Source organism: Acetobacter aceti, from assembly GCF_002005445.1.
GTDB classification, from domain to species: domain Bacteria; phylum Pseudomonadota; class Alphaproteobacteria; order Acetobacterales; family Acetobacteraceae; genus Acetobacter; species Acetobacter aceti_B.
Genome location: NZ_CP014692.1, coordinates 3,197,252 through 3,254,922 on the forward strand (window position 1 = coordinate 3,197,252; position 57,671 = coordinate 3,254,922).

At 57.2% G+C, this 57,671-nt stretch carries 47 protein-coding genes and 7 pseudogenes (2 of these 54 running past the window's edge); 18 read left to right on the forward strand and 36 right to left on the reverse strand.

Annotated elements, in window-relative coordinates; translation table 11 throughout:
- Positions 1–1,725, forward strand: partial view of an efflux RND transporter permease subunit gene (locus A0U92_RS14575; protein WP_062247650.1) — the 3' portion only. 1,410 nt of this gene lie to the left of the window's left edge; only the last 1,725 of its 3,135 coding nucleotides appear in the window; its start codon lies beyond the left edge, outside the window; its stop codon occupies positions 1,723–1,725.
- A gap of 26 nt (positions 1,726–1,751) precedes the next feature.
- Here A0U92_RS14575 and A0U92_RS14580 read toward each other — a convergent pair whose 3' ends face one another.
- Positions 1,752–1,949, reverse strand: a complete 198-nt coding sequence (locus A0U92_RS14580) for a hypothetical protein (protein WP_010516885.1) — start codon at positions 1,947–1,949, stop codon at positions 1,752–1,754.
- A gap of 303 nt (positions 1,950–2,252) precedes the next feature.
- Here A0U92_RS14580 and A0U92_RS14585 point away from each other — a divergent pair, with 303 nt between their 5' ends.
- The gene (locus A0U92_RS14585) at positions 2,253–2,975 is read left to right on the forward strand and encodes a hypothetical protein (protein WP_029604276.1); all 723 of its coding nucleotides are present in this window, start codon (positions 2,253–2,255) and stop codon (positions 2,973–2,975) included.
- Positions 2,976–3,072: 97 nt separating this feature from the next.
- On the opposite strand, the gene A0U92_RS14590 is transcribed toward A0U92_RS14585, so the two are convergent.
- Entirely contained in the window at positions 3,073–5,130 is a 2,058-nt protein-coding gene (locus A0U92_RS14590; RefSeq protein WP_010517432.1) for a ParB/RepB/Spo0J family partition protein, read from the reverse strand.
- An 837-nt stretch (positions 5,131–5,967) separates the two neighbouring features.
- On the opposite strand from A0U92_RS14590, the gene A0U92_RS14595 reads away from it, so the two are divergent.
- Positions 5,968–6,722, forward strand: a protein-coding gene (locus A0U92_RS14595) for an IS5 family transposase (RefSeq protein ID WP_085948219.1) whose coding sequence is annotated in 2 segments (ribosomal slippage) — positions 5,968–6,289 and positions 6,289–6,722 — 756 coding nt in all. Because the reading frame shifts where the segments join, the coding sequence is not laid out codon by codon here.
- 270 nt (positions 6,723–6,992) lie between these two features.
- Here the strand turns inward: A0U92_RS14595 and A0U92_RS14600 are convergent.
- The 9 genes from A0U92_RS14600 to A0U92_RS14640 all read right to left on the reverse strand — a co-directional run bounded on the left by A0U92_RS14600 (position 6,993) and on the right by A0U92_RS14640 (position 15,266).
- A complete protein-coding gene (locus A0U92_RS14600) occupies positions 6,993–7,775 on the reverse strand; it encodes a cytochrome c family protein (protein ID WP_077813803.1) in 783 nt (260 codons plus the stop codon).
- A complete protein-coding gene (locus A0U92_RS14605) occupies positions 7,772–8,500 on the reverse strand; it encodes a hypothetical protein (RefSeq protein ID WP_077814491.1) in 729 nt (242 codons plus the stop codon). Before A0U92_RS14605 ends, A0U92_RS14600 begins: the two co-directional genes overlap by 4 nt.
- Entirely contained in the window at positions 8,500–10,599 is a 2,100-nt protein-coding gene (locus tag A0U92_RS14610) for a 2Fe-2S iron-sulfur cluster-binding protein (RefSeq protein ID WP_077813804.1), read from the reverse strand. The genes A0U92_RS14605 and A0U92_RS14610 overlap by 1 nt, the downstream gene beginning before the upstream one ends.
- A 170-nt stretch (positions 10,600–10,769) precedes the next feature.
- Positions 10,770–11,333, reverse strand: a complete 564-nt coding sequence (locus tag A0U92_RS14615) for a c-type cytochrome (protein ID WP_029604279.1) — start codon at positions 11,331–11,333, stop codon at positions 10,770–10,772.
- Positions 11,334–11,398: 65 nt separating this feature from the next.
- Entirely contained in the window at positions 11,399–11,791 is a 393-nt protein-coding gene (locus A0U92_RS14620; RefSeq protein WP_062497143.1) for a hypothetical protein, read from the reverse strand.
- Between the two features lie 80 nt (positions 11,792–11,871).
- A complete protein-coding gene (locus tag A0U92_RS14625; protein WP_062497145.1) occupies positions 11,872–12,678 on the reverse strand; it encodes a copper resistance protein B in 807 nt (268 codons plus the stop codon).
- Positions 12,675–14,507 carry a copper resistance system multicopper oxidase gene (locus A0U92_RS14630; protein ID WP_062497147.1) on the reverse strand — a complete coding sequence of 611 codons (1,833 nt, stop codon included), beginning with the start codon at positions 14,505–14,507 and terminating at the stop codon, positions 12,675–12,677. The genes A0U92_RS14625 and A0U92_RS14630 overlap by 4 nt, the downstream gene beginning before the upstream one ends.
- 76 nt (positions 14,508–14,583) lie before the next feature.
- Complete coding sequence (locus A0U92_RS14635; RefSeq protein WP_236748168.1) at positions 14,584–14,991, reverse strand: hypothetical protein; 408 nt, start codon at positions 14,989–14,991, stop codon at positions 14,584–14,586.
- 2 nt (positions 14,992–14,993) lie between these two features.
- Positions 14,994–15,266, reverse strand: coding sequence for a metal-sensitive transcriptional regulator (locus A0U92_RS14640; protein WP_007284529.1), 273 nt, complete (start codon positions 15,264–15,266; stop codon positions 14,994–14,996).
- A gap of 43 nt (positions 15,267–15,309) precedes the next feature.
- Between A0U92_RS14640 and A0U92_RS14645 the strand changes: the two genes are divergently transcribed.
- From A0U92_RS14645 to tnpC, 4 genes are all read left to right on the forward strand, one after another.
- A complete protein-coding gene (locus A0U92_RS14645) occupies positions 15,310–17,736 on the forward strand; it encodes a heavy metal translocating P-type ATPase (RefSeq protein WP_077813805.1) in 2,427 nt (808 codons plus the stop codon).
- Positions 17,737–18,029: 293 nt separating this feature from the next.
- Positions 18,030–18,470 carry an IS66-like element accessory protein TnpA gene (tnpA, locus tag A0U92_RS14650; protein ID WP_010515588.1) on the forward strand — a complete coding sequence of 147 codons (441 nt, stop codon included), beginning with the start codon at positions 18,030–18,032 and terminating at the stop codon, positions 18,468–18,470.
- On the forward strand, positions 18,467–18,814 hold the full coding sequence (tnpB, locus tag A0U92_RS14655) for an IS66 family insertion sequence element accessory protein TnpB (RefSeq protein WP_010515587.1): 348 nt from the start codon (positions 18,467–18,469) through the stop codon (positions 18,812–18,814). Before tnpA ends, tnpB begins: the two co-directional genes overlap by 4 nt.
- Before the next feature lie 65 nt (positions 18,815–18,879).
- A complete protein-coding gene (gene tnpC / locus A0U92_RS14660; protein ID WP_077813806.1) occupies positions 18,880–20,469 on the forward strand; it encodes an IS66 family transposase in 1,590 nt (529 codons plus the stop codon).
- 258 nt (positions 20,470–20,727) lie between these two features.
- Here tnpC and A0U92_RS14670 read toward each other — a convergent pair whose 3' ends face one another.
- The 5 genes from A0U92_RS14670 to A0U92_RS14695 all read right to left on the reverse strand — a co-directional run bounded on the left by A0U92_RS14670 (position 20,728) and on the right by A0U92_RS14695 (position 28,699).
- On the reverse strand, positions 20,728–21,174 hold the full coding sequence (locus A0U92_RS14670) for a helix-turn-helix domain-containing protein (protein ID WP_029329636.1): 447 nt from the start codon (positions 21,172–21,174) through the stop codon (positions 20,728–20,730).
- Between the two features lie 106 nt (positions 21,175–21,280).
- Positions 21,281–22,540, reverse strand: coding sequence for a tyrosine-type recombinase/integrase (locus tag A0U92_RS14675; protein ID WP_010515582.1), 1,260 nt, complete (start codon positions 22,538–22,540; stop codon positions 21,281–21,283).
- Between the two features lie 467 nt (positions 22,541–23,007).
- Positions 23,008–24,060: a WD40 repeat domain-containing protein gene (locus A0U92_RS14685; RefSeq protein ID WP_236748169.1), complete on the reverse strand. Its 1,053-nt coding sequence runs from the start codon at positions 24,058–24,060 to the stop codon at positions 23,008–23,010.
- 38 nt (positions 24,061–24,098) lie between these two features.
- Entirely contained in the window at positions 24,099–25,079 is a 981-nt protein-coding gene (locus A0U92_RS14690) for a CobW family GTP-binding protein (protein WP_236748170.1), read from the reverse strand.
- Between the two features lie 197 nt (positions 25,080–25,276).
- Entirely contained in the window at positions 25,277–28,699 is a 3,423-nt protein-coding gene (locus A0U92_RS14695; protein ID WP_077813809.1) for an AsmA-like C-terminal region-containing protein, read from the reverse strand.
- Positions 28,700–28,806: 107 nt separating this feature from the next.
- Here A0U92_RS14695 and A0U92_RS14700 point away from each other — a divergent pair, with 107 nt between their 5' ends.
- From A0U92_RS14700 to A0U92_RS17495, 5 genes and pseudogenes are all read left to right on the forward strand, one after another.
- The gene (locus A0U92_RS14700) at positions 28,807–31,929 is read left to right on the forward strand and encodes a bifunctional [glutamine synthetase] adenylyltransferase/[glutamine synthetase]-adenylyl-L-tyrosine phosphorylase (RefSeq protein ID WP_077813810.1); all 3,123 of its coding nucleotides are present in this window, start codon (positions 28,807–28,809) and stop codon (positions 31,927–31,929) included.
- Between the two features lie 100 nt (positions 31,930–32,029).
- Positions 32,030–32,509, forward strand: a complete 480-nt coding sequence (bcp, locus tag A0U92_RS14705) for a thioredoxin-dependent thiol peroxidase (RefSeq protein ID WP_077814492.1) — start codon at positions 32,030–32,032, stop codon at positions 32,507–32,509.
- A gap of 163 nt (positions 32,510–32,672) precedes the next feature.
- Positions 32,673–33,071, forward strand: coding sequence for a hypothetical protein (locus A0U92_RS14710; RefSeq protein WP_077813811.1), 399 nt, complete (start codon positions 32,673–32,675; stop codon positions 33,069–33,071).
- 15 nt (positions 33,072–33,086) lie between these two features.
- A complete protein-coding gene (locus A0U92_RS17490; protein ID WP_149026487.1) occupies positions 33,087–33,329 on the forward strand; it encodes a hypothetical protein in 243 nt (80 codons plus the stop codon).
- Between the two features lie 236 nt (positions 33,330–33,565).
- Positions 33,566–33,739 (forward strand): annotated as a pseudogene (locus tag A0U92_RS17495) (transposase); the annotation flags it as partial.
- On the opposite strand, the gene A0U92_RS17850 reads toward A0U92_RS17495, so the two are convergent.
- Complete coding sequence (locus tag A0U92_RS17850; RefSeq protein WP_187668980.1) at positions 33,657–33,896, reverse strand: hypothetical protein; 240 nt, start codon at positions 33,894–33,896, stop codon at positions 33,657–33,659. The pseudogene A0U92_RS17495 and the gene A0U92_RS17850 sit on opposite strands and share 83 nt — an antisense overlap.
- Positions 33,897–33,956: 60 nt before the next feature.
- Here A0U92_RS17850 and A0U92_RS14725 point away from each other — a divergent pair, with 60 nt between their 5' ends.
- Both A0U92_RS14725 and A0U92_RS14730 read left to right on the forward strand, forming a co-directional pair.
- Positions 33,957–34,145, forward strand: a complete 189-nt coding sequence (locus A0U92_RS14725; RefSeq protein ID WP_077813814.1) for a hypothetical protein — start codon at positions 33,957–33,959, stop codon at positions 34,143–34,145.
- Between the two features lie 199 nt (positions 34,146–34,344).
- Positions 34,345–34,717: pseudogene (locus tag A0U92_RS14730) on the forward strand (IS5 family transposase); the annotation flags it as partial.
- Here A0U92_RS14730 and A0U92_RS18665 read toward each other — a convergent pair.
- The 7 genes and pseudogenes from A0U92_RS18665 to A0U92_RS18375 all read right to left on the reverse strand — a co-directional run.
- Positions 34,713–34,910, reverse strand: a pseudogene (locus A0U92_RS18665) (DUF3363 domain-containing protein); the annotation flags it as partial. The pseudogenes A0U92_RS14730 and A0U92_RS18665 sit on opposite strands and share 5 nt — an antisense overlap.
- Positions 34,898–35,878 (reverse strand): IS481 family transposase, encoded by a 981-nt coding sequence (locus A0U92_RS14740; protein WP_408736088.1) that lies wholly within the window; start codon positions 35,876–35,878, stop codon positions 34,898–34,900. The gene A0U92_RS14740 and the pseudogene A0U92_RS18665, both read right to left, overlap by 13 nt.
- Positions 35,879–36,344: 466 nt before the next feature.
- Positions 36,345–36,479 (reverse strand): hypothetical protein, encoded by a 135-nt coding sequence (locus A0U92_RS18465; RefSeq protein ID WP_257788154.1) that lies wholly within the window; start codon positions 36,477–36,479, stop codon positions 36,345–36,347.
- Positions 36,480–36,793: 314 nt separating this feature from the next.
- Positions 36,794–37,612 (reverse strand): aldo/keto reductase, encoded by an 819-nt coding sequence (locus A0U92_RS14745; protein WP_077813815.1) that lies wholly within the window; start codon positions 37,610–37,612, stop codon positions 36,794–36,796.
- Between the two features lie 339 nt (positions 37,613–37,951).
- Positions 37,952–38,764, reverse strand: a complete 813-nt coding sequence (locus A0U92_RS14750; RefSeq protein ID WP_077813816.1) for an IclR family transcriptional regulator — start codon at positions 38,762–38,764, stop codon at positions 37,952–37,954.
- Positions 38,761–40,080, reverse strand: a complete 1,320-nt coding sequence (locus A0U92_RS14755) for an MFS transporter (RefSeq protein WP_077813817.1) — start codon at positions 40,078–40,080, stop codon at positions 38,761–38,763. Before A0U92_RS14755 ends, A0U92_RS14750 begins: the two co-directional genes overlap by 4 nt.
- Positions 40,081–40,373: 293 nt before the next feature.
- Positions 40,374–40,700: a hypothetical protein gene (locus A0U92_RS18375; protein WP_236748172.1), complete on the reverse strand. Its 327-nt coding sequence runs from the start codon at positions 40,698–40,700 to the stop codon at positions 40,374–40,376.
- On the opposite strand from A0U92_RS18375, the gene A0U92_RS14760 reads away from it, so the two are divergent.
- Positions 40,699–42,936 (forward strand): TonB-dependent receptor, encoded by a 2,238-nt coding sequence (locus A0U92_RS14760; RefSeq protein ID WP_236748173.1) that lies wholly within the window; start codon positions 40,699–40,701, stop codon positions 42,934–42,936. The two genes, A0U92_RS18375 and A0U92_RS14760, sit on opposite strands and share 2 nt — an antisense overlap.
- 345 nt (positions 42,937–43,281) lie before the next feature.
- On the opposite strand, the gene A0U92_RS14765 is transcribed toward A0U92_RS14760, so the two are convergent.
- Genes A0U92_RS14765 through A0U92_RS14795 form a run of 7 tightly spaced genes read right to left on the reverse strand, consistent with a single transcriptional unit; the run spans position 43,282 to position 50,213 of the window.
- The gene (locus tag A0U92_RS14765; RefSeq protein ID WP_222927829.1) at positions 43,282–43,698 is read right to left on the reverse strand and encodes a hypothetical protein; all 417 of its coding nucleotides are present in this window, start codon (positions 43,696–43,698) and stop codon (positions 43,282–43,284) included.
- Positions 43,688–44,833, reverse strand: a complete 1,146-nt coding sequence (locus tag A0U92_RS14770) for an NAD(P)/FAD-dependent oxidoreductase (RefSeq protein ID WP_077813819.1) — start codon at positions 44,831–44,833, stop codon at positions 43,688–43,690. Before A0U92_RS14770 ends, A0U92_RS14765 begins: the two co-directional genes overlap by 11 nt.
- A complete protein-coding gene (locus A0U92_RS14775) occupies positions 44,830–46,236 on the reverse strand; it encodes an NAD(P)/FAD-dependent oxidoreductase (protein ID WP_077813820.1) in 1,407 nt (468 codons plus the stop codon). Before A0U92_RS14775 ends, A0U92_RS14770 begins: the two co-directional genes overlap by 4 nt.
- Positions 46,229–46,564 carry a (2Fe-2S)-binding protein gene (locus A0U92_RS14780; RefSeq protein WP_077813821.1) on the reverse strand — a complete coding sequence of 112 codons (336 nt, stop codon included), beginning with the start codon at positions 46,562–46,564 and terminating at the stop codon, positions 46,229–46,231. Before A0U92_RS14780 ends, A0U92_RS14775 begins: the two co-directional genes overlap by 8 nt.
- 25 nt (positions 46,565–46,589) lie before the next feature.
- Entirely contained in the window at positions 46,590–47,303 is a 714-nt protein-coding gene (locus A0U92_RS14785; protein ID WP_077813822.1) for an SDR family NAD(P)-dependent oxidoreductase, read from the reverse strand.
- A gap of 15 nt (positions 47,304–47,318) precedes the next feature.
- Positions 47,319–48,872 (reverse strand): hydantoinase B/oxoprolinase family protein, encoded by a 1,554-nt coding sequence (locus A0U92_RS14790; RefSeq protein ID WP_077813823.1) that lies wholly within the window; start codon positions 48,870–48,872, stop codon positions 47,319–47,321.
- Positions 48,873–48,914: 42 nt separating this feature from the next.
- Positions 48,915–50,213: an NAD(P)/FAD-dependent oxidoreductase gene (locus tag A0U92_RS14795; RefSeq protein ID WP_077813824.1), complete on the reverse strand. Its 1,299-nt coding sequence runs from the start codon at positions 50,211–50,213 to the stop codon at positions 48,915–48,917.
- A 170-nt stretch (positions 50,214–50,383) separates the two neighbouring features.
- On the opposite strand from A0U92_RS14795, the gene A0U92_RS14800 reads away from it, so the two are divergent.
- Together A0U92_RS14800 and A0U92_RS14805 are read left to right on the forward strand one after the other, a co-directional pair.
- A complete protein-coding gene (locus tag A0U92_RS14800; RefSeq protein ID WP_077813825.1) occupies positions 50,384–52,441 on the forward strand; it encodes a hydantoinase/oxoprolinase family protein in 2,058 nt (685 codons plus the stop codon).
- A gap of 84 nt (positions 52,442–52,525) precedes the next feature.
- A complete protein-coding gene (locus A0U92_RS14805; RefSeq protein ID WP_077813826.1) occupies positions 52,526–52,945 on the forward strand; it encodes a Rid family hydrolase in 420 nt (139 codons plus the stop codon).
- 232 nt (positions 52,946–53,177) lie between these two features.
- Here A0U92_RS14805 and A0U92_RS14810 read toward each other — a convergent pair whose 3' ends face one another.
- From A0U92_RS14810 to A0U92_RS17505, 5 genes and pseudogenes are all read right to left on the reverse strand, one after another.
- Positions 53,178–54,167: a LysR family transcriptional regulator gene (locus A0U92_RS14810; RefSeq protein WP_077813827.1), complete on the reverse strand. Its 990-nt coding sequence runs from the start codon at positions 54,165–54,167 to the stop codon at positions 53,178–53,180.
- A 313-nt stretch (positions 54,168–54,480) separates the two neighbouring features.
- Positions 54,481–54,822 (reverse strand): annotated as a pseudogene (locus A0U92_RS14815) (IS5/IS1182 family transposase); the annotation flags it as partial.
- Between the two features lie 22 nt (positions 54,823–54,844).
- Positions 54,845–55,012 (reverse strand): annotated as a pseudogene (locus A0U92_RS17855) (integrase core domain-containing protein); the annotation flags it as partial.
- Positions 54,960–55,288 (reverse strand): annotated as a pseudogene (locus tag A0U92_RS17860) (transposase); the annotation flags it as partial. The pseudogenes A0U92_RS17855 and A0U92_RS17860, both read right to left, overlap by 53 nt.
- A 73-nt stretch (positions 55,289–55,361) precedes the next feature.
- Positions 55,362–55,615 (reverse strand): annotated as a pseudogene (locus tag A0U92_RS17505) (IS481 family transposase); the annotation flags it as partial.
- A 267-nt stretch (positions 55,616–55,882) separates the two neighbouring features.
- Between A0U92_RS17505 and A0U92_RS14825 the strand changes: the two are divergent.
- Positions 55,883–57,671 carry the 5' portion of a TonB-dependent receptor plug domain-containing protein gene (locus A0U92_RS14825; protein ID WP_077813829.1) on the forward strand. The gene runs 671 nt beyond the window's last position, so 1,789 of the gene's 2,460 nt are visible here — the first part of the coding sequence; the start codon lies at positions 55,883–55,885; the stop codon falls past the right edge of the window.

Here is a 57,671-nt window from a genome sequence, read left to right on the forward strand (position 1 = left end):
CTTTCGGGACGACTGTTTGCTCCACTGGCAACAGCTTATGTTCTTGCGGTCATGGCTTCTCTTGCCGCTGCTGTAACCGTTGTACCTGCACTCTGCGCATGGCTCTTGGCGACGCCTGGAGAAACCCGGAGAGAGCCCCCCCTGGCAGGATGGACCGCCAGAGCTTATGAACGTCTTCTGGCCAGATTAATGCGCCATCCCCGATTTGTTATAGGCGGGATGATCCTGACCACCTTGATAGGGTTTGCGGCCCTTCCATTCCTTGAAAGCGATTTCATTCCTGATTTCAAGGAAGGTCACCTTATCATTCATATGACGGCTGCTCCGGGGACTTCCCTGGAACAGTCTCTGAAATTAGGTAGACAGGTTACAGAAAAACTTCGTCAGCTTCCCGAAATCCGTTCGGTTGCTCAGAGAGTCGGACGCGCCTCGCTGGATGAGGACACGTATGGACCACATACCAGCGAGTTTGAGGTTGATTTGAATCAGGTGGATGGGAAGGCTTCCCGACAGATTGATGCCCGCGTTCGCAAAGCGCTTGACGGGTTCGTTGGGGCCAGTTTTTCTGTCAGTAGTTTTTTGACGATGCGCGTAAACGAAACCCTTTCTGGTTCGTCTTCGGCTGTGGCAATCAATATTATTGGCGATGATCTGGATGTATTGGATATCCAGGCAAATAATATTGTCCGCATGTTGCATCAGATACATGGCGCAACAGATGTCCGGATAGAAGCACCCCCTGGTGTTCCGGAACTTGCTATTCGGCTACGCCCTGCTGATCTGGAGCGCTGGGGGCTTCGGTCGGCGGATGTACTCCGATCCATCCATACAGCCTGGCAGGGTGAAACCGTGGGGCAGATATACGAGCGTTCTGCGGCTTTTAATGTTATGGTTCGTCTTGATGACGCAAGTCGTAATGATGTTGCGTCTGTCGGCTTCCTGCCACTGCATACTGTTCACGGAAACTACGTACCACTCCGCGCTGTCGCAGACATATATGAGACGAACGGTCGCTATCAGGTGTCACATCTGGGAGCACAGAGAACACAGACTGTCACCGCAAATGTTACAGGACGATCAGCTCAATCTTTCGTTCAGGACGCACGCACGACTATAGCAAAAAATATCAAACTGCCTCTTGGAACCTACGTTCAGTTTACATCCGCAGCGGAAGCTGAATCACAATCACGCAAGGAACTGTTTATAAATTCCGGGCTCGCTGCCATAGCGGTCATGATTCTGCTCTCAATAATCACACAAGGATGGCGCAATCTCGCTCTGATACTCGTCAATCTTCCCTTCGCATTTGTCGGCGGCATTCTGGCAATCATTGTTTCCGGCACAACGCTAACTCTTGGGGCAACAGTCGGCTTCGTTACTCTATTCGGGATTACGCTTCGGAATTCGGTGATGATGATTTCGCATTTTGAGACTTTGGTCGAGCGGGAACATCTCACATGGGGAGTAACAACAGCGCTCCGGGGGGCCAGAGACCGCGTCGTCCCCGTACTCATGACATCGCTCGTTACGGCGCTTGGACTGGCGCCTCTGGCTGTTGATATGAATGCGCCTGGGCGGGAAATCGAAGGACCTATGGCAGCTGTCATTCTTGGAGGGCTCATGACATCAATGATACTTAACCTGTTTGTTTTGCCTATTCTTGCTGTCAAATTTGGTAGTTTTTCTGAAAACGAAACGGGAGTTCCGGAAACCTTGTTCAAGTGACAGGTATGGGCCACTGCTGCACAGAACTACTTGAAGATTATGTCCGATATGCCAATAGAACCCAGAATGAAAACTGCTTCCGTATCACGCTCGGCCACCATTCGGTCTGGCTCGACCTTCTGGTTGGGTTCGGAATTGCCTTCATGAATCTTGACGCTGTCCAGAAAATCTGGATTGCCGCCCGCACCGAACATCATCGTGTCAAGGCCGAAAACCGAAAGCATCGTTGCCCGATCCAAATGATTTATACTCCCTGCCCAGTGGCTTCGGGCGTGTCTTGCTACGGCCAACCTAAGCGCCTGTATTCTTGCTGGTTATTTCCCATAACGATCACCCCACTCTCGGCTCCAAGTGATAGCGGGGGACTGCGCGGACTATGTCCGTTATGCGAAAGGCGAGCCAACCCACTTTTATGTCCGACATGTAGGCGACAACCGACATTACAATGAAGGACGCGGGACGGAGATCGTCCCTACGTCGCAAAGCCAGACTGGCAACTCGCACCGACCTGGTTCATTGTTTATGTAATGAATCCGTTTCGTTCGCCCGACACCGACCTCCCCCTGTCGCATGCCCTCATCCTGAAGGCCGCGCTGCTGACGATCGGCTATATTGAGGAAAACGGCCCGATCGGCCTCACGCCCACCAAGGCGCTCAAGCGCTATTTTGTCGCGTGGGCCGCCGAGGCATTTGACTGGCCAGCCTATACGGTCGAAGACCTCTACGCCGTTAACAAAGTCCTCAATGAACACGATTTCCCGCCGCTGGTGATCCTGCATGAGGTTCTGCTCAGTGCGAAGCTCGCACGGCATTTCAAGGGAACCCTGCGGCTGACCGACCTGGCGAGAAAACTCAGATCGGAGCCTGCCCGGCTCTGGATGCTGTTAACGACCCATCTCCTCTTTGTCGTTGACCACAGTCCTTACACCCGAAGCGATGAGCCGCTGTTCGGCAACTGGGATATCTTTCTCAACGTCATCAATATCGAAGCCCAGGCTGCCGTCACCGAAGAGCGACTATGTTCGGTTCTCTACGGGGGTGAAGAGGAGGAGATCCGTCACCGGGATTTCAAGCTGACCGCCAGTCTGTACGTCCATGTCCTGCGTCCACTGTGCTGGGCAGGACTGCTCAACGAGCACCGAACCGGTACCGGCCTCAACAGGCGGGATTTCTATACCAAAACACCCTTATGGACAGCGGCCCTCAGGCTTGAAACGGATCGACACCTGCAGCCGGTGACCCGTCACTGACCACCGTCGACAGCCATTCCGGCGTGATGTCGTCGTTCCCATATAAAAGGCGCCTTCCGGAGACCGAAAGGCGCCAATACCAGTCAGCGGGCTGACATCACTCGGCCGCCACCGCGTCCGGGCTATCGGGCATATGAGCTACCCCTGCTCCCCCTTCACTTCGCTCCGCCACGTTCCTCGTCCGCAATGCCTCGGGCAGCCATCCGGAGCCCTCCAGCAGCCGCTCAGCCGCTTGCGCCATGTCACCCTTCTTCATATGGGCGATACGCTCTGCCGCCTCGGCTCCCCGCGCCTCGCGCACGGCTTCGAGGATGCGGGCCTTGGTGACGCGGCCGAGATAGTTCTCCACCGTTGGCTGCCAGCCTGCTTCGGCCAGATCGAGCGCGAGCGCAGTGGCGAGACGGCCTGCTCGCGCAAGCCGCTCCCTGACGCTGCGTGCCAGAGACGGACCATGAGACGATTCATGCAGCGCGTTGATCCCGAAAGACAGGCAATGCGCTAGCAGGGCCAGACGGCTGGTGTCGTCCAGCCGGTCGAGCCACAGCCAGAGTGCAGCCTCGTCTTCCGGCAAATCGTGCTTCCAGCCCTCGTTGCGCTGGCGCAGCGCGTGGGCCGGCAGGCTGCCGGGCATGTCGGGGGAATGGACCTGCAGCGGGATTTCCCGGACATAGGCTTCCAGGCAATCTGCGCCCGAAACCTGCCAGTACAGATCGCGTACCAGCGTGTGAAGCAGTTCGGTCAGCGCGACATGCGGATTGCTGGCAAACGCATCCCGCAGGGCCAGTGTGCGCCAGGCCGTCAGTTCCGTCAGCAGGCGATCGGAAAGCGGTTTCAGTCCGTCTTCCTCCTCGGGGTCGGTATCGGGTGCGCCTTCCCTCCCATCCCCTTCGGCATCATCGCCATCGCCGCGGTGGTCAATGGCGTCGTCATATCTGTCTGATTCGTCCTGATCGACTTCGAGTTCGACCGGCATATCTTCCGGCCGGACGAAACCCCGTGCGACCAGCAGCGTGCCGTCTGTATCCAGGCTGACGAAGACACCGGCCCGGACCATGTCCGCCGGATCGAAGGAAACAGGGCGTTCTTCCAGCGCCTCGATAGCCTGCTCGATTTCACCCAGCCGCGTATCGACGTCCTCCGGGAACTCATCGGCCTGCGCGTATTCCGCCTCAATGGTTTCCTGCTCGCTGTGCAGAGCGGTCAGACGGCCCGCTTCTTCATCGGAAAGTTCAACGGTCGTCCCGTCGATCTCCGCGAACTGCCGTGTGTGTCCCCAGGGGAAGGACAGAGCCGTTTCGACCCATTTCCAGCCTTCGGCTCGGATATCCTCGGCCGCTGCCGCCAGTTTTTCCATCACCAGCCGGTCGAGAAGAGTGGGATCGCCCAGCCAGCCGCCATCGTCGGCTTCGAACAGGTCACGCATGACGGGACCGCCAGCCGCAAGATAGGCGTCCAGCCCGACGAAGCTTACGCGGCGATCCGATGCGCGCACGGTTTTTTCCGTCAGCATGCGGCGGATCAGATAGGGCTCGCGGTTATGGCTCTGGGCAATAATCTCCCAGACCTGCTCCTGCCGCGCAGGATCGTCGCTGATCGAGAAGGCCATGAGCTGTTCCAGCTTCATGCCGTCCTGCTCGTAAATCTCGAGCAGTTTGTCGGACACGGTCATCAGGCGCAGGCGCTGTTTGACCACGGTGGGCACGACGAAGAACGCGGCGGCGATCTCGTCCTCGGACATGCCCTTCTCCAGCATGTCGCGAAAGGCACGAAACTGGTCCAGCGGATGCAGCGCCACGCGCTGCACGTTCTCGGCCAGGGAATCATCCTCGGCGAGAATGGCCGATCCGGCCTCGCGCACGACACAGGGCACCGGGGCCGTTTTCGCCAGTTTCTTCTGCTTTACCAGCAGTTCGAGCGCGCGGAAGCGACGACCGCCGGCTGGCACTTCATAGGTGCCGGTTTCTGCCCCCTCGCCGTTCAGAACGGGCCGGACGTTCAGGCTCTGGAGCAGCCCACGACGTTCGATATCGCGGGCCAGCTCCTCGATCGACAGGCCGGCCTTCACACGCCGCACGTTGGACTGCGACAGCACCAGCCTGTTGAAAGGGATATCACGGGACGCATTGAGGGCGATTTTCTGGATGGCGCTCGCCATGGCGGGACACTCCGTGACGGACCGGCGGAAGACTCTCTCCCCCCTCTTTATCCGTCACGAAATCACTCCCACCCTCTGACTTTTCATGAAAAACCCGAGGCCGATTAAGTCCTTAACCATCCTCTTGTCGGTCGTCCAGCCTGCGTTATCTGCTCCTCGAAACTGGACATGTGTACTCGCAGTATACATCGCAAAAGATGTGATGTTCAGATCTGTATCTGAATCAAAACACCAACATGAACCGCACCGTCAACAGAATATGCTAGGCCCCGTGTAATCCACAGAAAAAGCTACCGAATGTCTCAAACAAAAACGACGCCTCGCCATTCGGCGCTTCTGACTGAAGCCGGATCGCGACATCATGACACCTATTAATTACATCATGATATACACAAACGATGTTTCAAAACCTACTGGACGACGTATTTAGGGCAACCTTGTGCAGTCCAGCGATACGTCGTGATGTTCTCCCCACCCCTTTTGCCGGGAAGTGGCACACCTTCGGGCATTTAAATCCGCCAGACAGTTCTTGAACTCAGCCGTTCCCGGAGTATGCCCCATGCTCCGGCAACTTTGTTTGTCCTCACTGAGTCGACGATCTGTCGTCGTGCCACACGCAGAAAGCAAAGCGATCAAAGAGATACACGTCGTTATTTTAAACGAATTCCTCAAGTATGCGATCATAACGTTCCTCCACCATCATCAATGGTAAGCATATAGTAAAGCCTGAACACTCCTACGGCGTGTCGTCAGTTAAGACCTGAGAGCTTGAAGTGAGGGTTGTACGTTCTGTTGCTCTGTGCTGACTGTTTTTCCGGCTTTGGAGGAGAACAACAGATGCGGCGCTATGGCTTACGTGACGACCAGTGGGAGCGTATAAAAGACTTTCTTCCGGGTCGTGAGGGTCATGTCGGAGGCACTGCTGCAGACAACCGCCTTTTCGTAGAAGCTGTGCTGTATCGCTACCGTGCAGGCATTCCCTGGCGTGATCTTCCGGGCCGTTTCGGGGACTGGAAAAACGTGCACAGACGTCTGCGTCGCTGGTGTGAAACTGGTGTTATTGAGCGGATCTTTCGCCATTTGGCAGCAGATCACGACAATGAATACATGATGATCGACAGCACCATTGTCCGGGCGCATCAGCACAGTGCCGGAGCCCTCAAAAAGGGGGCGCGGATCAGGCCATCGGACGATCCCGGGGCGGATTGACCACAAAGATCCATGCTATCTGCGATGCTCTGGGCAATCCGGTGGAGATCGATATCACACCGGGACAGGATGCGGATATTAACCGGACGGAACCGATGCTGGAAAACATCGATCCGGATGCCTTCCTTGCTGATAGGGCGTATGACGCAGACAGGTTGATCGACCGATTGACAGAGCGCGGGATTACCCCGGTCATACCGTCAAAACGCAATAGAGCGATGCCGCGGAAAACCGACTTCGCTCTTTACAGGGAACGTAATCTTATCGAACGGTTCTTCAATAAACTGAAGCAGTTCCGCGCTATTGCAACCCGCTACGACAAACTGAAATCCACCTTCCTCGCGGCGGTTCAGTTCGCCTCAATCATCATCCTGCTTAACTGACGACACGCCGTAGGAGTTTCCTAATAATTATAGATTTTTTTTGAAGAAATGTCAATTTTTCTATCTAGCCCTAACCTGGAAATAACCCTATTCGGGCCAGAGTAAGCCAACTGCTTGCTTCAAAAGTTTACGACATGCGAAATAATCATGCGTAACGTTCGATATATTTTCTGATTTACAATATATTTTTTGGGCAATGCCGCCGCTTCCAGTGATTTCATCATCACACACGCGTTAAATGGCGATATTCTGACGCAAATTTCGTAAGATTTAATGGTGCTTATACCATCCATACCCTCGAATATTGTTCCATGCATCGGTGGTATGGCAGGCATAGCAATGCTCCACCGGGGCATCCTGATGCGCGACGTGCTGCGAAATCATTTTGAAATGCATCATGTAATGGCTGGGCGGCGCCTTGTGACAGGCGTTGCAATCCGTCGATATCTGATCGGCGGGATGTTCGAACGCGGCGATCAGCCATGTATTGGTGGAGTGACAACTCGCGCAATCAGGACCAAAGCGGGCGCGATGAGGATCCACGTTGGAGTGACAGCTTGCGCAATTCAGATGGAGAACGGCATCACGGTCAAGTCGATGATCAGTCGGAATAGCCGCAGCGCTTCCCGGAATCGGCGACGCTCCAACCAGCCCGGCTGAGCGAAGTTGCGCAACGGTGTCTGACCAGAAATCCGCCCTCGTCAATGCACTATGATCCATCACGGTCATATGTGGCCGTTCACCGTGCTCCACATGACAGGACGTACATTGCGTCGCCGCGACATGAAACCGGGTGGATTGCTTGTCGGCGAACGACGCCAGAGAATGACATGTCACGCAGTTATTGGTCACCACACCTGTGAAAGGCCTGTGACATGTCTCGCACTGGCCCGCGATAAACTGGTGCGCTTTCGAGATCGGTCCGGGATTCACCAACCCTTCCCAACCTGGAACTGCGTTACTGCCGGAACGATGCACGGCAAGGGGCACAACCAGTCCGACGATCAGAGCCGCAAGCGCAAAGACCGTATAGAGTATGACAGCGGGCTTCATAGCCACCTCAGCCCGTAATACAGGCCTGACCAGATATGCAGAATCAGCAGAAAATAGAGGATGACCACAAGGATGACGTGAATCTTGCGCCAACGCCCGAACAGTGCGTTCGCCACCCTCTCCGACCTGACCGCATACTCAACATCGGCCAGCGCGGAGGCAATCGTGGCCTCGCGATCCGATGTACCCCGCGTACCGGGATAGGCCGAGGTCAGAAAAAGGCGCTGGACGATATTACGGGGCACATCCGGCGTCTCGGGCATCAGATGCGCCACCCCGGCATCTGCCAGAGACGTGCGCAGTTGGGCCAGTTCCTGGGTGCGACCGCGCAATCCGCGCCCGATCTGGATCAACATGTAGCGCCCGACATAGCCACTAATGGCGAGGACGAGCATGATGCCGGTCAGCGAGATCCCCATCGGGCTATCGAATTTATGGGCGGCGTGGATCAGGCCCAAAATGGGTGCAAGGACGCCAGCATAGATATGCACCGACAGAAGGGTTCGGCTCTCGACACGCGGCGCGAAATAACGATGCACGACGGGAATGCGTTTGCCCGCTACGTAAATCAGCGGCACCAGCATCAGGATAGCGGCGCAAATGCCAATCAGGCTGCCAGCCAGACTTCCGGGAAAGCGCGGCGCGACATGCACCAGAAAGCCCAGCGGGAACAGCACCAGCAGGACGACCAGGGCGCCGACAATGATTTCGCTGCGCTCCTGCATCACGCCTCCACGACCAGCGGACCACCCGTGGTCTTCGCCTGACAGGCCAGGATGAAACCCTTGGCCTTGTCAGCCGGATCGAGCCCATCCTCGACCGCCATCGTCACCTGGCCTTGCAGCAGATGTGTCGTGCATACGCCGCAGATACCGGATCGACAGGAGGATGGAATATTGACGCCTGCCGCATCAGCCGCGTCGAGAACCGTTTCATCCAGTTGCAACGGAGCCGATTTCCCTGAAGTGGAAAACGTAATGGTCGTTGCGGCAGGCGTGACGGCCGGAGATGAGGGGGCCGCCACAGGCCCGACCGCAGGTTCGGCCTTCATCGCGGCTGGTCCGAATGCCTCGCTATGAACATTGGCTTCCGGCACACCGAGATCCGTCAATAACGCTCTCATGCTTGCCATCATCCCGGGTGGGCCGCAGACATGGATACGTCGGTTTGTGAGATCTGGCACCGATTGCTGAAGCAGTTCCTTCGTGATGCGCCCTTCCGGCCCCGACCACTCTGTCCCCGGCGACCGCCGCATGGTGGCAATAACGTGCAGTTTGTCATTGCGACGTTCCAGCCACTCGATTTCCTGGCGAAACACATAGTCGATGCTGGCATGAGCGGAATAGACGAAGTAGATCTCGCCCGGCCAGACGATATCGGTCAGGTATCTCAGGACCGCCATCATCGGTGTGATGCCTACGCCGCCGGACAGCAGGACGATCGAGTCTGCCTCTTCACCCGTAAAGGTAAACATACCCGATGGACCCGCGATCTTTAAAAGATCACCCTCCTTGACCGTGTCATGCAGGTAGCGCGAGACCAGCCCGTGTTCCTCGCGTTTGATCGTTAGTTCGAGATGTTCGACCTGCCCCGGCGACGATGCGATCGTATAGGACCGGCCCGCGGGCTTGCCAGACGTCGGCTCGATGGTGAGTTGCACGAACTGGCCGGGTTTGAAGTCAAAGGGAATCCGCCCCCCATCGGCCGGAACCAGATAGAACGTCACGATCGCCGGCGTCTCCCGAATGATCCGGGCCACTTTCAGGCTGCCACGCCAGAGGCCGTGTCGCGGTACGTCGACGATCGGAGTGGCCGTTCCACCGCCTGGTCCCGGTACAGGGGGAGGCGGGGGAACAGGAGGTGTTGGACCGCCGCCGGTCGACGATGGTGGCATGGGCGGAACCGTTGGTTTCGGTGCGAATGCCGTGGTGGTCGTGAGCATCTCCTGCACACGATGCAACCGCAGGACCTGCAAGATCAGCAGAGCGATCGATACCAGGATCAGGATCGTCATGAACACCAGGTGAGCCGGCGTCAGTCCGAAAAATAGGCCGTTTTGCTGGCTCGCCGCGATTGTCGGCAGACCCATCTGTGCCGTGAACCAGTTGAAAGCCACCATTTGAGGATTAACGAGGCCGGTCGCGGCCGCGCGCGCGGCCATTCCGCTATCGAGCAACGCAACACCGTCATGGAGATGTTGGCTGGACCGACGCATCGTCTCCCACGACAGGGACTGAGTGGCATCGACCGATGCGGTGCCGACTTCGCGAAGACCGTCTTGAAGCCTCTGTGCCGCAATATCGGCCAGCATCTGACGTTCGGCGTCCGTCAGCTTCGGATGCGTCATCATGAAGGTATAAAGCGGCGTGCGACCGCGCGCTCCGCAACAACCTGCGTCGGCCTTGTCCGCCCCGGGAACCGCACTCAATGCCTGCCCAGCCTGGGGCAGCATGCGGCTCATCATATTGCCCTGCTCAGTCGGCCTGGATGATGGCGCACCGGGGATCCCCATCCCGCCCATGCCAGGGTGATGGCTCGCATGCTCGTCACCACCCATCGACATCATGCCGCCCATGTCGGACATGCCTGAGTCGGGTCGAGCGGGGGTCGTCTTCATTCCGCCGGACGATTCGGCACCCCGGTCGGCATCCCGGGGCGCTGCCATAGGCCCATCGTCTTCCGGCTGATCGCGCCGCAGCGCCAGCGAAGGTGGCGGGCTGCCTGCCGTAGGCCCCGCCATAGTGCCGCTAGACATGGCCGGAACGGCAGGTGACTCACCCGGTGCCTGAGCAAATCCCTCTGACATGCTGATGAGCAGTGTCATGATCACGACACTCCCGCTCAAAAAGACGCGCCTCATGCTTTCTCCAACACGCCATCATCCTCGGCAAAGTTCATACCGGCCCGTTTTCCGGATGTCGTCAGGACACCACTTATTACTATACGGGGGTATGGCATATTTTCCTTGATCTCGATCAATTATCCCAGCGGCATCTACTGTCGCGGCATCGGCATATCCATGTCGTGATGCATATGATGCCCGCCGGCTGCTTCTGCCCGAGCGACCAGCGCCTGGTAGGTGGAACTGTTCATTCCCGGAAGTTTCTCGAGAAACGCCACAATGTTCCAGAGATCGTCATCACCATGATCCGCCCAGGACGGCATGCCCGACATCTTGATGCCATGCTTGAGAATCCAGAACAGTTCGCCCGGCGTATAACGTTGCGCTACATCATTCAGAACCGGTGGCTTCGGATACATCCCCTCCGCCATATCCTCGGCCTCGACGCCCGGCGCCGAATGACATGAGGCGCAATGCATCGAAAAATGCGATGCACCACCGACGAGCCGTGCCTGCGTCTCAAGATCGACAGGTGCGGTAATGCCCTCGGCGTGATGCCGGATTGAATGGAGGCGTGCCGTTTCCAGAACACGATAGGTCAGCCGCCAATGCGGCGAGGTGGCGCCCACATCATACAGACCACCGAAAGCGACGGCCGTTCCCGCGCCGATCCCGACCAGCAGAATACCGGCGAGACTCCAGGCTAATCTTTTCATGCGTGCCTCCCTGGGCATCTCCAAGGGCGACGCTTATGGCGCCGCCCCGCTCCATCAGGAATCGATCAGCGCTGATGAACCGCGTCGGGCATGCTCTGCGGCCCCATCGGCATCTTCATGCCGCTTTCCTTGTCACCGCAGCCCATCTTCATCTTGTGATCTGACGGCGCCATGGCGTGGCCGTTCGACATATCCATGCCCTTCATCTTCATACAGCCTCCCATCTTTCCTTTCATTTTCATGCCCTTCTCCATGCCCTCCATGCCGGAACCGGACATGCCGTCCATTTTCATCTTGTCGTGGTCCATCCCCGACATACCGGACATGCCCTGCATCCCGGACATATCCTGACCCTGCGGCTGGGCCGGTGCCGGAGCGGGTGTCTGGGCATGCGCAACCGAGGCTGTGGCCAGAAGTGCTACCAGAGCGGCCGAGATCCTGAAATTGACAGTTAGCATTTGTAAGTTCCTTATCTTTTTTTATCTGAATCGGGACCGCACGGTGCGCCCCGCAACGACTTCACATCGGGCAGGAGCGGTCAGAACCACGTCCTGATCCCGAAGGTGAAATTCAGGTCCTGGACACGCTCATGCCTTGAACGTGCCATGTCGGCGGCCTGACCGAACGTGCCGGAATAACTCACGCCGATATAGGGCGCGAATTTCCGATGCCATTCGTAGCGAAGCCGCAATCCCGTATCGATATCGGACAGCCCGGTTCCGACGCCGCGCGCACGATCGGACGCGGAATAGAAGTTCATCTCGACCTGGGGTTGGAGAATCAGGCGATTGGTCAGCAGGATATCGTAGGAACCTTGCAGACGCCCCGCCGCGCCTCGGTCACTGAAATATGCCGTGGCCTCCACATTGAAGAAATATAGCGCCAGTCCCTCGACCCCGATCGCGCCCCAGGCCCGTGTGGGGCCGTTGTCAATATCGAGACGCACGCCAGTCTGGACATCGAAATACCGGGAGATGGCACGATCATAGAGGGCCTCATGATCTCCATCACCGAACTTGCCGTTTGTGCCGACCGTGCCTTCGGATTTCAGCCAGAGCTTGTCGTAGTCAGTGCCGAACCAAGCCTGCCCATCGTAACGGAACTGCCCGCCATCGGCACCAAAGCGCGCCTCGAACTGGTCGAGCAGCGCATGCATATAGATGTTATGGTCCATGACCGGCTGGATGCCGTTGACATAGACCACGGGCGCGGGAGCCGAGGCGGTCTGCGCTTCCTGGGTTCCTTCGCTCTGGCGTGCCGGGACTGACTGGGCGCGTCCCGTGCCAGGTACCGCGGTAGCCAGTCCAGCGGCAAGGACCGTGCCACCTATCAGACCCCGGATCACGACACCACCACCGTGCGGAACATGCCCACCTCCATGTGGTAGAGCAGGTGGCAGTGATATGCCCACAGCCCGGGTTCGTCCGCCGTGACCAAGTAACTCAGCCGCTCACCCGGCTTGACGGTAATCGTGTGCTTGTAGGGTCGGCAGTCACCCTGCCCATTTTCCAGTTCGCTCCACAATCCATGCAGATGGATTGGATGCTCCATCATCGTGTCGTTGATCAGGACGAAGCGCACCCGCTCGCCCAAAGTCAGACGAATCGGTTCCGCTTCCGAGAACTTCTTGCCGTCGAATCCCCAGATGAAGCGTTCCATGCTGCCGGTCAGGTGCAGGGTGATCTCGCGCGACGGCGGGCGTGGGTCCGCGCCCGGGATCGTGGCCCGCAGATCGGCATAGGTCAGAACGCGGCGACCATTATTCTCCAGCCCGTCGCCCGGCTCCGCCAGCCGGTTGATCGGCATCATGGCGACACTCTGCACCGCGACGCCGGGTTTCAACTCTGTTTTATGCCGCGACGCAGCCGCCATGCCCGGCATATCCATCGCAGCGGCTCCGGGTCTGTTAGCCTCCTTCATGTCCATGTGATCCATGTCCATGCCGCCGCCGGCAGGGGCATCACCGGGCTTCCCCGGCGAACTCCCCATCTCCATGCCCGCCATGCCGCCCTTCATGTCCATATTCCCCATACCCATGTCGGTCATGGTGCGCAGAGGGCGCGGGTCCATGGGGGGAACCGGCCCGGCAAGGCCCGAACGGGTGGCGAGCGTGCCGCGCGCGTATCCGGTACGATCCTCGGCCTGGGCAAAGACTGTGTACGGTCCATCGGCGGTGGGGCTGACAATTACATCGTAGGTTTCCGCTGGCCCGATGCGGAATTCATCGACCGGGATGGGCTCCACGTCATTACCGTCGGCCTGAACAACGGTCATCGTCAGGCCGGGAACCCGCACGTCGAACAGCGTCATCGCCGATGCATTGATGAAGCGCAGGCGAATGCGCTCGCCCGGTCGGAACAGGCCCGTCCAGTTCGCCCCGGGAGACTGGCCGTTGATCAGGTAGGTGTAGATGATGCCCGAAACATCCAGAATATCGGTCGGTGCCATGTTCATGGCACCCCATTGCAGACGATCCCGGATGGTCGCACCCAGCCCCTGTCGATGCGCGTCACGGAAGAACGTGCCCACCGTACGCTGGCGGAAATTGTAGTAATCGCTCTGGAATTTGAGGTTGGAGACGATGTCCTCGGGATCGACGTCGGTCCAGTCGGACAGGACCATCACATAGTCACGGTCGAAATGCTGCGCGTAACCATCCTTCGGATCGATGATCAGAGCCCCATACAGGCCCGTCTGCTCCTGGAAGCCGGAATGGCTGTGATACCAGTAGGTGCCGCTCTGATGCAGCGGGAAGCGATAGGTGAACGTCTCGCCGGGCGCGATGCCGCCGAAGCTGAGGCCGGGCACGCCATCCATGTGGGCCGGCACCCGGAGGCCGTGCCAGTGGATCGACGTGGGCTCATCCAACCGGTTGGTGACGTTCAGTTCGACCGTGTCACCCTGACGCCAGCGCAGGATCGGCGCGGGCGTGGAGCCGTTCACACCCACCGCGTGCATGCGCGCACCGGTGATATTGATCGGTACAGAACCGATCGTAAGGTCGAAACGGGTGCCAGGCAGCGGGTCGGGCCGACCCGACGCCGGCGCATAGACCGGAGCGTAGGCGCCCGCGCTGCCCTGCGGGACGGCCAGCGCCGCCCCCCACAGGCCCGTCCCGACGACGAAACGGCGGCGCGTGATCGCGCTCCGTCCCGCAAGGGATCGTATTGACATGAATAATAGTCCGCAAAAGAGAGAAGGCGGAACCGGTCATAGGTCAATGACCAGTCCTGAGACTGTCAGAACAGAATCAGGCCATCTGTCTGGGCGGTGGCAGCGCCGGCGCGAACCCATGACCGACGATGCGATCTGAGCGAGACAAGCCGAAAGGTGCCGTAACACCTGAGTAATCAAACGCCCTGGTCACGGAGGGCGGCATCAGCCAATTGGCGACGCAGGCACCCTGGGCGCAGCAATCGCCGCAATGATGACATGGATGATGGTCGTGGCACGGTTCATGATTGCAATGTGCGGTCGTCGTATCCGCACGGGATGGCATCTGCATCCCTGGCATGTCGGCCATCGGCTGGGTAACCACAGCAACTGTAGAGGGCAACGTGGCGGCATGACCCGGCATGACGGATGCCAGCATCAGCCCCACCTGCAGAAGCAGGCAGGCCAGCAACCGTCCCAACCGTATCGCGCCGATCTCTTGCACGTCTACCCCGTCATCTTGCTGACCGTTTCGATCAGTTCCCCGATTTTTTCCTGACGCTCCACCGGATCGCCGGATTCGATCGCCTCTACAACGCAGCCCGCGATATGTTCGCGCAGAACAAGCCCCTCGAGCCGATGCAACGCCGCCTTGGCGGCCCGAAGCTGAAGCAGAACATCCACGCAATAGCGGTCTTCGTCCACCATTTTCTGGATGCCACGCACCTGACCTTCGACCCGTTTCAGGCCCTGCGAAATCTTTACCCGTGACTGCCTCATTGCACTATACCCTACAGGGGCATACCTTGAAGTGCAAGCGATTATGGCATACTTCGACGCCGCGGCTGGCGGCCACAAGCAAGGGGGCTTCATGACGAACGACAATACAGCAGCTTGCGCGTCCCATCTCCATGGAGAGGGTCCCACCCCGGCAGCGACCGGAGTTGACGCGCACCTGGTCAAGGATCCTGTGTGTGGCATGACGGTCGATCCCGCGACGGCGACGCATCATGCCGACCATGATGGCCGGACCTGGTATTTTTGCAGCGCGCACTGCCAGACAAAGTTCGAGGCCGCCCCCTGTCATTACCTGCACAAGGCGGACACGACGCCCATCAAGCCTCAGCCCAGGCGGGCCGGGATGATCTGGACCTGCCCGATGCACCCCCAGATCCGACAGGATCACCCCGGCTCCTGCCCCATCTGCGGCATGGCGCTGGAACCGGAGGAGCCATCCGACGCCGACATGCCCAACCCGGAACTCGTGGATTTCAGCCGGCGCCTGTGGGGAGCGAGCATATTGGCGGTCCCGCTCGTCGTCATCGCCATGGCGGCGGATATGGGAGGGCTGGCATTTTTCGATGGCGGCCTGACGAACTGGATTCAGTTGGCGCTTACGGCACCAATCGTGCTGTGGGCCGGCTGGCCGTTCCTCGAACGCGGCTGGATGTCTCTCCGCACCCGGCATCTGAACATGTTTACGTTGATCATGCTGGGCGTCGGCGCGGGCTTTCTCTACAGCATCGCCGCGACAGTAGCCCCTGGCCTGTTCCCTGCTGCCTTCCGCATGCATGACGGGTCGGTCCCGGTCTATTACGAAGCCGCAGGTGTTATCGTGGCCCTGGTGTTGGCCGGGCAGGTCCTGGAACTGCGCGCCCGCGCCCGTACCAGTCGCGCCATTCGCGCCCTGCTGGATCTCGCACCGAAAATCGCACACCGGGTCGGCGCGCAGGATCGCGAGGACGACGTACCGCTGGCCCAGATCGTGCCCGGCAATCGGCTCCGCATCCGGCCGGGGGAAAGCATCCCGGTGGACGGCACCGTCATGGACGGGCGCTCCAGCGTGGACGAAGCCATGCTGACAGGAGAGCCAGCACCTGTCGCCAAGGGCCCGGGTGACAAGGTGACGGGCGGAACCATCAACGGCACCGGCAGCCTGCTGATGACGGCCGAGGCCGTCGGCTCGGACACAATGCTGGCCCGGATCGTCAGCATGGTAGCGGCCGCCCAGCGTACGCGCGCACCGATCCAGGCGGTGGCGGACCGGGTCTCCGGCTGGTTCGTGCCGCTGGTCGTGCTTGTGTCCCTGCTGACCTTCGTTGTCTGGCTTCTGGTCGGTCCGCAACCGCGCTTCGGACACGCACTGCTGAACGCCATTGCGGTCCTGGTGATCGCCTGTCCGTGCGCGCTGGGCCTGGCCACTCCGATGTCGATCATGGTCGGCATGGGACGCGGGGCGCGAGCTGGCGTGCTGGTTCGCAACGCCGAGGCCCTGCAGGCACTGGATACGGTCGATACGCTGGTGATCGACAAGACCGGCACCGTAACGGAAGGCAAGCCCCGGCTGATCGCGACCGAAACATCAGGTGCATGGGATTCCAGCATCGTCCTGCGACTGGCGGCATCACTGGAAACACAATCCGAGCATCCGCTGGCCCAGGCGCTGGTCGCCGCGATGACGGAGCAGGGCCTTCAGGCCGCGCCGGTCGGGGATTTCGCGTCTCAGACCGGCCTGGGCGTGACCGGCACCGTGGACGGGCATGCCGTCGTCGTCGGAAACCAGGCCCAGATGCGGCAGCAGGGCATCGATGCGTCGGCATTGATCCCTGTCGCGGACACCCACCGGGCGGAGGGCGCGGGCGTCATGTTCGTCGGCATCGACGGACAGGCCGCTGGGTTGCTGGTCGTGGCCGATCCGCTGAAGACCGACGCGAAGGAGACCATCGCGGCACTGCACGCAGCCGGCATGCGGATCGTGATGCTGACGGGTGACAATGCCCGGACTGCGGAAGTCGTGGCCCGGCAGGCGGGAATCGACGAGGTACATGCCGACCTCAAACCCGAGGATAAGGCCGCGATCATTCGTGACATGCAACAGAAGGGAGCCCGTGTCGCCATGGCGGGCGACGGCGTCAACGACGCGCCGGCCCTGGCCACCGCCGATATCGGAATCGCCATGGGCACAGGCACCGATGTCGCCATCGAAAGCGCCGGGATGACACTGGCACAAGGCAGCCTCGCCGGACTGGTACGCGCCCGCCGCCTGGCACAGGCGACGATGCGCAACATCCGGCAGAATCTGGCATTTTCTTTCCTGTTCAATGGGATCGGCATCCCACTTGCCGCAGGCGTACTGTATCCCGTCTTTGGCCTTACGCTGTCGCCCATGTTCGCGGGAGGCGCGATGGCCCTGTCATCCCTGGCCGTCGTGACAAACGCACTGCGGCTCAATGCCCTGAGACTTCGGTGAAAGCAGATTGCCTATTTCGTTCAGAAGGCAATGCCTATCCGGGGCCCGCTTGCAGAGGTCGACCAGGAAGACATCCGGTGACTGCTGCGCCAAGCTATGCTCTCTTAATTCGGCAACAGGAAAGTCGTCTAGGTTCCATGTGACGATTATCGGCGCGTCTGCCTCGATCGCGGTCGCGGCGACGGGACGGTCATCAGGATCGAGCAACGTATATGGTCGGAATTGCTGTTCGTAAGTAAGCTTCCGGTGTGAGACGCCTTGTGGATTTTATGGTGTGGTGATGTGTTCTGTTCATGACAGAGCGATCAGAACAGAATGATGCTTGTGTCGCAGCGACATTCGCTGCGACACAAGCATCGCGAGCCCTTCATCCGGTTATTGAAATTGTTGGCGAACGGCGCCGGGCCTATGATGACGCGTTCAGACGTCGGGTTGTGCTGGCTTCTTATGAAACTGGTCAGTCAGTCCGTGCTGTTGCGCGCCAGTTTGGTGTCCACGTCAGCGTCGTTTACCGATGGCGTCAGAGACTGGATTTCGTAAACCCGTCTGCGAAAGAGCAGCTTTCTTTTGTGCCGGTTCATATGACATCCCCTGTTGAAGGGCTGGGAGGAGACCAGTCCTGCGGGAGTGGACATGAAGCCAGCATTCTTTTTCCTGGTGGCGAGAAGCTGATGGTTGACAGCCGGATCGCGATTGAAGATCTGAGGAAACTCCTTCAGGTTTTACGCTCATGATCCCTCTTCCCTCTGGTCTGAAGATATGGCTGGCGGCAGGTGCGACAGACATGCGCCTTGGCATGCCCGGTCTGGCGCTGAGGGTTCAACAGTTTCTGGGGAGAGACCCCTATGCTGGTGATGTTTTTGTCTTTCGTGGCCGACGCGGCGATCTGGTGAAACTGATCTGGCATGACGGGATTGGAGTGTCCCTCTATGCAAAACGGATTGAACGTGGATATTTCATCTGGCCCTCGGCAAAGGACGGAGCTATCCATCTGAGTGCGTCACAATTAAGTTGTCTGCTCGAAGGGATCGACTGGCGTAATCCGCAGAAAACATGGCGACCTGAACTGGCGGGATAACAAAAAGGGGATCGTGATCCATAGTCCTGTACCCTTTTGAACGGTTTTGTGCTGAACTGTTTTTCATGACGGGAAGCATGGATGACATGACGGCCTTACGTGCGGCACTTACCGCTGCCGAGGCGCGTGCCCGTGCTGCCGAAACCCGGGCCACAGACGCTGAAGCCCGAGCAGTCAGCGCTGAAGCGCAGATTGCCCATCTTAAACATCTTATTGCACGGATGCGTCAGGACCGCTTCGGGGCGTCATCGGAACGGGGACGGCGCCTGCTGGACCAGCTGGAACTTGAGCTGGAGGAACTGGAAACAACGCAAGCCGAAGACGCGTCCGAAAATGCGGCGGACCTCGCTGTCCGTGCAACAGCACCGCGGAATAACCGGGGGCGGCAGCCCTTACCCGCCGACCTGCCACGCGAACGGATGGTTCTTCCTGCGCCAACACAGTGTCCGTGCTGTGGCGGGATGCGCCTGAGCAAACTGGGCGAAAGTATCACTGAGACGCTGGAAGTGATCCCACGCCAGTTCAAAGTCATCCAGACGGTGCGGGAGAAGTTCACCTGTCGGGACTGCGAGAGCATTACCCAGCCACCAGCGCCTTTCTACCCGATCTCACGGGGGCGTGCAGGGCCAGAACTGCTGGCGGGCATTCTGTGCGACAAGTATCTCCAGCATCTGCCGCTGAACAGGCAGAGTGATGCCTTTGCACGCGAAGGGATTGATCTCGACACGTCAACGTTAGCCGACTGGGTGGGAGCCTGCACAGCGACCCTGGCCCCTCTGAACGCGCTGATCCGGGTCCATGTGCTGGCAGCTGGTCGTCTGCATGCGGATGACACCACCGTGCCCGTGCTGGCGAAGGGCCGAACACGCACCGGTCGATTGTGGAATTATGTGCGCGACGATCACCCCTTTGGAGGCACAGCACCGCCAGCCGTGTGGTTCCGTTATTCACGGGACCGCAAGGGCGAACATCCTGTCGATCATCTTTCGGGCTGGACGGGGATCGTGCAATCCGATGCCTATGCCGGATATAACGCTCTGGCAAAACCGGGTCGTCAGCCTGCACCTGTCGTGTCTGCAGGGTGCTGGGCGCACGGACGAAGGGGGCTGTTCAAAATTGCAGAAAAGGACAAAGCCCCCCTTGCCATAGAGGCCGTGCGCCGGATCGACGCCATCTTCGAGGCTGAATGTGTGATAAACGGCACCCCAGACCAGCATCGGCTCGCCGTCCGTCAGGAAAGCAGTGCTCTCATGGTAGCGGATCTGTTCATGTGGATGCGTGACACGTGCCAACGCATGTCGTCAAAAAATCCCATTGCACAGGCCATGAACTATTTTCTCAGACGACCTGATATGTTCACACGATTTCTACATGATGGGCGCATCTGTCTCACAAATAACGCCGCAGAGCGTGCGCTCCGTGGGATAGCCCTCGGCAGAAAAGCCTGGTTATTCGCCGGGTCAGACCGGGGCGGAGAACGCGCTGCCGCCATGTATTCCCTGATCGTCACCGCCCGTCTGAACCTTGTCGATCCCAAAGCATGGCTCGCAGATGTCCTCGCGCGTATCAACGATATGCCAAATCCACGCCTCCATGAACTCCTGCCATGGCACTGGAAAACCCTTCACCATAGCAATAATACCATCAAAGCCTGATTACGCCCGCGGCTCTCTCCGGATGCTTACGTTCGTAACCGGTTACTGTCGCCTTCGGCAGCGCGGCGTTCATGAGTTGCTTCGTAGTCGCCAAGCGTTCGGCCGAAAGGTCCGGCGTGTTGGCCAGAAGGTTTCGTATCCACTCGTCATGAATCGCGTCGGTCCACCGCGCATCGACCGTCCGCCGCCGCCTGGACGACGATGTTCCTAAGGTGAAACGGGTAGAGGATACAGGCGTCGTAGATTGCGACAACGGGACTAAATGCCATAATGGAGATGGAGATTCTCGGAGTCGGCGGCCAAATCCTCCATGGCCTTCTGCCGAACATCGAGTTCCGTATTCAACGCCAGCACGTCCTTGAGCGACGCGCGGCGGTGCTTGCCGATATAGCGGAACGGAAGGTCGCCGCGATCCATCCGCAGTACGACGAGCGGTCGGGAGATACCGAGGATGGTGGACGCCTCGGTGGGGCTTAATTCCTGATCTTCCGAAAGGACCGCCACCCGCTCGCCGTTGAGCAGGTGGTCGATCAATGCCTCGACGGCACTGGCTGCCGCCGGCGGCAAGGACATGGTCTGATCCTGCCCGTTCCGGCGCCGGACATGCAACTCGAAACGATCGCCTTCTACCAGCTTCGGCAGAGGGGCGACCTTCTTGCGGTCCTGGTCGGACAGACCGGCGAACGTGACGACGTGGCTTGCCACGACGGGTTCTCCTACGCATCCAGTCGCGTGCGCCCTTAACTGCAATAACTGAAACCGGTCGGCGAGGTATTCCGGCCGCAAGTGGTCTTTGGTCCCCCCGATGCCGTCACGCTGCCAGCCCCTCAGCCCGGCCCGCCTTCTTCGCTCCATCCAACAGCAAAGCGATCTTGTCGCAGGTGCGGCTAACGGCCAACTTCAGGGCTTCGTCGATATGCACGTAGCCTTGGGTCACGCTTTGCGCGGCGTGGCCGAGAAGCGCCCTGATCGTTAATTCGGAGAAGCCGAGATCACCTGCGACGCTGCCGAAGGTGTGCCGCAGAGTATGTGGCGTGACATCCTCGATGCCGACCGAAGCGCAGAGTCTCTCAAGGCAGGCTTTCGCCGCTGTATAATGTCCTTCACTGATATCGGACGGGAAGACATATGGCGACTCCTTACGGATCGGCTGGTTCTGAAGAACCTGCATTGCGGCCGGTCCGATGGCTCGAATCTGGGCGCCGCTCTTGGTGTCGGCGAAGTCGATATAGCCGCCCTCGGGACGAACCCATGCGCGCCGCATCCCTTGCGCTTCGGAAATTCGGAAGCCGGTCAGTAGCAGGAAGCGTACGATTGCTAGTGCGATCGGGTTTTCACCGTTACGCTCAGCATGTCGCATGGCGTCGCCGAGCTTCCCAATTTCGAGGATATTCAGCCTCCGCTGCTTTTTCTTTCCCGCAAGCCGTCGCGCGCCTTGGCAGGGATGAGTAGCAATCTTATCAAGGCGCGCAGCGTGACCGAGGATACTTTGCAGAGTCGAAACCGCTCGCGAGGCAACACCTGGGCCGCCCGTCGTGGCGCCGCCTCGCTTGGTGCTGCGGGGCTTGGCCGTCTTGCCGGCCACAATGTCGGCCTGCATTCCCTCTATATCAACCACTTTCAGCGAGCGAACGAGCCTCTTGCCGAGAAGCGGTTTGACGTGTGTCTCGATTCGGCTCTTATCCATCGCGAGCGTCGAGGCTTTGATCGGCCGGTTCCGACGTCCGATGATCCGCCCGGCCGCAGCTTCTTGGAGATACCAGTCGCAAAGGGCGGCGACCGTGATTGCCTTATGCACCTCGACCTCTGCTGCCGGGTCTTTTCCGTGAGCGAGCAGGCCCAGCTTGATCTTCGCAAGATCACGGGCTTGTTCGACGGTGATGGCTCCGAATCGACCAAGCGCAATGCGACGGCTGCGATCGTCGGCATTGCGATATTGCAAGATAAAGGTCTTCAAGCCAGAGGGAATGATTCTGGCACCGAATCCTCGCAACTCGCTGTCCCAAAGGAACGCTTGCCCTTGCTTTGGAGCCTTCAGGGCATCGACAGCCCGTTTCGTCAATTTCGCCATGGGGCTTCCCCGTCACCGTGCTTCCTGCTTACATTATCGGGGGTAGCGACAGAATGTAAGCATTTTGTAAGCAGATGGTCGAAAACCGGAGCAAATCCGAGCGCATTACGGAGTAGGAGATTTCATGTAATATGTTGTTTTATAGTAAATTATGGGAGTCAGGCGCACCCCGGCGTATGGTTCTGCCAATTTTGCCAAGGTTGGGGTCGTGGGTTCGAATCCCATCGCCCGCTCCAGTTTTCTTCAGGAAAACTGGAGCATAAAGATGAGCCATTCATCTTTCCATGTCGGATACAATCAGAACATACTTTAAAATCTGCTTGAGAACTTGCCTTAACAAGTTTCAAGAGACGTCGCCTTTTGAAAAAGGCGACACCCGGAACTCTGCATCCTTCCCATGCCAGCTATCGAAATGGCGCCTGACGCAAACGGCGCTGTTACCCACGGTGCGTCAGGCCCCTCGTGCTTCAGGCTGGCGCTGTCAGATCCACGACCCCGACCCGTCCGTCTTCGGTTCCATATCCAAGGATACAGCCGTCACTGCTGAAAGCGAGCGCGGTCACTGAACCACCTCCGGCAGGGCACACGGGCAGCACCCGCTCCGAAGACTGATCCATCATCAGAACCGCGCCGTCGGCAAAGCCAGCCACCACAACGTCCTGCTGAGGATGCGCGGCCACGCGCGTGCACAGCACGCCCGGAATGCCCGGCAGTTCAGATGGCGGCTTGCCCATGGGTCCGCCATTGAAAAACGGCCACAGGATCACGCTATCCGCTCCGCTTGTCGCCAGCCACTTGCCGTTTCTGGTGAAGGCAAAAGACATCACTTTGGTCGGATAACCACTCATCCGCATATTGTGCCCATCGGAAAGCCGCCAGCCATGCAGATCATTTTCCTGCATCGACGTAATCAGCGCCTCGCCAGCGGGATGAATGGTGATGCCGATATGACTGCCTTTCCATTCATAAACTTTCGCTGCACTGTCCTTGGAATTCACGAACCACATGGACGCGCCATTGTAGTGTGACGCAGCGATCCGTTTGCCTTTGGCGTCAAACACAATGCCGGAAACCGTCGAGGGATGCTCCAGCGTTCGCAGGGCGGTCGTGCCGTCAGCTTCACGAAGATGCACCTCCTTGCCGGAAGCAAACGCGATGGTCCCCTTGCGGCCATCACTCCAGCAGGCGACATGCTCGATCCAGCGGCGGGTTTTCGCCAGTTCTTCCGGGGTATCGCCGACGGTCCGCTTCAGGCGACAATCTTCACCACCAGACAGAAAACCTGCGCCCGCCACATCAGGAGAAAGCGCCAGAACCGGTCCGTCATGGGCCTGAACCGTTGTCCACGTCGCCGTATCACGGAGCGTTTCCCGAGGCACGATCAGCAGATCGCCTTCACCGGTCGCAAACGCGAAACGGCTATTGTCGCGTGAGGCGGAACAGGCCGTGATATGCCCCTCGACAGTCTGTTCGACTCCCCGTTCCCCAACAATCCCGGAGAGTGTTGACTTATCGCTCATCCTGACCTCTTCCATGAATATCTATATGAAAAGGCCATTCAGGCCCGGCAGCTTTCAAAACCACGACGCAGCCGCGGACGATTCAGATTGCGCCCGATAAACACCAGCCGGGATTCCTTCTTCTCGCCCTGTTTCCAGGGGCCGATGAAATCACCATCCGCCATCATGTGAACCGCCTGAAACGCATAACGGTCGTCATGACCAGCGAAGTTCAGAATACCTTTCGACCGGAGAATATCCCCGCCCTGCTCCTGCAGCAGGGCGCTGATCCAGGCGTGGAAGCGGGCTTCATTAATCGGCTCGCTGACCGGGAACGACATGCTTGTCACACCTTCTTCATGGGAATGCTCGGTGTTTTCCAGAAAATCCGGTTCGTATTCCAGCGCGCGCTGAAGATCGAATCCACCCTGATCAAGCACATCCGTAAGCGCAACATTGCTGCGGACAGCAGGATGAATCTTCACATAGGCATTGATCTGACGGATCTTCGCCTCGATTTCGGCAAGCTTCGCTTCATCGACAAGATCGGTCTTGTTGAGGATGATCACATCTGCAAACGCGATCTGGTGTACGGCTTCGGAACTTTCTTCCAGCGTCTGAAGCACGTTATAGGCATCCACCACGGTCACGACGGCGTCGAGGCGGGTCTTTTCCCGCACGTTTTCATCCACAAAGAATGTCTGTGCGACCGGTGCGGGGTCCGCCAGACCGGTAGTCTCGACGATGATCCCGTCAAATTTCGCACGCCGCTTCATCAGACTGCCGAGAATACGGATCAGATCACCGCGCACCGTGCAGCAGATGCAGCCGTTATTCATCTCGAACACTTCCTCGTCGGCATCCACGACGAGGTCGTTGTCAACACCAAGTTCCCCGAACTCGTTGATGACGACAGCATATTTCCGGCCGTGCTCTGCCGTGAGGATATGGTTGAGCAGTGTGGTCTTTCCCGCGCCGAGAAAGCCCGTCAGCACCGTTACCGGCACCTGATCCTTCGTCTCGCCCTGTATTTCCGACATGATCTGCTCCCTGTCGTGCATGCGAACCGGCATTCTGTCTGCCCGCACCGTTATCATCACCGGGGGAACATATAAGGCCGCAGACCCGGCAGGGCAAAGAGGCCCTTGAAGCAGGATGCCCCCAGGAACGGTCGGAAAGCTGTTTCCTCACGATCGTTCATGGAAGCTCATGTTGAAAAAACGGGGAAAGCCCGGCTCTAAAACAGGTTTCTCAGCACGCCGGGCAGCAGGATGGTCAGCGGACTGACTGCAAAATCCGGTTTATCAACCTTGCCGTCCAGCGTGAATTTCACAGCCAGCAGTCCACCACCCTTTTCAGGGGACAACAGTTTGCCGAGCGCCGGAATTTCTCCGGGAATGGTGTTGATCGCGAAAGAGGGCACAATGGTGCCGGACAGAGCGAGCGTTCCCGTATCGAGATTGACCGGACCTTCCAGTGTGGCCCCGAGCGCACCGTTTCCGGCACGACCATCATGGATGTGCATCACGCCGTCCGCGAACGTCACCGGCATCTCGAACCGCGTCACTTCGAATCTGGACGTGTCTTTCGAATTGAGCCAGCCATAGATCGACAGGCTTCTCGCCACGAGAAGCGCGCCCGGCGCGTGCTGGATCGTAAAGGGAGACAGCCTCAGATTGCCCCGGAAGGGCGCGGTCTCTTTTGTATCGTCAAACCTGCCTTCAAACCGTGCATGTCCCCCGACCACCATGTCCGTGATGGACAGGTGACTCAGCAGCACGCCAAAATCCGGCACATCCGCCGTCAGCCGACGGCTGTCGCCAAGCGGCAGGATCTCCACTTTCGCAACCGTGGGCTCCGTAATGGACAGTTTCATCCTGTCCACACGAACACCGTTATGATCGATGACGGCCTTCACGCCGCCCAGCATGCGGTCATGACGATAATAAAGCTGATCCGCCGTCGCATCGATCAGCCAGGGCCGCCCCGGAGGCCCCTGAACACGCCCGCTGGCGGCCTCCGGCACATGCAGGGTGGTCGACTGCTTTACGGGCTCGGGCTTCTCCGGAGACCCTTCCACCAGAGGACTGAGATCGAGCGTCTGCGCCCGCACTTTCACTGAAACCGGCTGCATGGCGAGCGCAGGGATCGTTAGAGTGGCCGAACCGGTTGAACGGCCAATCTGGAAGGTCGGGATCACCAGTTCGGGCGGCTGTCCCACCGGGAAATGAGCTTCGCCGCTGACATTCAGGTCCGGCCCTTTTGCCCGGACGCCCGTCGCGGCGACAACATTCCCCCCGTCCAGCAGAAGATCGGCATGCACTGTCGCCGCATGGCCCGTCTCCTTGTTCCAGAGTGGGATGTGAACTCCGGCATCGGCCAGATCGAGGTCAAGCATCAGTTGATCATCCGCGTCCTTGATCGCGGCATAATCCACTTTCATCTCGCCCCGCCCCGACATGTAGGGCGCAACGGGAACTCCTGCGGCAGTAACGTTGTCAGGCGTCAGATGCAGGTTGGTCACGATATGATCGATCATCTGGCCTCTCGACGCACTATCGAACAGAACCTCTCCCTTTACATCCGCCGGGATGTGACTGAACGCTCCCGCTCCGACGAACTTCATGCCGTGCATGGTCACGTCGGCGTCCAGCGTGCCGCCGCCTACTCCCCGTCCCATCGCCACATGCTCAAGACTCACATGGGTCAGATGGGCATGGCCGTCGAGGGTCATGTCGTCCGTCGAGACTTTCGAAATCAGCGGCAGGGTGAGCGTGAAATGCACCACGCCGGAGCCCTGCGGGTGCGTGAACGGCAGCGGATGACGGGAGAGGATATGCAGCCTGGGCTCGGACAGCAGCGCCACATGGTCGCGCAGATCTCCGGCCAGCCCGATCGTAATGGCGCCAGTCTGATCCTTCCTGTCGAGATCGCTGATGACCATGCCGCCGGGCAGCACCGTCAGGCGGCCGCTTCCCGTTGTTCCGACCGCCTTGATGGTCCGGGTCGCAGGTTGCCAGCCATGACTGAAAGAGAGGGTCAGAGTGCTCAGGCTGGTGATGTCCAGATGCGCGTCAACATCGTGCAGGGGAGCAATCGGACGCAGCCAGTGGATTTCCATCCCCTCAGCGTCAAGCCCTCCTGAAATTCCCGTCAGCCCCGACACACGGCCTGCTGCATCGGGACCAATCTTCAGGTGCACCTGCGTGTTCCTGACCGTGCCTGCCGTAATGTTGCGCCCGACCCAGCGACGCGCGCCCTTCGCAGCGAGCGCAGGCCAGTATTTACCGAGTTCCGTGAACGACACCGGCGTCAGCGCAAGATCGGCGGCCCCGCTCATGAGGCCGACATTCGCGACATTACCCCAGTCAAATGACCCGCTGGCCGTCAATTGAGGGGGCGGAAAGGATACGGCCGCCTCATGGGACGCAACGTTTTTTGTAGTCCCGTCGCTTTTACCGGCTGAGACGCTGCCGGACATACCCATATCCGGCCCCACATCCGGTGAGGATGGCGTCCCGCTCCCCGCCGGAACAGGCGGCTCACGAAGCTGCACGGACAGCGCCCGCACATCCAGATGCGCCGGCCAGCCTGTTGCGGTCCTATCCCCGAACGTCATGTGCAGCGCCGCGTTTCCTTCGGCAGGATAGAGCGTGGAGCCGACAGCATCGATCTCTCCGGCGCCAAGGGCAATATTCACCAGCGCATCGCTCGGCAGCATGGACCATGACCGTCCTGCCGCTGTCAGCGTGACGTCTCCCGTCAGTCCCACGGGCGCCCGGGCCGCCGCCAGTTGCGGTGCAAAGCTGGCGAAACCGGACGGCGTCAGTGGATCAAGCGCCACATGCCAGTGCAGCGTCCCCGCCGACGTCAGCGAACCCTGCGCCGCCAGATGCGCCGTGACCGGCGCGCCCGCACTCTCGCCCGCCACACCAGCCGTTATGGAGCCCACCAGCCCGTGTCGGTGCTTCACCACAACCGGGGTCAGTGCGACATCCAGAGGATCGACGGTCCAGGTCCTGTGATCATGGTCATCGACCAGAACCACATGCGTCCCTGCAAGAGCCAGTCGCCGGAGATGCCGGACATCAATATCGGGAAATCCGCCCTTGCCGCCGGAGGGCTGGCCGGGAAGATCGAGATCGACACTACCCTGCGCGTCCCGCCTGAGAGCCAGATGCGCGCCGGTCAAACTGAAATCGGTGATGGCAAGACGCCCGTGAAACAACGGGAAGGCGTCCAGCGCAATGGCCCCGGCATCAATCCGGTCGGCCACCCTGCCGGTCGCATCGAGGATGGTCACATCGCGGAGTTCAAGCCGCACCGGTGAGCCGAATCCGTCCAGCAGTCCGGTCCATCGGAGAGAGGCGTGTCCTATATCCAGCCGCCCTCTCGGGGGCTGTCCCTTGACGCCGCCCACAATCCTGACCGGCAGCACGAACCGGAGCAGCGGAGAGATGTTGACCGGACCCGCCATCATGGCCGCCATCAGGCCGCCAGCAGCCAGCAGCGGCACGCCCACCAGAGCGGTCGCCGTCCAGATGACGCCCTTCAGGACACGCCGGCTCGCAGCAGACTTTCGAGCCGATGTGTCCCGAGCGGCTTCAGATCGTCCGCGCATCGCCCCGCCCTGAGCTTCGCCTTGACCGGACCCGTCCATCACCGCCACCCTGTCCGTCCGATCATTCCGTAGAGCCCATGTCGCGACGCACCTCTTCTTCCCAGATCCGCTCCCTGACGGACCGCAAGCCTCCAGAAAAGGGGGCAATGCGTCCAAACGATGGCACGCCGCAGGAGGTTCCTCCCTCCGCCGCCGCCAGATCCACCGACCGTGCCGGGAGTGCAGGCTGGCGGGGCCGCAGACGCACGCTCTCCTGGCCGGATCTTGCATGGCCGGATCCCGCTGCCCCTGAAGCTCTGGCGCGGTTTCTGGACGACCTTTCCGAGCGCTGGCGGGACGCCAAACTCGATGTCGCCCTTCTGGAAAAACCCGGTGTGCCTGCCCTGCTGGCGGCCATCGGCGGCAACAGTCCCTATCTGACCGAGCTGGCGCTGCGGAATCCCGTCGATGTCGAGACCCTGATTCTCAACGGCCCGGACGCCTTTGCGGACACCACCTTTGACGCCCTTGATTCCCTGCCGCCGGATATCGACCATGACACGCTGGCCCGCGCCATGCGCGACGCCAAGAACCGGATCGCCCTGACCTGCGCGCTGGCCGACATCGGCGATTTCTGGTCTCTGGAAACCGTCACGCAAACGCTGTCGCGCCTCGCCGAAAGCACGCTGGACGCCGCCGTCAGACATCTGCTGCGCTCCGCATATGACAGGGGACGGCTTTCCCTGAAAGATCCGGCCCGTCCCACACGCGGGAGTGGCTATGTCGTGCTGGCGATGGGGAAACTCGGGGCGCGCGAACTGAACTTCTCCTCGGACATCGACCTTGTCGTGCTTTTCGACGCGGATCTTCATGCGGACCCCGATACGGCCCGGCAGACTTTCATCCGCATGACTAGCGACCTTGTGCGTCTCATGGAAGCACGCGACGCGAATGGTTACGTTTTCCGGACCGATCTGCGCCTGCGCCCGGATCCCTCCGCAACACCTCTCGCCGTCTCGCTGCCCGCCGCCATCGCCTATTACGAAAGTCTGGGCCAGACATGGGAACGCGCCGCCATGACCAAGGCGCGGCCTGTCGCGGGAAACATCCGGCTTGGGCGCGAGTTCCTGACCGCCATCCACCCCTTTGTCTGGCGGCGTCATCTCGATTTCGCCCTGATTGACGACATTCACGTCATGAAAGCCAAGATCGACCAGCACCGCAAACCGGGCCGCGCCGGGCTGGCGAAGATGGCTGACAAGATGTTGACTGACCCGGATGAAGGCGTCCGCTGGCTGCTCGGTCACAATGTCAAACTTGGCGAAGGCGGCATCCGCGAAATCGAGTTTGTCGCGCAGGCGATGCAGCTTGTCTGGGGTGGCCGGACGCCGAGCCTGCGCGATCCGACCACGCTCGGCGCGCTGCGGACCCTCGCCCGCTCAGGTCATATGCCGCGGGAGGAAGCCGAAACTCTTGCCCGCGCCTATCGCCTGCTGCGGATTGTCGAGCATCGGGTGCAGATGCGGGCCGACCAGCAGACCCATCAGCTTCCGGACACGGAAGAGCGCTTCAACGCGCTGGCGGTCTTCCTCGGTTATGGTAGCGCGGGAGACTTCGCGCTGGACCTGCTGCCGCAGATGCGGGCGGCCCGGCGGATTTTCGAGAAGCATTTCAGCACCCCGTCTCGTGAGATCCGTCCCGAGGAAGCCCTGCTCGATCTCGGCTCGGATGAACTGCCCGCGCGTCTCGGGGAACTCGGGTTTCCGCAGGATGGCTGTGACGACGCCGCGACGATCCTCAGCCACTGGGCCGGCAACAGTCGCCGGGCGCTGCGTTCGGACCGCGCCCACGCGCTGCTGCGGGGGCTGATGTCGGACCTGCTCGCCAGCTTCATCGCCCGACGCGATCCGCTGGCCTGCCTGCGCCATTTCGACACGCTTCTTTCGCGGCAGCGCGCCGGAGTGCAGCTACTCTCGCTGCTGGAACGCAACCCCGCGCTGATCGACCGGATCGCGGCGATTTTCGATGCCTCCCCCTTCCTTGCCAACCATCTGGCGGACAGTCCGTCCGCACTGGAAGGTCTGCTGGAGCTTCAGGAGGAAGAGGAGGTCAACCTGCCCCCTGCCGCCACCTTCGCTCCGGAACAGGTTCGTCTGCTGGCGGCGGAAAAGCCGGATTCCGAGTTGCTGGTCACCCGCCTGCGTCCTGTCGTTCGCGCCGAGGAGTTCCGTCTTTCCGTCGCCCGGCTGGAAGGGCGTCTGGACGAGGACACGGCGGCGCAGGAGCGTACGGATGTGGCGGATGCGGTCATGACGGCGCTTCTCAACAGCGTGTTCCGGGCCCATCGGGCGCGTCACGGCAAGGTCGAGGGTGGCGGCATCGCCGTCATTGCGCTGGGCAAAGCCGGGTCGCGGGAAATGATGGCCGGCTCCGATCTCGACCTGATGATGATCTTCGACCATCCTGACCATGTGACCGAAAGCACGGCTCTGTCCAAAGGAGATGGCCGCACCCTGACCGTGTCACAATATTATCTCCGCTTGGCGCACAGTTTTATCGGTGCCCTGACCGCGCCGGATTCGGAAGGACCGCTTTATCCGGTGGACATGCGTCTGCGTCCGTCCGGCGCTGCGGGACCGGTCGCCGTCTCACTCTCCGCCTTCCGCCGTTATCACGCGGAAGAGTCCTGGACATGGGAGCGCATGGCGCTGACTCGGGCGCGGCTTGTCACCATCACGGGAGAAAACGGCCTCCGGACCCGTCTGAAAAAATCCCTGCGTGAAGAAATCGGGACGGCACTTTCGCCGGACGCACGCCGACCGGCAGAGAAGGTCCGGGAAGACGCCGCCGCCATGCGGACCCGCCTTGCCCGCGATCTGCCGCCTTCCAGCCCGTGGGACATCAAACGCCGACCGGGTGGCCTGATGGAGGTGGAGTTCATCGCGCAGGCGCTTCAGTTGACATCGGCGTCTGCGCGGGTGCGCTCTCCGGTGACCTCACAGGCCTTTGAACGGCTGGCCAAAGCCCGTCTGCTGTCTGCGGAACAGGCGACCATTCTGCTTGAAGCGGATGAGCGGTGGCGAAGTCTGCAAAGTGTTCTGCGCCTGTTGTGCGGGCCGAAGCCGCCTGTTGATCCGGCTCAGGAACTGCCCGCCGCCACGCTGGACCTGCTGTGTCGGACGATGGATGTGCCGGGGGTCTCGACTCTGCGGGAGGAAATCGAAGGGCTGGCGGAGACCGTGCGGGGACTGTTCACGCAGTTGATCGGTCCTGTCGCAGACCCGGGCTGATCCGGACGATGTCGCGGCCCCTGAGTCGCCACGCTCCGCAGGAATGGCGTTGTCTCTGAATCAGGTTGCAGCATCTGATCCGCTGAGGCAGGCTTGCTGCATGAGCACAGATTCAATCAAGGTGGGCGATGCTGCCCCTGATTTCACTCTTGAAGCCAGCAGGGGCCGCAAGGTTTCGAGCGCTGATCTTTCGGGCAAACCTTACCTGCTCTATTTCTACCCGAAAGCGGATACGCCCGGCTGCACCACGCAGGCCTGCGGCATTCAGGAAGCCCTTCCCGCTCTGGGAAAGCTGGACCTCACCATCATTGGCGTCAGCCCCGACCCTGTAGCGAAAATCGACAAGTTCGCGGACAAATACGGTCTGGAATTTCCTCTGGCCAGTGATCCTGAGCACGCGTTGGCGGATCAGTATGGCGTGTGGGTTGAGAAATCGATGTACGGGCGGACCTATTTCGGCATGGAGCGCAGTTCTTTCCTTGTTGGCGCTGATGGCCGGATCAAGGCTCTTTGGCGTAAGGTGAAGCCCGCCGAGCATGTGGCGCTTGTTGAAGCCGCTGCGAAGGATCTGCACGGATAGGCGGCACAGAATGATGCAGCCGCCATTACACAGTTTTCATGTCGTCGTGTGGCAACGGCAATAAATTCGCCCACAATTCGCCACGAAAACCGGCTTTCATGCGTCTCATAAAAGGATAACCAGCGTGGCTTTCGCGCTCCGCTCATGATCCGGGACACATGACATGAACAAGTATTTTCGCTCTTTCGTCGCCATTCCTGCCCTGATCGGCCTTGTAGCCGGCTCCGCCGCGCTGCCTTCACCTGCACATGCCCAGCCTTGGGGGGGCGGTGGTCCGCGCGGCGGATGGGGATGGGGTGGTGGCCCTCGTGGTGGTGGCTGGGGCGGCGGCCCCGGTCGTGAGTGGCGGCATCATGGTGGCGGCTGGGGTGGTGGCGCCCTCGCAGGCGGCATCATCGGTGGCATGGCTCTGGGCGCTGTCGCCGGGATGGCTATGGCGAATTCACCGCCACCGCCTCGTGTGATCTACGCGCCGCCTCCGCCGCCAGTCTATGTGGTGCCGGCTCCTTACGCGGTCATGCCCGCCGGACCAGGCTACGGCGCCTACTACGGCGGCTGGTAGAGGCAATTCGGCGATATGATGCACGCGCCCGTCGATCACCGCCGTGATCCATGCGGGCGGGATATTTGCCCGCGTGGCGGCCTCGGTGACATAGGCATCGAACGGCGCGGCCCCGCCTCTGTGGTGCGGAGCAGACGCGGCGGCATGGAAGCAGGCAGGTGGATCATGATGATGTCGTTCTCGTGGAGGCGTCCGACAGGGACGGCCCGACACAGGAAGGCTGTCAGGAAGTGGCACTGCCGGGATGGTCGTTTTTGACCCCCTCTGAAAACGACCATTCCCCGATCGTCGCCTCCTGCGCGCTCCGACACGCAGAAGCCACCGTACGTATGATCGAAAAATCTGCGGTAGAATCGAAGGATTTATGTCTTAGGCAGGATCACGGGTGAATTTGCGCGTCGATGGCAGTATCGTCGGGTGACCAGCACCCTGTCAGATACGCGGCCTGCGGTTGCCCCCGCCCGCCTGCCACGTCAGAACCGTATCCTTCTGATATCAGCGATGAAGAATGGTTGTTGATTATCCCGTATCTTCTTCTGATGAAAGAAGACGCGGAACAACGGCATCATGATCTGCGGGAACTGTTCAACGGTCTTCGGTATGTGATCCGTTACGGTATTGCCTGGCGGGCGATGCCGAACGATCTTCCGCCGTGGACTGCGGTGTATCCGACGGCGGCACCACCAGATACAGCGTCGCCGGGTGGCTGCCGGCGACAAGGTCGCGGATCCGCCAGTCGCAACGACGGGTCACACCTGATAATCGCACCCACATTCTGATCGTCGTGATGGCATCGAAATTCATCGTCATTGACGACCGCTGCACGCGATTTCACGGGAGATCCTGACTTTACGAGTCAAATATCTGTGGCAAATCCCGTGCGCCATGAAGCACGCGAACGATACGTACCTCGTCGATCTACCTCATCCGGACACGATCGAACTGGTCCGCGTGAAGGCCGAGCTTGAGGGCGAGCGGGCACGCCGCGAAGCTGTGGAATCCGACCGCGACCATTGGCGCGAAATCGCGCAAAAATTAGCTCAACCACGGTCTCGGAAATGGTGGTTTTGGTAATTGATTTGATACCTATAGTCTGTAGACTCAAAGGCACCTTAATCACACATTTTGCCCCGAATGACTCGCTATCAGGCAAAATATGTCGCCAACAAAGCTTACGGCGTGTCTTCAGTTAAGTCCTGAGTGTGGCGCGTGAGGGTTGTACTTTCTGTCTGCCTGTGGTGTCTGTTTCCCCGGTTTTGAGGGAGATGGATGAATGCGGCGATACGGTTTGCGCGACGACCAGTGGAAGCGGATAAAGGATTTTCTTCCCGGTCGGGAAGGTCATGTTGGCGGCACTGCGGCGGACAACCGTCTGTTTGTGGAAGCCGTGCTGTATCGCTATCGTGCAGGCATCCCCTGGCGTGACCTTCCTGCCCGTTTCGGAGACTGGAAAAACATACATCGCCGTCTGCGCCGCTGGTGCGAAAGTGGTGTGATTGAAAGGATCTTTCGTCATCTGGCAGCAGATCACGACAACGAATACATGATGATCGACAGCACGATTGTCCGGGCGCCCTGAAAAAGGGGGCGCAGATCAGGCCATCGGACGGTCACGAGGCGGACTGACAACAAAAATTCATGTCGTCCAATGACGGGATCGGTGATATTCTCCCCCACCAGCACCCAGGAGGACGTGGCACGGTCGGTCTTCTGCTCCGTCAGACACCGATGAATGCGCTTGATGATATCATTGCGCTCACTGATCTCCCGCAGCGTGGCTTCCGCGCTCTCGTCCATTCGCCAGCGATCTGGTCCGACCTGATGCGCTAGTTGTTTAGTCCCGTATTTTGATGGTGCGGGTTATGTATGAACCGTGATGGTTCTTTTTCCCACTGCTGGCAAATGAATTCATATGGAGTGAGACCGCGTAGCGTCTTGAGCCTTCGGGCGAAATTGCAGGCCATGACGAAGTCCGCGAGGTGCTGACGCAACTGGTCATGTGTTTCATAATAGAAGCGTTTGACTGTTGCCTCCCTGATCGTGCGGTTCATCCTCTCAACCTGGCCGTTGGTCCATGGATGCTTCACCTTTGTCAGCCGATGCTCGATACCGTTTTCGTCGCACACCCGATCAAAGATAGGGTGGAAGGCGTATTTATGCCGTGTCTGACTGGTGAACTGGATGCCGTTGTCGGTCAAAACTGTATGGATGGCATAAGGGACTGCTGCGATCAGGTTCCGCAGAAAACCTGCGGCAATCATTTTTCCGGCTTCCCGGTGCAGTTCGACAAAGGCGAATTTGCTGGTACGGTCTATCGCGACAAACAGGCGCAGCTTACCCTCCGCAGTCTGCACTTCAGCAATATCAATGTGAAAATAGCCAATCGGATAAGCCTTGAACTTGCGCCTGGGTTTTTTGTCTCCCGTCACCTCGGGTAGTCGGCTGATCCCGTGTCGTTGCAGGCAGCGATGCAGGGATGATCGCGTCAGGTGCGGGATCGTCGCCTGGAGTGCGTAGAGGCAGTCGTCCAGCGGCAGCAGCGTGTGACGGCGGAAAGCAACGATGATCGCCTCATCCTCAATGCTCAGCACCGTCGAATGCGCGTCTTTGGGGCCGGTCGGCAAATCACCGACCGCAGTGCGCTTCTTCCACTTCGCAACCGTCTTCGGGTTTCCGTCAATCTGCTTGCGAGCCTGGTATTGCTTTGGACCGCGATAGTAGATTCCTCTTTGCAGAGGTCTGCCTGTCGCTGGGTCTCGATTTTCGGATTTTGAGGTTGCTTCAGACATATCCAACACCCCCACCATTTTTAGATGGATGGCGCAGAAATAGCGCAAAAAACCTAATTATTAGGTAATGGAAACCAAAAAATCCAATAAAATCAATGGCGTCCCGTAGGGGATTTGAACCCCTGTTGCCGCCGTGAGAGGGCGATAAGTAGTAGCTAAATAGCTGGGTTGTTCTGATCAACATGTTGATAACATAGTATTTAATATCACTAACTGTCACTGGATACAACTGGATATCACATCAGGGTGGGCCCACGATGGGCCCAAATAGTTACCGCCCTTTTTGGTTGTCTAACTACATCTCTGTGAGTTGGCGCTGCTTCAATTGAGGGTGTGAGTGGGGTGCCATCGCTCACCAACACACACATATTCCAATATCCACCGTTTCAGAATGACGCCACCTCAATCCGGTGCGATCCCGCGCGTCCAAACCACAAAAACCCAAAAATTCACGCAAAATACTCAATCCCGTGAATAAGATGGGTTAGAGGGCCAGACTGCGGGCGCGGTAATCGCCGATAAGGCTTGTGACACCGATTGGTTCCGCGAACAGATTGCTGTCATGAACGCAGAGACTGTCACTCAGGCAAAACGGAACCGCAAGGTGTTCATCCCGCACGGCCGAGCTCTTTACAACCATTGCAACCGTATCGAGCGATGTTGGACAGCGGAATGCACCGTTGGGGATTGGCTGAGACGGGCTCAAGCAATTACTCGACGATGGGGATGAGGCTGGCGAATATCGTCTTTAACATGCGCCGCTTGCTGTTTCTTGAGCGGATCAGCGCCGTGGGCTAGAAAATCCGAGCGAAATACCCCTCTTTGATGCCAGGCGCAGAGCAAAATTCATCACATAGAAAGCGGAATCATCAGCCGTTGTCTTCAGAAATAAGGCTAATCGATTTAAGCAAGAGTTTTTCAATTCTTTCATCTTTAAAAATCCGCTGTCATTGGATCAGGACCAATCCGTCCGTTCATTCGGTCCATACGCGCGATAACCGCCATATCCTGATCATCAAGTTTGAAGTCGAATACTGCCAGATTTTCGTCCAGACGCGACGGAGTGACAGACTTCGGTATCACAATGAATTCGTTTTGAATGTGCCAGCGGATGATAACCTGCGCGGCGGTTCTTTCATGTTTTTTCGCAATGGTCGCTATGACAGGACTGTTCAGTGTCTGACCCTGTCCAAGAGGACTCCATGCTTCCGTAAGGATTCCATGTTGCTTATGAAAATCCTGCAGGGAATGCTGTTGAAACTCGGGGTGAAGCTCAATCTGGTTGATGGCGGGTGTAATTCCCGTTTCGGCGATCAGGATTTTGATCTGGTCCGCAGTGAAGTTGGAGACACCGATAGCGCGAATACGACCTTCATCACGCAGACGGATCATCGTACGCCAGGTTTCGGCATAAAGGTCTTTCTTTGGAACAGGCCAATGAATCAGGTAAAGATCAATGACATCCCGTCGTAATTTCAGAACGCTCTGGTCGAACGCTCGCAATGTTGAATCGAAACCCTGATCCGCGTTCCATAACTTGGTGGTCAGGAAAATCTCAGGCCGGTCTGCGAGTGCTTCGCCTACCCCCTCTTCATTCCCGTAGATTGATGCCGTGTCGACTGCCAGATATCCTGCATTGACGGCGTAATGCACGATCGATGTTGTCTTTTCAGGGGGAGTTTGCCACACCCCCAAACCAACCTGCGGCATATCAATGCCCGCGTTGAGGGAAAGAAACGGTTGCTTGACCATGTGGATTGTCTCCTCGATTATTGGGACGATATTATCTTATCGCCTGTGGTCATGTCGCCATCCGGTTCTGGAATACCTGATATAGCAGATCGACTTTTAGAATAAGATGCGACAGAGTTTGTCATATCAAAAGACATAATCAAAAAAAGTCGCTCATGCCGTAGAAATGCATTTACTTACTGTTTCATGATTGTTGGGTTACAGGCATGGTGATATGGAGAGACTGCGGTATTTTTCTGATGAGACTTGGAAAAGTAATCGCCACACGAAACAGAGGTTAAATTTGCAAAATGGGAAGTATATCGAAAAATTATTGATTTATAAAAATATGGGAGACGGTTACACGTTTTCGGCGATAGAGGTACCGAGTCTCGTGATGAGTAGATGAGCATCGTCTTCGGTCATGGATGCTGTTGGTTTGGAGACCGTGATGGCTGCGGAGCAACTGCCGTCACTCTCACGGATCGGCATGGAGACCCCCGACACGCCGTTGATGACGGCATTCCGGCGATAATCGTAGCCCAGTTTCTTCACCTGATCGATGCATTCATGAATTTTTTCCAGATCCAGCCCGAGCTCGCCATAGCGATGCTGGTTCGCAGCGATGATCGCCATCCGGTTGTCCGGTTCCTGACAGGCGAGAATCACCATTCCTCCGAGGCCATATCCAAGTGGAAGACGACCACCGAGTCCATCGCTTCCGAGAATTGGCAATGCGCTATCGGTGATGGCCATGTCGGTGATAATGGCATCAAGTCCTGAACGTTCGAGCAGAAATGCCGAAGCGTGAAACTCCTTGGCCAGTGCGACAAGATACGGCTTCCATTGCTGAATCCGTTCCACAGGTGTCGTTCTGCGGTGTCCCAGAGAGAAAGCGGCCGGTCCAAGACGGTAACGTCCACGCTGTGTGCTCTGCGTCACGAGCGAGTGCTTGCGGAGCGCAAGGAGTGTGCGATGAACGGAAGATTTTTCTGCCCCAACGATTTCAGCGAGATCCCTGAGCGCCAGCCCGCGCCTTCCACACTCACCGAGGGCGATCAGCACCAATGCGGCACGATCCGAATTTTGCGAGTATTGCCCGATATTATCCACTCGCAGTTTTTCATCCTCGGATTCAGAAAGATTCGCCGAGAGCCGATTCTTCAGGATCATGATCGGGGATTCTCCGCATTGATCGTGCGTTCCGGATGAGTCCAGGCGCAACACAGTGCTCCAATGATACCAGCGACGAGCGGAAGGCTCAACGCGGCGCTCCAGCTCCCGGTTTGCTTGACGATATAGACCATGGCGATCGGGGCGATACCGCTCGCGGCATTGCCCCAGCAGGTCGTCCAGCCAGCAAGCATTCCTGTCTGAGTCCGCGTAAGGTCCTGAACGGATGTCCAGATGGAAATCTGGGATAAGCCGGAAAAGGCCAGAGCCAAACTAAAGACCAGAATCATCAGGGTTGTGCTGTCAATCAGGTTTCCAACGACTGCCAGTCCACCACAGCACAGTGTCCCTACGATCCCCATCGGCGTGCGGGCCCACCATATGGAACCCGTGCGTTTGAGGATGTGATCCGCAATCATTCCGCTGACAAAAACCGAAACGTAGAGGAAAAGCCAAGGCATGGAATAGAGCCATCCCATGGAAGTGTAACTCATATGGCGGTGTTGCATCAAATAGAATGGCATAAGCACCAGAAAAAACGATTGAATCGTCAGCAGGCACATATAATGCAACCCGATGGCCCAGAACTGGGTGGAGCCGAGCAGGCGGGTAAACTGAAGCCAGCCTTTGTCCTGTTTTCCGGTTAGGTCAGGAGCGGGAAGGGGCGCAGAAGCCGGACGATCCCGGACAAAGACAAACCACAGAATACTCCAGAGCACACCGGCCACGCCATAGACGAAAAAACTGAGTTTCCAGGAATAGCGTTCTGTAATCTGTGTAGTCAGCGGTCCACCGACCACGGAGCCCAAGTAAAGAAATGCGAGAAGAACGGAATTTGCTCTGGCGCGGCGTCCGGGAGCAAACCAGTTGTTGATTGTCACGATACTTGATGACCAGTCAGGAGACTGGCCCGCTCCCATGAAAAGCCGCACAAGCATGAAACCCAGAAAAGATCCGGCGAAAGGGGTCAGGATCGTCGCGAGAGACCATGCGAGGCAGCCTGCGAACAGACAGATACGCGGCCCAAAACGGTTGACCAATATACCGGTCGGAACCTGAAGGACGGCATATGTCCAGAGAACGCAGGAAATAATCATCGATATTTCGACGAGAGAAAACCCGAACTGCCCCTGAATGCGAGGAGCGGAAAGTGTCATGGCCTGCCTGTCCAGCGACATGAGAAAATTGATCGGCGCAATCAGACCAAAAAGAATCAGCCACGATTTTCCCTTCTGGTCTTCCGATGCCCTGGGGAGTTCTTTGGTGCCAGCTACTGTGCTGGGGCCATGGTCGCATGTTGCCTGCAAAGTCGTCACCTTCCAGATCCTTTAATGATGAGGGACCGATTGTTCGCTGGTTGATATCTAATGCCTGGATACGTTGGTCCCAGGACCGGGGACTGGTTTCGGTCACTACATTACGAACATTCTCTTGGTTCTACACGATCAAATAATTTCGAATTCGATATATCAGCTATCTCGCCTTAAGGTGCTATCCAAACCGGCATGGCGGGATTTGAAGCTGTCATCGGGTCGGCCCTTCTGAATATCAGTTATATTGTTTCATTAAGCGGCATTATCAGAGATATATTTCGGTCACAAAACGACAGTCAGGCTTGCCGACGAGATGTGAACCGCGTCGGCAAATTGGCAGGGCGCGTGCGATAAACTTGAGAAATATCGCTGGTTAACATTCTATCAGATTTAGAAATGGAGAGATTTTCAATGAGACTATTACGAAACTCAAGCGGCTTTCCGACTATTTTTCTTCTGCTGGCATCCTGCATGCTCACGCCAATGGTCGCCTTGGCCGCGTCCATGAAATCGAAGAGTACTCGAAGTGTTGCGACACACGTTCCTTTGGGTGCCAAAACATCAGCTGTTACACCTCCCCAACCTTCCAAGGCGCGAACGACCAGATCAACGAGGACGGTCATGCAGTCGAATCCTGAGCAGGTTCACGTCACTGGCATGCATCGGATGGCTGGCGGTCTCATGAAGCGACAGACGGCACCGGAAGCCACCAGCTCCATCACGGCAGAGGCTATTGCCCGGAAATCTTCTATTGCGTCTCCTCTGCAACTCATCGCAGCCATGCCAGGCGTCAATTATGGTACGCAGGATGCTTTCGGGTTGAGTATCCGCAACACGATCAGCCTTCGCGGATTCCAGCAGAATCAGTTGGGTTGGACGATTGAGGGTGCGCCTGGTGTCGATCAGGCCTATTATCTTCCCTATTCGGAAACTTATGCTGATAACGAAAATCTTTCTGACATCACGCTGATTGCCAGCACCTCGCGCATCAATGATCCCGTGCAGACCGCCTCTGGCGGAGAAATGATCGAGACCGTGCGAGATCCGTCCAAGAAAGCTGGCGGCATGCTGTCCTATGCCGCCGGGTCTTACCGTTCGCAACGGGTGTTTGGACGTTTGGAGAGCGGCTATCTCGGTCAGTCGGGTGTCCGTGCTTTCGCTTCCGCGTCCTACACGGCCGCCGATCTTTTCGCGGGTTCAGGGCGCAGCAACAGAACGCATGTTGACTTCAAGCTGCTCAAGGAATGGAATGGCTGGGGGAAAAGCAGCCTCTTCGTGTCCTATAATGACTGGAAAAACGCGCGTAGTAACCCGTATACCCTCGCCGCCTATGAGGCTGCGGCTGCCGTCGATAATAATTACTCCGCTGGTAATTATTCCTCGACCTATACTGCCGGAAAGACGACGAATTACTGGAAAAACTACATCTATCACCGGAGCAGTGTGCTTATTTCGTTCCAAAACGAGTTTTCTATCGCAAAAAATCTGAAATTGCATGTTACTCCCTATTTTCACTGGAATTTCTCGAATAGCCCTGGACAGACCTCACTCTCTCCATCCTCGCTTTATGCCGGTGATCGGAAGGTCACGATCGACACAAATGACGTAACACTGGTCAACGGAAAGTTTGATGCGCTAGCCAATACTGTACAGAAAGAATATGCGGAAGGTGTAAATGCCTACCTCCAATATGATCCGATCCGAACCAATCATTTGACATTTGGTTACTGGTTCGATCACTGGAATATGGATGCTATTTCCGGTGTGACACCTCTGGACATTAACGGTAATGCATCAAGCTATGTTGGTGGCGGTCTTCTCCGGGCTACTGACGGCAGTTTCATTGGCGGAACAAAATACAAAGTATCAACAGACATAAACGAATTTTATATTTCTGATACTCAGACATTTTTGAATGATCGCCTGAAGGTGACGGCTGGGGTCAGGGAAATGATGTTCTATATATCCGGAACCAATGGACTGTCCGGTCCGCAAAACCATTTTTCACAGGCAATCACGCAACCTATGCCGCGTGTCGCAATATCCTATCAGATCAACAAAGAAATGCAGGTCTATATCAACGGCATGACGAATGCGCGTCCGCCTGTTCCGCTTTCGACCTATCCGAACATCTACAACACGTCGACCGGCGCAATCAGTCAGCAGGGCAGGAACTCCAACCCGATGGAATATACGATTAGTGAGGAAATAGGTTTTCGTTACTATGGCCTCTTCAATCTGGATGTCGCGCTTTTCAATGCTAATCTGACGAACCATCAGGTCACCACACAGGCCTTCATCAATGGTGCTTCAACGAATACGTCTATTTCCGCCGGCGGAGAGACCATTCGTGGTGTGACCGCAGAAGTCGCCCTGCGACCTATGTATGGTCTGACACCTTACATCAATGGGCAGTATCTCCACGCAACGATGGATAATGATTTCAAAACTGCCAATGGATATCTGCCAACAGCCAGAAAGATAGCTGTCATGAGTCCGAAATTCATGGCAACAATAGGAATGAACTATAATCACGGTCCATTTTTCGCCAATCTCTCGTTCAAATGGGTCGATTCCCAATACTCGACTTTTATGAACGATCAGTCGATGCCAGCGTTCAAAACCGTTGACCTTGGATTTGGCTATCGTTTTCCAAAGTGGCTGGTTTTGCAGGAGCCCACTCTTCGTCTCAATTTTATGAATCTTAACAATGGAGCTTATCTGGGAGGTGTCAGCACTATAACACCCAATGCCAAGGCGACCCGTGCCACAAATGGCAATACCGTAGCCGCCTCTACACCTGCGTATTTCCTTGCTGCACCTCTGACAGTTGTGATGAGTGTCTCATCATCTTTCTGAGAAGATCTTGAAGAACATGGACGAAATATTTCATTATTATGAGAATGCCGGACCATGAAACAGAATTTTTTCCTGTTCATACATTAATGTGGCGTTTGTAACCTGACAAAGGGGTGAAATGAAGAACCATCGATTGATATGTTGGCAATCTGCTTTCAGTTTTGACAGGTAACGATTGATGGTACTCGTCAGCAATAGTCCGTTCGATCCTCATGGTGCCGAGGATGGGTTCCATCTGTGATGTTTGGTCGGATAATCATGCGAGCGGAGAAATAGACTATAACTTTTTCAATTATAGAAAATATTTTTCGAAAACTATTGTTAAGAATGTTCGAACTTATCGGTTCACGTCAGACGTTTGCGAAACAGCGAGACTGCTCTGATGTCAGACATGTCATCTGAATAATCAGTATTATATCCGCTGAGATGTCCATCATTGTTGACGATTGTATTGACAGATCGAATACCAGATGCGGACTCCCTCAGATCGTCAAGGAAAGGGATGCAGCTTTCCTTGAATGGCATGGAAATTCCCGCGCCACGTATCCCAAGTGCACGAATGCCTTTCACGGCGGCACCAATATCGTCTGTGGTACACGCTTTGTAGAGATAGTTCAGACCCAGACGGCCATAGAGGTGGTTGTGAAATCGTGTGCCGAAATTACCCGGTCGACCAGCAAGAGAAATGCACAAACGAGTTTCACGATTGATTCCGTCTCTGTAAGGAAGAACTGCCTCAGCCATACTGCCTTCATCTTTCATTCGTGTCTTCCTTTCGATGTTCAAAGCGCCCGATACCGAGTGCGCTCACGGGCCATTTTTCATGAACAGATGTTTCGCCAACGATCATGTCGGCAATAATGGCGCCGACAACAGGAACAAGAGCGAAGCCGTGTCCTGAGAAACCGTAGCAGTAGAATATTCCGGGCAATCGTGAGGAGGGGCCTATAATCGGTAGATCGTCTGGGGTTCGTGCCTCGATCCCTGTCCAGCATCGGGCAATCCGTACTCCAGCGAGTTGTGGAAACAAACGGAGAGGCGTGGTCATGCCAGTCGCCAGTGCGTGAAAATCCACATATGTACGTTCTTTTTCTACATCCGCCTGCCCCTGCAGGCCTCCGCCAATAAGAAGGCTACCAGTCCGCGTCTGTTTCAGAGAGAGCGCCTCTCCGACACAACCAATGACCGGTCCGGAAAACTCACTGACCTGTTCGGTCACAGTCATCATTGATGCTTTTACGCCCGCAGGAACTTTCTCCCCAACCAAGCCCGCTAACGCAGCGCTCCAGGTGCCCGCTGCGATGACGACTGATGCGGCGACAAAAGTCTCATAATCGGTATCAACACGCCATTCGAGGCTTTCTGAAGCAAGTGCATTCACTCCACGGCCTTCGAGCAGCAATACACCAGCGCTTTCAGCGGCGCGGCGATACGCGTTGACGGTCAGATGCGGGTCGGCTGACCCGTCATCCCGCGCATAGGAAGCGCCAGAACAGTGAGGGGCAAGCGATGGCAGCAGCGTGTACAGAGATGCTTTGTCAAGCATCTCTTCGTGTGTGTACCCGGCCTGTTGCAGACTGTTTACACGCTGGGCTTCATGGGCAAGATCAGTTGGATTTTCAGCGATACGGACCTGCCCGACCTGTTGAAAACCACAATCTTCACCAAGGGAATCAGCCAGACTACGCCACAGTTCCAGAGAGTGGAGTGTCAGGTCGAGTTCCCGCCGGTCGCGGTTCAGGGCCCGGATACCACCGGCATTGGCGGTGGATGCATGACGTCCGATCCAGCGACGTTCCAGCACGGTGACCGAAACGCCGCGCCGTGCCAGTTGCAGGGCGCAGGACAGCCCGTGCAGGCCGCCACCAATAACCACGACATCAATTGTGTGGATCACTGGATATCGCTTTCATGCGAAAGAGAGGCCAATTCACCAAGTTTCAGAGGTTTGAAAGGTGCGCGTACACGAAACAATCCCAGTTCCGCAATACTTCTGTTGTGAGTCGAAGCAAGCAGCACTGAAAGCGGCAATGCGCATTGTCGTCCCTGACAAGCGCCCATTCCCGTACGTGTGAATGCTTTCACCTGATCCGGCATGCCGGAGCCGGTAAGGGCGGCGCGGCGGATTGTCCCGGCATTCACGGACTCGCACCGGCAGATCATGACGTCATCCGCTGGAGAAAGCTGTTCCAGCCGCAAGCGTGAGAGCGTGGTGACAAGTGGCCGCACGCTCATTGCCTGACGAAACTTCTTCCGATGAAAATGAATTTTCGTAGCCAGAGCTTTCTCGTCAGCATGTCCGGTCTGCATCGCGATACGCAGGGCGGCAAGAGCTCCGCTGTGCAGTGCCGCATCCGCTCCGCCGATCCGCGCAGCATCCCCGGCAACAAACAGACCCGGTACAGTGGACTCACCCCAGTCATCAAGGATGGGCCGGAAACACATCTCCGTTTCGTCCCATTCCACACGTCCACCGGCGGCCAGAACAGGATGTACTCCGGGGATCAGTCCCTCGTGAACCATCAGAACCGCGGCATCGACATGATGCGTGATGCCTTTGTGATCCGTAAAGGAAACTGCCTCGAGTTTCCCGGAGCCACGCGCCTCGATCTTTTTGACATCACGGAAGGTCCTGACGTGACAGAAGTGAATTTTTGCCAGCCGGACCAGACCTTTTGCGATCTGTCCGGGACACTGCCATATCGCTTCAGGGAGGGTCTGCAACACTCTAACCCAGGATACTGGTGCACCGGTTTGTAGAATTCCCGCGATACTGCCACCGGCAGTAAGAAGCTGTGCCGCATACAACGCGATCAGCGGCCCCTGTCCCGCGAGCCAGACCGGTTCACGAGGTACGACGCCAGAACTTTTGAGCAGAATCTGTCCTGCCCCGACCGTCATCACGCCGGGAAGTGTCCAGCCTCTGAAAGGCACGGTCCGTTCCTGCGCTCCCGTGGCGAGTACGATTTTACGTGATGTCAGTGTGAAGGAATTTCCATCGACGTCCGTGATCAGAACCTGTCCGGAAGATGTGATCTCCCACGCTCGTGATTGAGAGAAAAAATGGATGCCAGAGTGTCGGAAACGAGTCAGAAAGCGCGAGGCCTCGCGTGCCGTGACGCCGGGAAGCCGCCACCACATCCTTGCTGCCGGCCCGTCGATGCCGCGCCAGACCTGCCCGCCGGGAGCGAAATGCTCTTCAAAAACCGCGACGTGCAATCCCGCACTCGAAGCCACAAGGGCTGCACTGATTCCGGCAGGACCAGCACCAATCACGACAAGATCAAAAGACTTAGCCACTGTTTTTCGCCTGTCCCTGGCAGGAGATATCCGGTAGAGGACAGGGGCCGTTCTGACGCTGGATACTCATCCCGTCACGTGCGGGGATCAGGCAGGTCCGAAGTGAGGCCGCACCATCAATGATCGCCACGCATTCAAAGCAGATGCCCATCATGCAGTAGGGTGCGCGTGGTCGCCCGGCATGGTCGTGTCCTGTCGCTCCGTCACACGTTCTCAGAAGAATGGCGGCGACACTTTCGTCTGCCAGCGCCGGTACGGTCTGCCCATCGACTATCACCCGGATATTGGTCGGCGGTGCAAATCGGCTCCGTGAAAAATTCACAATCATTGAAAAATCGCCACGTCCATCCTGATCATGCCATATCTTCGTCCTGACAGGTAAAGCAGAGTTCGGAAACGCTGGCGTTGTTGGGCAGATTGAGCGTAGCCGATACCATGGCGGCGATATCTTCGGGTTGCGTCATGTCTTCAGGACGCCATCCTGCCACCTTGCTGGTCATGTCAGTCGCAACGTAGCCGGGACAGACCACGATTGAACGAATGCCATCCGCCCACCCCGTGCGTCGCACTGCCGCGGCAAGACCCGTAACGGCGAACTTGGAGATGGCGTAGGTAGAAGACCGTGGTGACTTCACACGCTTTCCGGACATCGACGACAGAAGCACGACGCGCCCCTGACCGCCTGCCACGAGAGCAGGCCATGCTGCTTTCACCAGTCGTGTCGGCGACCGGACATTGATTTGCAGCATCTGTGCAAGATCCTGATCATCGGTCTCCAGTATCGACCCCGGGATCGAGATGCCTGCAGAGGCGATCACGGCGTCGATACGATCGAAATGGGTGAGCGTTTCCCGGACCCATGCTGCTTCTGTAGCTGGATCGGTCGCGTCATGAAAACACGCGATATGAGGCGCTCCCAGAGACGCCATTGCTGTATTTCGCAGTCCTGCGCTGATCAGCCAGCCATCTGCCGCAAGCCGGGATGCGATCGCCGCCCCGATGCCGCGGGACGCTCCGGAGATCATGACAACACGGCCTGCGGACGGGGAGCGTTTGGCTTGCGACATAATAGAACGTCTCCCTCAGGCTGCTTCCGGCTCACCATAACCGCCGCCGCCGGGCGTTACGATCTCGACGATATCAGACGGAGCCAGCATGGCGTTTCCGGCCGTCAGTGGCGCCGTGCAACGGATCTGTGCGTTTCCGCCTGAGCCGCCACCGTGCAGACCCCATGGCGCCGTTGTGAGCCGCGACATGCTGATTGCGACCTGACATTCCTCTTCGGCCCGGTAGACCCGGCGAAGTCCCATGCCGCCCCGGAATTTACCGGCGCCTCCCGAACCATCGACCAGTTCGTAGCGCAGTACTGACAGCGGATATTCCGTCTCCAGCGCCTCGATCGGCAGGTTGGATGTATTTGTGAGGTGAACCTGCACGCCGTCCAGACCGTCCTTGTTGTAGCGGGCGCCGTTTCCGCCTCCGATTGTTTCCAGATAAATCCAGAACTTGTTGCTGCTACGTCGACTGCCACTGAATGTCGCAGACACGACCGAGCCATTGGACGCTGCGGTGATCGTCTTAGGGCAGACCGAAGCAAGAGCCGCAGTAATCACGTCCACAACACGCTGACAGGTCGAAATGCGCCCCATCACGGCCGCAGGCAGGGCACAGCACAGGATCGTACCTGATTCCGCCTCGACATGCAGAGGTCGTGCGAGACCTGAATTGGGCGGAATTGAGGGATCGACGATGGCCTTGATTGCGTAATAGACGGTTGCAAGAAGCGCTGAGCGTGTCATGTTGAAATTCGCGCGCACCTGCTTCGGACTTTCAAATGAAAGCGTCATTTCGTCGCCGGCGATGGTGATGACGCAGGAGATTTTGATCGGTTCCGGGTGATCAATGGTTTCGAAAAGATCCCCGGCTGTATAGGTTCCATCCGGAATCGTGGCGATTCCCGCACGCATCTTGCGTTCGGCATAGTCCTGCAATTCGAGTCCGGCGCTGACGACGACATCCGATCCATATTTCTCGCACAGGATACCAAACCGGCTCACACCGAGCCGGTTTGCCGCCATCTGGGCTCGCAGGTCGGAAACGCGCTCGTCCGGAACCTGACAGTTCAGCAGAATGAGATCCTGAATGTCCTGCTGCAACGTGCCGCAACAATAAAGGCGCACAGGTGGAATGCGGATTCCTTCCTGAAAGATATGAGCATTGCCGCGATCAGCGAAGTCCGAATGATGCGCCGTGTTGATGGCCCACGCGACAAGCTTTTCTTCAACGAAGATAGGCTCCGCGAGAACGATGTCCGGCAGATGTGTTCCTCCGCCGAGATAGGCGTCGTTGCCGATAAATACGTCGCCGGGAGCAATGTCCTCCAATGGGTAGCGCGCCATGACAAGAGGAATGAACTCGATGAACGAACCGAGATGCATGGGGATATGTTCTGCCTGACACAGCGTATGGCCGAACTGGTCAAAAAGCGCGGTCGAACAGTCCCGCCGTTCCTTGATGTTCGTGGAATAGCTTGTCCGGACCAGCGCTTCTCCCATTTCGTCAACGACGGAGGAGAGGGCGCTTCCGATGATCTCCACGGTAACGGGATCAAGCGACTTGCGATCAAAACCTGTCATCACGGGTATTTTCCTGTTTCGTTGTTCATGGGGAGGGATGCGCTATCGACCGAAACGTTCGAAAGCGAACGGGGTCGGATCGACGGAGGTACGTGTGTTCACGACAATTTCGGAAAGCAGCTTTCCTGCGCCGGGTCCGATGCCAAAACCATGCCCGGAAAAGCCGACGCCCAGCACCAGTCCGGGAATTCTCTTCGAACGTCCAACGATGGGAACGGCGTCCGGCGTCACATCGATCAGACCTCCCCAGCGTTCCACTTCGCGCATTGTCCGGAATGCGGGGAAATCACGCTTGATGATCCGAACTGCCTCATTGAGATATTTGTGCGATGGTTCCGGATCAAGCGTGCGTATCTGTTCGAACGGCGTCACGTTGTCTGCCGTCCATTTTCTGGCCATACGCCATTCATCAAGAAAACGTCGCCCGACCCGCAGCCGTAGTTCCTTTCGCGTCTGTAGATAGGAACCGATGAATTTCGTGAACTGGCGCAATGTGTCGGGCGTGATGTCGGACACGCTCACGTTGCGCCTGCTTATATTGTAACCTCCCTGTATATTCTTGCGGAATGCGAAGTCGCTTCCGCCGACGCTCTCCTCCGGAGCGCCTTCGACATTATCCACTCGCATGACGCTGCCGAGCACGTTGAGGGCAGGGAGGTCGAGTTCCTCATTACCGGCAAACAGGCGTGACCACGCGCCACCGGCCAGGACGACAGTGTCGCAGGCGATGGAACCTCGTTCAGTGATCACGCCGCAGACTTTGCCACCTTTTCTGTCCAGCATGCGCACTGCGCAATGTTCCAGAATGACAGCGCCATGTTCACGGGCTGCCTGCGCGATGGCGGGCACCGCTTTCGTGGGTTCCGCGCGTCCGTCCGTCGGACAGAACAATCCACCCTTGAAGAGGCGCTGGGAGCCGCCCGCCATCTCTGCGGTCTTCGCGCCGTCGGTGACAACCGTGCGGACCTGATAGGTATTGGCGATATCTTTCCATGCCAGAAATTCATCGAGCTGCTTCTGATCGTCGCAGGCATAGAGAATTCCGCACTGCCGAAAACCTGTTTCACGTCCGGTCAGTTCATTCATCTGCCGCCAGAGGTCCAGACTGAGCAGGCCAAGCGGGAGTTCCCTTTCGTCCCGTCCCATGACGCGGGTCCATCCCCAGTTCCGGCTCGACTGCTCGCCTGCAATATGCCCCTTTTCGCAAAGTACGACCGGCACACCGGCACGCGCCAGAAAAAATGCCGTGGTTACTCCAATCACACCGCCGCCGATCACAACAACCTGTGTAGAACGGGGCATCTGATCGTCTGACTGAATGAGGTCAACCTTAGGCGCCATGATTACCGGTCCCTGAAATTCAGCACGCCACCGTGCTACATCACAATTCGTGACACGCTCTCCGGCAGTTGTCTCTACATAGCTGATATTTCAAAACCCGTCTTATTACTCATGCTTTCACAGTTGTAGCCTAGGTCTAGTGTTAATGAATACGAGTTGGAGAGCAGACTATGGCCTGGAGGCTTGGGGTTGATTCCGGAGGCACCTTTTGTGATGTCTGCCTTTATAATGTAGATACGAAACAATTTTCGATCTGGAAGGTGTCTTCGACTCCTGACGATCCGTCCCGCGGCATTCTTGCCGGTGTAACCGAGGGGCTGGATACGGTTTCGGCCGGACCGCCCGATGTGAGTTTTCTCGGACATGGGACCACGGTCGGCACCAATGCTGTCATCCAGCATAAAGGCGCGCTGACGGGTCTTATTACGACGGATGGCTTTCGGGACCTCCTGGAAATCGGTCGTCAGCAGCGACCAAGTCTCTACGATACGCAGGCGGACAAGCCCGAAACACTGGTTGCGCGAGCTTTACGCTTTGAAGTGCCGGAACGGATTCGGCATGACGGTACCGTTGAGACGGTGCTCGACGAAGAGAGTGTGAGAGAAGCTGCGCGCTCCCTCAAAAAAGCAGGCGTCAAGGCAGTGGCGATCGGCTTTCTCTACGCTTTTGTAAATCCGGCCCATGAAAAGCGTGCGCTTGAGATCGTTCAGGAGGAGTTTCCGGAAGCCTTTTCGTGCGCCAGTCATCAGGTGGCACCGGAATTTCGCGAATACGAGCGTCTGTCGACAACGGTGGTCAACACATATCTAGGCCCCGTGATGGAACTCTATATCGCGCGGCTTGGTGCTCGTCTGAAGGAACTCGGTCTGGCTGTGGCGCCGCGAATCACCCAGTCGAATGGCGGCGTGATCAGTTTTGATCTCGCCCGTGAACTACCGGTGCGGACGGTGCTGTCAGGCCCGTCAACGGGTGTCGTCGCAGCACAGGCGATTGGTCAGGCAATCGGTATTCCCAACATCATCACCTTCGACATGGGAGGCACCAGCACCGATGTCGCACTTCTGAAGGATGGTGTCTGCCGCCTCACGGGCGAGGCGGAAGTTCACGGCTACCCCGTCAAGGCGCCGATGCTCGATATTCACACGGTCGGCGCAGGTGGTGGCTCTCTTGCCTATCGGGACAATGGCGGGCTCCTCAAGGTTGGTCCCCAGAGCTGCGGTGCGTTTCCGGGGCCTGTCTGCTACGATCAGGGGAACCTCACGCCATCCACCACGGATGCCAACGTCGTGTTGCAGACTCTCAATCCGCTGTTTCTACTGGACGGACGAATGGCGATTCGGCGTGATCTGGCTCTGGAGCGCATCCAGATTCTGGCCGACGAGCTTGGCATGGACGTCATGGAAACGGCACAGGGGATTCTCTCGGTCGTGACTGCGAACATGGCGCGCGCCGTGCGGGTGATCAGCGTCCAGAAGGGACATGATCCCCGGGATTATGCGTTGATGGCGCTCGGCGGTGCAGGTCCGCTTCATGCCGTGCGCCTTGCGCGGGAACTGGACATGAAGCGCGTGATCGTGCCGCTGACCCCCGGTGTCATGTGTGCTCTTGGCCTTCTTCTGACCGATCTGCGCGCAGATTTCTCTGCGACCCGGATTATGACCGCGAATTCCGCTTCACATCGTGCCATGTCGCGGATTTTCGCGACCTTGATGGAGCAGGCGGAAGAGTGGTTTGCGCAGGAATCCGTGCCCGATGACGACCGACGCATCAAGCTGAGCGCAGACATGCGTTATGTTGGTCAAAACTACGAATTATCGGTGGACGTGCCGGATGCGGCTACGACCGTTACGGAGCAGTCCGTTGATGTGATGGTTTCGGGATTCGTGACGGCGCACAAGATGCAATATGGTTTCGCATCCGAGACCGATCCTGCGCAGTTCGTTACGTTTCGCATAGAGGCCAGCGGGAGGGTCGACAAGGCTTCGTTCATTGCGTTCGAGAATGTCGGACCAGATGCGACGGGCGCCATCATCGGGGAGCGAGATGTCTGGTTCCCGGAAACGAAGGGTTTTGTATCCTGTCCTCTCTATGACAGGAAACTGCTCAAATGCGGCAACCATATCGCCGGTCCTGCCATCATCGAACAGATGGACGCAACGACGGTGCTGCCTCCCGGAACCAGGGCGGTGGTTGAACCCCACCTCAATCTGATTGTTGAAATCGGATGACAAGACGATGAGGAATATCTGTTATATTGAGACATATATTTCGATATAAGCAAATATCAGGTGTATAAACAGACGGAGGTAGTCATGGTGGAAATTGTCAAGGTTAAATCTGGCAGCATGTATGAGGAAAAGGATAGTTATTCCAGAATTGTAATGGTCGGTGACCAGATATTCGTAGCGAATACAGCGGGTATAGATTACAAGACGCGCGAAATTTCTGCCGATCCGGGAATGCAGGCCCGCAAGGCCCTGCAGAACATCGAAGGTGCTCTGAAAGCAGTGGATGCCTCTCTCGCCGACATCGTCCGGGTTATCACCCATGTTCCGGACCGGGCAAATGCACCCGCAGTCGCTGCTGTCCTTGGCGAAGTGTTTAAAGATATTGATCCGGCACTTACCTTCGCCAATACGCCGCTGGCGCGGGATGACCTGAAGGTTGAGTTTGAGGTTACAGCGATCCGCGGAGCATCCGGTCAGGCCAAATATATCCGCATCTCACTGTAATCCTGTCGGATATTACTGAAATTTTCTCCGAACCTCATGATGGCCTGTTTTCAGCCTGACGGGTTCGGGGAACCGACAGGCTTCTGCGTGTGCCAGAGCATGATGTGATCGGTTGGCTTGCCCGGTTACATAAACATACTGAAAACAAAATATTGTGGCATGTTATGATCACATTCTCTGGTCGTAACATGCCAATAATGATTGTCTGTCAGAAAAAGTGCTGATTGAAGACCTATGTCACTGGTCTGATCTCATCAAGGGCCATCCGCACAGATACGTTCCGGGGTATTGGATTGTCAGTTATCGCATTCTGTGGCCAGAGGAATTCGTCCTTGAGGCTCGCGACCGACTGCTTTATCAATCCCACAAGGGATGCATTCACAGGCTTGCTCTGCGATGTCGCCAGAGAAATCGTGCGATAAACAGCAGGTTTTGTGATCAGCCGTGCCCTGAACTGTCCGGACAATATCTCCCGTTGCAGTGAAGCGGCCGGGAGAAGCGTCGCGGCAAGACCGGATGCGACGACTTGCAGAATAGCGGAATAGGAATCGCATTCAAACTGCACATGCGGTTCAAGGTTATTGCGGCTTGCCCATGCATCCACGATCTGGCGCAGTCCGTGACGACGGCCTGGCAGTACGAGCTGGATGTTTTCAAGTTCAGCCGCTTCAACATCGTCACCGAATTCTAGCACTTCACTGTCGGGGGAGTGCCGTTCGATCAGATAGAGAGGTTGGCTGAACAGGGCTTCAAGATTCTGATGTGTTGTTCCCGGCGCATCATAGATTAGAGCGATGTCCAGCGACCCGCCGCCGAGCGCCAGAAGAAGATCGCCGTTGCAACCATCAAGAAAACGCAGTTCAGCCTGAGCGTGGGCTGTGCGCAGGGAGCGTGCCAGAGGCGCAAGCAGAATGGCGCTGACGCTTGCTGGCATACCGATGGCTGCGGAGCCTAGCTGATCCGATGAGAAGTCACGAACTTTTTCGCGTGCATCATGTATCTGACGGATGATTGCCCAGCCGAGATGCTGCAATAGTTCTCCCGCCTGAGTGACGACGACGCCTCTTCCGTTTCTGTACAGCAGAGGAACACGTAAATCTGTTTCCAGATCGCGGATGTGGCGACTCAACGCCGGCTGGGGCCGGCCAAGCTTCACAGATGCTCTCGAAAACGAACCACATTCCGCAACCGCAATGAAATATTCCAGATCCCTCACATTCATAGCAACAGCCTCGTTTGCATGATGAACAGCACGCCATCAGATCGAATATGGTGGAAAACACAGGGGAAATTGTCTTAACGGCAACTTCTATGACAAATTAGGATAAAAAAGTGAATTTATGTCAAGTTAATTTCGTTATTAAAAACATTATATAATTTAGTTTCAATTATAGGAATAAGTTGGAGGGATGGAAGAACCGTTTTTTTGAACTCCTGTTTCCTGATTTCAGGGCTATGACGATTTGATTGATGGTTGTCAGGGTAACTTTTTCTCTGCGTTTTGATCCGTGTGGAGATATTGCCCCGCTGAGCTGCTACGCGGTCGCACTGATCCGTTCCAGGAAGATAAAGCGGCGCATGTTGTAGACGATATTGGCTAGCCCGATCCTCATGGTGGTCCGTGTGATGTCGACGGTGCGTATGAACAATCCCATCTGTGATTTCTGATCGGCAAAGACATGCTCAACGCGAGACCAGATAACGGACTTGCCCGCATTGGATCGCTGGATATGACAGGGCATGGGCTTGAGACGCGGCTTTTTCCTATGAACCCTGGAGACAAAGCCCTGCTTTTCCATGAAGGCTTCATTGGCTTTTGAGCGGTAGGCGGTGTTGGCCCAGACATCAGACGCGGTATTGCTGCGGTCGAGTGACCCTGCCCAGAACATGCCCACGGATTTAAGTTGGGGTCTGTGCGTTGCTATATGCCGTTATGGCATGTTGAGCGAAAGCCTCTGGCGTCATGCCATTGAGGCTGGTGTGGGGCCTGACGGCGTTATAGTCGGCACGCCAGGCGTCGATGACCGTCCGAGCGTGGGCGATGTTGCGGAACAAATGCTCGTTGATCATCATGTATTCGTTATCGTGATCGGCGGCCAGATGATGAAAGATCTTCTCAATAACACCGCTTTCGCACCAGCGACGCAGACGGCGATGCACGTTTTTCCAGCCCCCGAACCGGGCCGGAAGGTCACGCCATGGAATGCCCGTGCGATAGCGATACAGAACGATCTCCACAAACAGACGGTTGTCCGCTGCCGTGCCGCCAAGATGACCTTCACGACCGGGGAGAAGATCCTTTATCCGCTCCCACTGGTCGTCGCGCAAACCGTATCGCCGCATTTGTCTGTCTCCACCAAAATCGGGGAAACAATCCGCACACGCAGACACAAAGTACAACCCTCACGTGCCACACTCAGGGCTTAACTGACGACACGCCGTAGGTGTTTAGTCCCGTGTTTTGATGGGTTGGGTTGATGATGAATCGTTCTGGTTCTGAAGTTTCTGTCTTGCAGATGTATTCGTAGGACGCGAGACCGTCGAGGGTCTTGAGCCTTCATTCGGGTTATACGCGACGATAAAGTCATTGAGGTGCGTCCTCAACTGCTCATGGCTGTCATAATGGAATCGTTTAACGGTTGTTTCCTTGATCGTTCGGTTCATTCGCTCGTCCCATCAGGCTACCAGCCTGCACTCAACCAGTGATCCCGCCCTGCGATTTGTGCAACAGAGCCGCTCCTGAGCCTAAAACCGGGGGAGTTTTTCGAACCTTTCGGATGCTTGATCGAAACGTATTATGTTGCGAATCCGGAATATATATGATTTATATATATTATAAACACGTGATCATATGGAACACCAGCGCAGCTGGATTTCAGAGTGCGAGGTCGATAAATGACTCGACGTATCGGTTTTAAGGCTATCCTCTTTTGTAATATGAGCCTTGCCAGTTCTGCGCTCATATCAGCAGCATTCGGTGCTGCGCCAGTAAGGCACGTTGGCCATAAGGCGACCGGTAAGCATGCTTCGCAGGCCGCAATATCGGCCTCGGAGATGAGCCACGCACGAGCCCCGGTCCAGTCAAGGCGGAGCGCCTTGCGTGCTGTTTCCTCACCTGAGCAAATCAGTGTTACCGGACAGACGTCGCGCACCTCCGTACTCTCGCCGTCGACGCCAGTACACAGCACCTCCCAGGTCACGGTGATTTCCGGCGCTCAATTGCTGAGCACCGGGCAGACCAATGTGATGAGTGCGCTGGCTCAGGCTTCCGCTGCCATCACGGCGCCTCCACAGCCGGGTGTCGGTAACAACGCATTCGTGCAGACCATGCAGCTTCGCGGACAATCCGCTGATGATACGTTGATTCTTGTCAATGGACACCGTCGTCACCTTGGTGCCAATTTCAATGCGAATGCCGGACCAAACTGGGGAACTGAGCCGGCTGACATTTCGCTTATCCCTATTTCCGCAATTGATCATATTGAAGTCATCACCGAAGGAGCATCGGCTTTGTATGGTGCGGATGCCATTGCCGGCGCGGTTAATATCGTCTTGAAAAACCGTGACCATGGCGGGTCCGTCAATTTTCAGAATAGTGGCTTCTATGCTGGTGATGGGCAGGCCGTGAATGGATATGCTGATTATGGTACGAGTTTTGGAAAGTTGGGTGGATATCTGAATCTCGCAGCGCAGGTGACGCATCAGCAACCGAGCAACAGAAGTGGAGATTTTATTGGGCAGCTTTATCCTGTAGGGGACTCACGTAATGAAACGGCAAGCCGTGACGTTAACCGTATGCTGGGCGTTCCGAAGTCGACCATGGAAACGCTCAGTGAAAACATGCAGATTCCATTGGCACATAACGTAAACTTTTACAGCACCACGACATTCGGTCACCGTCGTGTTGATGTCGCTGAAACTTACCGTAGTGCAGCCAACAGTCTGACCAATAACGTGCTTTGGCCGAATGGCGCCATCCCCTACATCGACATGGATCAGTATGATTTTGAAACGGATAATGGAATCAAGGCCCGTGCATTCGGTTTTTCATGGGATACGTATCTGAATTACGGGCGTGACAATCAAAGCTACTCCACGGTTCATAGCAACAACATTTCACTCGGTAACAACAGCCCGCGCAATTTCTATGACGGCAAAGCCATTTCTTCCGAATTGTCGACTGGCCTGCGTGGCTCCCGTGAATTCCATGTGGGCTGGCTACCGAAACCGATAGGATTACGGTTTGGCGGCGAATATCGTCACGATACATTCCAGATGACGGAAGGTGAAGAAGCCTCCTGGTATGGTCTCGGCGCAACTGACCATGCTGGTAACGTGCCGCTCGCCGTAACTGACCGAAACCGTGACGTTTATGAGGGTAATGTCAATCTTGATTTCTTTGTCACTAAAAATTGGGAATGGACAATTGGTGGACGTGCCACGAGCTATGCTCATCTAGCGACGGTTGAAACCGGAAGTATTGGCACGCGCTATAATTTCAATCGTAAATGGGCAATCCGTGCCAGTATCAACAACGGGTATCGTCCGCCGACCCTTGGACAGACTTATTATTTCTATAATGCCCCGTTCGCGACTTATTCGGTCGATCAGTTGCCTAATAGCAGCATCGCTGCACAGGCATTGGGGGCAGGAAAAATCAAGGGAGAGTCCTCCCGTAGTTACAGCATAGGCGTCGATGCCACGCCACTGGAAAACTGGCATCTTA

Coding starts and splice junctions, on each gene's coding strand:
- A0U92_RS14590 (WP_010517432.1), bottom strand. CDS start 5,130: ATGGCGAGCGCCATCCAGAAAATCGCCCTCAATGCGTCCCGTGATATC.
- A0U92_RS18375 (WP_236748172.1), bottom strand. CDS start 40,700: ATGACCGTCCTCGTTGATCTGGTCGTTCGCGCCTTGGAAGGTTGGGGA.
- A0U92_RS14750 (WP_077813816.1), bottom strand. CDS start 38,764: ATGATCCTGAAGAATCGGCTCTCGGCGAATCTTTCTGAATCCGAGGAT.
- tnpB (WP_010515587.1), top strand. CDS start 18,467: ATGATCCCTCTTCCCTCTGGTCTGAAGATATGGCTGGCGGCAGGTGCG.
- A0U92_RS14600 (WP_077813803.1), bottom strand. CDS start 7,775: ATGAAGCCCGCTGTCATACTCTATACGGTCTTTGCGCTTGCGGCTCTG.
- A0U92_RS14630 (WP_062497147.1), bottom strand. CDS start 14,507: ATGTCAATACGATCCCTTGCGGGACGGAGCGCGATCACGCGCCGCCGT.
- A0U92_RS14615 (WP_029604279.1), bottom strand. CDS start 11,333: ATGAAAAGATTAGCCTGGAGTCTCGCCGGTATTCTGCTGGTCGGGATC.
- A0U92_RS14675 (WP_010515582.1), bottom strand. CDS start 22,540: ATGGCGAAATTGACGAAACGGGCTGTCGATGCCCTGAAGGCTCCAAAG.
- A0U92_RS14610 (WP_077813804.1), bottom strand. CDS start 10,599: ATGACACTGCTCATCAGCATGTCAGAGGGATTTGCTCAGGCACCGGGT.
- A0U92_RS14760 (WP_236748173.1), top strand. CDS start 40,699: ATGCAGTCGAATCCTGAGCAGGTTCACGTCACTGGCATGCATCGGATG.
- tnpA (WP_010515588.1), top strand. CDS start 18,030: ATGACAGAGCGATCAGAACAGAATGATGCTTGTGTCGCAGCGACATTC.
- A0U92_RS14645 (WP_077813805.1), top strand. CDS start 15,310: ATGGCATACTTCGACGCCGCGGCTGGCGGCCACAAGCAAGGGGGCTTC.
- A0U92_RS14685 (WP_236748169.1), bottom strand. CDS start 24,060: ATGAGCGATAAGTCAACACTCTCCGGGATTGTTGGGGAACGGGGAGTC.
- A0U92_RS14785 (WP_077813822.1), bottom strand. CDS start 47,303: ATGTCGCAAGCCAAACGCTCCCCGTCCGCAGGCCGTGTTGTCATGATC.
- A0U92_RS14740 (WP_408736088.1), bottom strand. CDS start 35,878: ATGGTGGGGGTGTTGGATATGTCTGAAGCAACCTCAAAATCCGAAAAT.
- A0U92_RS14725 (WP_077813814.1), top strand. CDS start 33,957: ATGAAGCACGCGAACGATACGTACCTCGTCGATCTACCTCATCCGGAC.
- tnpC (WP_077813806.1), top strand. CDS start 18,880: ATGACGGGAAGCATGGATGACATGACGGCCTTACGTGCGGCACTTACC.
- A0U92_RS14585 (WP_029604276.1), top strand. CDS start 2,253: ATGAATCCGTTTCGTTCGCCCGACACCGACCTCCCCCTGTCGCATGCC.
- A0U92_RS14790 (WP_077813823.1), bottom strand. CDS start 48,872: ATGACAGGTTTTGATCGCAAGTCGCTTGATCCCGTTACCGTGGAGATC.
- A0U92_RS14700 (WP_077813810.1), top strand. CDS start 28,807: ATGCGTCCAAACGATGGCACGCCGCAGGAGGTTCCTCCCTCCGCCGCC.
- A0U92_RS14800 (WP_077813825.1), top strand. CDS start 50,384: ATGGCCTGGAGGCTTGGGGTTGATTCCGGAGGCACCTTTTGTGATGTC.
- A0U92_RS14795 (WP_077813824.1), bottom strand. CDS start 50,213: ATGGCGCCTAAGGTTGACCTCATTCAGTCAGACGATCAGATGCCCCGT.
- A0U92_RS14640 (WP_007284529.1), bottom strand. CDS start 15,266: ATGAGGCAGTCACGGGTAAAGATTTCGCAGGGCCTGAAACGGGTCGAA.
- A0U92_RS14690 (WP_236748170.1), bottom strand. CDS start 25,079: ATGTCGGAAATACAGGGCGAGACGAAGGATCAGGTGCCGGTAACGGTG.
- A0U92_RS14765 (WP_222927829.1), bottom strand. CDS start 43,698: ATGAAAGATGAAGGCAGTATGGCTGAGGCAGTTCTTCCTTACAGAGAC.
- A0U92_RS14580 (WP_010516885.1), bottom strand. CDS start 1,949: ATGCTTTCGGTTTTCGGCCTTGACACGATGATGTTCGGTGCGGGCGGC.
- A0U92_RS14780 (WP_077813821.1), bottom strand. CDS start 46,564: ATGATTGTGAATTTTTCACGGAGCCGATTTGCACCGCCGACCAATATC.
- A0U92_RS14805 (WP_077813826.1), top strand. CDS start 52,526: ATGGTGGAAATTGTCAAGGTTAAATCTGGCAGCATGTATGAGGAAAAG.
- A0U92_RS17490 (WP_149026487.1), top strand. CDS start 33,087: ATGATGCACGCGCCCGTCGATCACCGCCGTGATCCATGCGGGCGGGAT.
- A0U92_RS14695 (WP_077813809.1), bottom strand. CDS start 28,699: ATGGACGGGTCCGGTCAAGGCGAAGCTCAGGGCGGGGCGATGCGCGGA.
- bcp (WP_077814492.1), top strand. CDS start 32,030: ATGAGCACAGATTCAATCAAGGTGGGCGATGCTGCCCCTGATTTCACT.
- A0U92_RS14810 (WP_077813827.1), bottom strand. CDS start 54,167: ATGAATGTGAGGGATCTGGAATATTTCATTGCGGTTGCGGAATGTGGT.
- A0U92_RS14605 (WP_077814491.1), bottom strand. CDS start 8,500: ATGCAGGAGCGCAGCGAAATCATTGTCGGCGCCCTGGTCGTCCTGCTG.
- A0U92_RS14620 (WP_062497143.1), bottom strand. CDS start 11,791: ATGCTAACTGTCAATTTCAGGATCTCGGCCGCTCTGGTAGCACTTCTG.
- A0U92_RS14745 (WP_077813815.1), bottom strand. CDS start 37,612: ATGGTCAAGCAACCGTTTCTTTCCCTCAACGCGGGCATTGATATGCCG.
- A0U92_RS14710 (WP_077813811.1), top strand. CDS start 32,673: ATGAACAAGTATTTTCGCTCTTTCGTCGCCATTCCTGCCCTGATCGGC.